Source organism: Streptomyces sp. NPDC052020 (assembly GCF_040680575.1).
In the GTDB taxonomy this organism is placed as follows: Bacteria; Actinomycetota; Actinomycetes; order Streptomycetales; family Streptomycetaceae; genus Streptomyces.
Map to the genome: position 1 here is coordinate 107,045 of NZ_JBFAWY010000003.1, position 55,599 is coordinate 162,643.

General features: G+C 73.2%; 50 protein-coding genes, 4 tRNA genes and 2 pseudogenes (1 of these 56 running past the window's edge). 29 read left to right on the forward strand and 27 right to left on the reverse strand.

From position 1 onward, the window contains the following. From AB0L74_RS03775 to AB0L74_RS03785, 3 genes and pseudogenes are all read left to right on the forward strand, one after another. Positions 1-399, forward strand: a pseudogene (locus AB0L74_RS03775) (AraC family transcriptional regulator); the annotation flags it as partial. A 168-nt stretch (positions 400-567) separates the two neighbouring features. Continuing rightward, positions 568-1,170, forward strand: coding sequence for an oligoribonuclease (gene orn / locus AB0L74_RS03780; RefSeq protein WP_029385787.1), 603 nt, complete (start codon positions 568-570; stop codon positions 1,168-1,170). Positions 1,171-1,284: 114 nt separating this feature from the next. Beyond that, positions 1,285-1,357 (forward strand) — tRNA-His (locus tag AB0L74_RS03785). A gap of 83 nt (positions 1,358-1,440) precedes the next feature. Here the strand turns inward: AB0L74_RS03785 and AB0L74_RS03790 are convergent. Together AB0L74_RS03790 and AB0L74_RS03795 are read right to left on the reverse strand one after the other, a co-directional pair. Beyond that, complete coding sequence (locus AB0L74_RS03790; protein WP_365645230.1) at positions 1,441-2,289, reverse strand: helix-turn-helix transcriptional regulator; 849 nt, start codon at positions 2,287-2,289, stop codon at positions 1,441-1,443. Between the two features lie 22 nt (positions 2,290-2,311). After that, positions 2,312-2,839, reverse strand: coding sequence for a DUF6879 family protein (locus tag AB0L74_RS03795; RefSeq protein ID WP_365645232.1), 528 nt, complete (start codon positions 2,837-2,839; stop codon positions 2,312-2,314). Between the two features lie 249 nt (positions 2,840-3,088). On the opposite strand from AB0L74_RS03795, the gene AB0L74_RS03800 reads away from it, so the two are divergent. From AB0L74_RS03800 to AB0L74_RS03810, 3 genes are all read left to right on the forward strand, one after another. Beyond that, on the forward strand, positions 3,089-4,339 hold the full coding sequence (locus tag AB0L74_RS03800; protein ID WP_365645234.1) for a helix-turn-helix transcriptional regulator: 1,251 nt from the start codon (positions 3,089-3,091) through the stop codon (positions 4,337-4,339). 131 nt (positions 4,340-4,470) lie between these two features. Next, positions 4,471-4,812 carry a hypothetical protein gene (locus AB0L74_RS03805; protein ID WP_365645236.1) on the forward strand — a complete coding sequence of 114 codons (342 nt, stop codon included), beginning with the start codon at positions 4,471-4,473 and terminating at the stop codon, positions 4,810-4,812. Then, positions 4,809-5,012, forward strand: a complete 204-nt coding sequence (locus AB0L74_RS03810) for a hypothetical protein (RefSeq protein WP_365645238.1) — start codon at positions 4,809-4,811, stop codon at positions 5,010-5,012. Before AB0L74_RS03805 ends, AB0L74_RS03810 begins: the two co-directional genes overlap by 4 nt. 42 nt (positions 5,013-5,054) lie before the next feature. Here AB0L74_RS03810 and AB0L74_RS03815 read toward each other — a convergent pair whose 3' ends face one another. The 5 genes from AB0L74_RS03815 to AB0L74_RS03835 all read right to left on the reverse strand — a co-directional run bounded on the left by AB0L74_RS03815 (position 5,055) and on the right by AB0L74_RS03835 (position 11,705). After that, a complete protein-coding gene (locus AB0L74_RS03815) occupies positions 5,055-6,110 on the reverse strand; it encodes a LacI family DNA-binding transcriptional regulator (RefSeq protein ID WP_365645240.1) in 1,056 nt (351 codons plus the stop codon). A 175-nt stretch (positions 6,111-6,285) separates the two neighbouring features. After that, a complete protein-coding gene (locus AB0L74_RS03820; RefSeq protein WP_365645242.1) occupies positions 6,286-7,743 on the reverse strand; it encodes a GH1 family beta-glucosidase in 1,458 nt (485 codons plus the stop codon). Between the two features lie 178 nt (positions 7,744-7,921). Further along, a complete protein-coding gene (locus AB0L74_RS03825; protein ID WP_365645244.1) occupies positions 7,922-8,845 on the reverse strand; it encodes a carbohydrate ABC transporter permease in 924 nt (307 codons plus the stop codon). A 14-nt stretch (positions 8,846-8,859) separates the two neighbouring features. Further along, positions 8,860-9,852, reverse strand: a complete 993-nt coding sequence (locus tag AB0L74_RS03830; protein ID WP_365645246.1) for a sugar ABC transporter permease — start codon at positions 9,850-9,852, stop codon at positions 8,860-8,862. A gap of 530 nt (positions 9,853-10,382) precedes the next feature. Beyond that, entirely contained in the window at positions 10,383-11,705 is a 1,323-nt protein-coding gene (locus AB0L74_RS03835) for an extracellular solute-binding protein (protein WP_365645248.1), read from the reverse strand. Positions 11,706-12,202: 497 nt separating this feature from the next. On the opposite strand from AB0L74_RS03835, the gene AB0L74_RS03840 reads away from it, so the two are divergent. Together AB0L74_RS03840 and AB0L74_RS03845 are read left to right on the forward strand one after the other, a co-directional pair. Next, positions 12,203-13,246: a LacI family DNA-binding transcriptional regulator gene (locus AB0L74_RS03840; protein ID WP_365645250.1), complete on the forward strand. Its 1,044-nt coding sequence runs from the start codon at positions 12,203-12,205 to the stop codon at positions 13,244-13,246. 143 nt (positions 13,247-13,389) lie between these two features. Continuing rightward, positions 13,390-14,814 carry a GH1 family beta-glucosidase gene (locus AB0L74_RS03845; protein WP_365645252.1) on the forward strand — a complete coding sequence of 475 codons (1,425 nt, stop codon included), beginning with the start codon at positions 13,390-13,392 and terminating at the stop codon, positions 14,812-14,814. A gap of 140 nt (positions 14,815-14,954) precedes the next feature. Here AB0L74_RS03845 and AB0L74_RS03850 read toward each other — a convergent pair whose 3' ends face one another. Both AB0L74_RS03850 and AB0L74_RS03855 read right to left on the reverse strand, forming a co-directional pair. Then, on the reverse strand, positions 14,955-15,824 hold the full coding sequence (locus AB0L74_RS03850) for a fused MFS/spermidine synthase (protein ID WP_365645254.1): 870 nt from the start codon (positions 15,822-15,824) through the stop codon (positions 14,955-14,957). Between the two features lie 66 nt (positions 15,825-15,890). Continuing rightward, positions 15,891-16,328 carry a hypothetical protein gene (locus tag AB0L74_RS03855; protein WP_365645542.1) on the reverse strand — a complete coding sequence of 146 codons (438 nt, stop codon included), beginning with the start codon at positions 16,326-16,328 and terminating at the stop codon, positions 15,891-15,893. Positions 16,329-16,641: 313 nt separating this feature from the next. Between AB0L74_RS03855 and AB0L74_RS03860 the strand changes: the two genes are divergently transcribed. After that, positions 16,642-18,054 (forward strand): hypothetical protein, encoded by a 1,413-nt coding sequence (locus AB0L74_RS03860; protein WP_365645256.1) that lies wholly within the window; start codon positions 16,642-16,644, stop codon positions 18,052-18,054. Positions 18,055-18,096: 42 nt separating this feature from the next. On the opposite strand, the gene AB0L74_RS03865 is transcribed toward AB0L74_RS03860, so the two are convergent. Beyond that, positions 18,097-18,696: a histidine phosphatase family protein gene (locus AB0L74_RS03865; protein WP_365645258.1), complete on the reverse strand. Its 600-nt coding sequence runs from the start codon at positions 18,694-18,696 to the stop codon at positions 18,097-18,099. A 185-nt stretch (positions 18,697-18,881) separates the two neighbouring features. Between AB0L74_RS03865 and AB0L74_RS03870 the strand changes: the two genes are divergently transcribed. From AB0L74_RS03870 to AB0L74_RS03900, 7 genes are all read left to right on the forward strand, one after another. After that, positions 18,882-20,006 (forward strand): phosphatase PAP2 family protein, encoded by a 1,125-nt coding sequence (locus AB0L74_RS03870; RefSeq protein ID WP_365645260.1) that lies wholly within the window; start codon positions 18,882-18,884, stop codon positions 20,004-20,006. Then, positions 19,963-21,162, forward strand: coding sequence for a hypothetical protein (locus AB0L74_RS03875; RefSeq protein WP_365645262.1), 1,200 nt, complete (start codon positions 19,963-19,965; stop codon positions 21,160-21,162). The genes AB0L74_RS03870 and AB0L74_RS03875 overlap by 44 nt, the downstream gene beginning before the upstream one ends. Further along, complete coding sequence (locus AB0L74_RS03880; protein ID WP_365645264.1) at positions 21,153-22,757, forward strand: hypothetical protein; 1,605 nt, start codon at positions 21,153-21,155, stop codon at positions 22,755-22,757. The genes AB0L74_RS03875 and AB0L74_RS03880 overlap by 10 nt, the downstream gene beginning before the upstream one ends. Continuing rightward, entirely contained in the window at positions 22,754-24,130 is a 1,377-nt protein-coding gene (locus tag AB0L74_RS03885) for an AAA family ATPase (protein WP_365645266.1), read from the forward strand. The genes AB0L74_RS03880 and AB0L74_RS03885 overlap by 4 nt, the downstream gene beginning before the upstream one ends. A 200-nt stretch (positions 24,131-24,330) precedes the next feature. Continuing rightward, a complete protein-coding gene (locus tag AB0L74_RS03890; RefSeq protein WP_365645268.1) occupies positions 24,331-24,696 on the forward strand; it encodes a hypothetical protein in 366 nt (121 codons plus the stop codon). Positions 24,697-24,861: 165 nt separating this feature from the next. Then, positions 24,862-25,452: a bifunctional DNA primase/polymerase gene (locus tag AB0L74_RS03895; protein WP_365645270.1), complete on the forward strand. Its 591-nt coding sequence runs from the start codon at positions 24,862-24,864 to the stop codon at positions 25,450-25,452. Beyond that, positions 25,443-25,516, forward strand: a tRNA-Lys gene (locus AB0L74_RS03900). Before AB0L74_RS03895 ends, AB0L74_RS03900 begins: the two co-directional genes overlap by 10 nt. A 108-nt stretch (positions 25,517-25,624) precedes the next feature. Here AB0L74_RS03900 and AB0L74_RS03905 read toward each other — a convergent pair. Further along, complete coding sequence (locus tag AB0L74_RS03905; RefSeq protein ID WP_365645272.1) at positions 25,625-26,842, reverse strand: M6 family metalloprotease domain-containing protein; 1,218 nt, start codon at positions 26,840-26,842, stop codon at positions 25,625-25,627. Between the two features lie 433 nt (positions 26,843-27,275). Between AB0L74_RS03905 and AB0L74_RS03910 the strand changes: the two genes are divergently transcribed. After that, positions 27,276-29,429 carry an EAL domain-containing protein gene (locus AB0L74_RS03910; RefSeq protein WP_365645274.1) on the forward strand — a complete coding sequence of 718 codons (2,154 nt, stop codon included), beginning with the start codon at positions 27,276-27,278 and terminating at the stop codon, positions 29,427-29,429. On the opposite strand, the gene AB0L74_RS03915 is transcribed toward AB0L74_RS03910, so the two are convergent. Continuing rightward, positions 29,405-30,505, reverse strand: coding sequence for an LLM class flavin-dependent oxidoreductase (locus AB0L74_RS03915; RefSeq protein WP_365645276.1), 1,101 nt, complete (start codon positions 30,503-30,505; stop codon positions 29,405-29,407). The two genes, AB0L74_RS03910 and AB0L74_RS03915, sit on opposite strands and share 25 nt — an antisense overlap. Before the next feature lie 359 nt (positions 30,506-30,864). Further along, positions 30,865-31,596: an aspartate/glutamate racemase family protein gene (locus AB0L74_RS03920; protein ID WP_365645278.1), complete on the reverse strand. Its 732-nt coding sequence runs from the start codon at positions 31,594-31,596 to the stop codon at positions 30,865-30,867. Positions 31,597-31,949: 353 nt separating this feature from the next. Between AB0L74_RS03920 and ehuB the strand changes: the two genes are divergently transcribed. The 6 genes from ehuB to AB0L74_RS03950 all read left to right on the forward strand — a co-directional run bounded on the left by ehuB (position 31,950) and on the right by AB0L74_RS03950 (position 36,189). Continuing rightward, positions 31,950-32,870, forward strand: a complete 921-nt coding sequence (gene ehuB / locus AB0L74_RS03925) for an ectoine/hydroxyectoine ABC transporter substrate-binding protein EhuB (RefSeq protein ID WP_365645280.1) — start codon at positions 31,950-31,952, stop codon at positions 32,868-32,870. Then, positions 32,867-33,589 carry an ectoine/hydroxyectoine ABC transporter permease subunit EhuC gene (gene ehuC, locus AB0L74_RS03930; protein WP_365645282.1) on the forward strand — a complete coding sequence of 241 codons (723 nt, stop codon included), beginning with the start codon at positions 32,867-32,869 and terminating at the stop codon, positions 33,587-33,589. Before ehuB ends, ehuC begins: the two co-directional genes overlap by 4 nt. Beyond that, positions 33,586-34,236 (forward strand): ectoine/hydroxyectoine ABC transporter permease subunit EhuD, encoded by a 651-nt coding sequence (gene ehuD / locus AB0L74_RS03935; protein WP_365645284.1) that lies wholly within the window; start codon positions 33,586-33,588, stop codon positions 34,234-34,236. The genes ehuC and ehuD overlap by 4 nt, the downstream gene beginning before the upstream one ends. Before the next feature lie 55 nt (positions 34,237-34,291). Continuing rightward, positions 34,292-35,020, forward strand: coding sequence for an amino acid ABC transporter ATP-binding protein (locus tag AB0L74_RS03940; RefSeq protein ID WP_365645544.1), 729 nt, complete (start codon positions 34,292-34,294; stop codon positions 35,018-35,020). A gap of 225 nt (positions 35,021-35,245) precedes the next feature. After that, positions 35,246-36,004, forward strand: a complete 759-nt coding sequence (locus AB0L74_RS03945) for an IclR family transcriptional regulator C-terminal domain-containing protein (protein WP_365645286.1) — start codon at positions 35,246-35,248, stop codon at positions 36,002-36,004. A gap of 111 nt (positions 36,005-36,115) precedes the next feature. Next, positions 36,116-36,189 (forward strand) — tRNA-Lys (locus AB0L74_RS03950). Positions 36,190-36,248: 59 nt separating this feature from the next. Here AB0L74_RS03950 and AB0L74_RS03955 read toward each other — a convergent pair. The 3 genes from AB0L74_RS03955 to AB0L74_RS03965 form a co-directional block, all read right to left on the reverse strand. Next, the gene (locus AB0L74_RS03955) at positions 36,249-36,854 is read right to left on the reverse strand and encodes a lytic polysaccharide monooxygenase (protein WP_365645288.1); all 606 of its coding nucleotides are present in this window, start codon (positions 36,852-36,854) and stop codon (positions 36,249-36,251) included. A gap of 155 nt (positions 36,855-37,009) precedes the next feature. Then, on the reverse strand, positions 37,010-38,128 hold the full coding sequence (locus tag AB0L74_RS03960) for an SPFH domain-containing protein (protein WP_365645290.1): 1,119 nt from the start codon (positions 38,126-38,128) through the stop codon (positions 37,010-37,012). 98 nt (positions 38,129-38,226) lie between these two features. After that, positions 38,227-39,300 carry a peptidoglycan-binding protein gene (locus AB0L74_RS03965; protein ID WP_365645292.1) on the reverse strand — a complete coding sequence of 358 codons (1,074 nt, stop codon included), beginning with the start codon at positions 39,298-39,300 and terminating at the stop codon, positions 38,227-38,229. A 185-nt stretch (positions 39,301-39,485) separates the two neighbouring features. Between AB0L74_RS03965 and AB0L74_RS03970 the strand changes: the two genes are divergently transcribed. Then, positions 39,486-39,559 (forward strand) — tRNA-Lys (locus tag AB0L74_RS03970). 152 nt (positions 39,560-39,711) lie between these two features. On the opposite strand, the gene AB0L74_RS03975 is transcribed toward AB0L74_RS03970, so the two are convergent. The 5 genes from AB0L74_RS03975 to AB0L74_RS03995 form a co-directional block, all read right to left on the reverse strand. Then, complete coding sequence (locus AB0L74_RS03975) at positions 39,712-40,380, reverse strand: class F sortase (RefSeq protein WP_365645294.1); 669 nt, start codon at positions 40,378-40,380, stop codon at positions 39,712-39,714. A 2-nt stretch (positions 40,381-40,382) separates the two neighbouring features. After that, a complete protein-coding gene (locus AB0L74_RS03980; RefSeq protein ID WP_365645296.1) occupies positions 40,383-40,985 on the reverse strand; it encodes a hypothetical protein in 603 nt (200 codons plus the stop codon). Between the two features lie 99 nt (positions 40,986-41,084). Beyond that, entirely contained in the window at positions 41,085-41,864 is a 780-nt protein-coding gene (locus AB0L74_RS03985) for an HAD-IIA family hydrolase (protein WP_365645298.1), read from the reverse strand. A gap of 244 nt (positions 41,865-42,108) precedes the next feature. Beyond that, positions 42,109-42,990 (reverse strand): hypothetical protein, encoded by an 882-nt coding sequence (locus tag AB0L74_RS03990; protein WP_365645300.1) that lies wholly within the window; start codon positions 42,988-42,990, stop codon positions 42,109-42,111. Between the two features lie 314 nt (positions 42,991-43,304). Continuing rightward, entirely contained in the window at positions 43,305-44,426 is a 1,122-nt protein-coding gene (locus tag AB0L74_RS03995) for an ROK family transcriptional regulator (protein WP_365645546.1), read from the reverse strand. 103 nt (positions 44,427-44,529) lie between these two features. On the opposite strand from AB0L74_RS03995, the gene AB0L74_RS04000 reads away from it, so the two are divergent. The 3 genes from AB0L74_RS04000 to AB0L74_RS04010 all read left to right on the forward strand — a co-directional run bounded on the left by AB0L74_RS04000 (position 44,530) and on the right by AB0L74_RS04010 (position 47,179). After that, complete coding sequence (locus tag AB0L74_RS04000) at positions 44,530-45,621, forward strand: Gfo/Idh/MocA family oxidoreductase (protein WP_365645302.1); 1,092 nt, start codon at positions 44,530-44,532, stop codon at positions 45,619-45,621. A gap of 61 nt (positions 45,622-45,682) precedes the next feature. Next, the gene (locus AB0L74_RS04005; RefSeq protein ID WP_365645304.1) at positions 45,683-46,180 is read left to right on the forward strand and encodes a heme-degrading domain-containing protein; all 498 of its coding nucleotides are present in this window, start codon (positions 45,683-45,685) and stop codon (positions 46,178-46,180) included. 123 nt (positions 46,181-46,303) lie between these two features. Further along, positions 46,304-47,179 (forward strand): LLM class F420-dependent oxidoreductase, encoded by an 876-nt coding sequence (locus AB0L74_RS04010; RefSeq protein ID WP_365645306.1) that lies wholly within the window; start codon positions 46,304-46,306, stop codon positions 47,177-47,179. A gap of 171 nt (positions 47,180-47,350) precedes the next feature. On the opposite strand, the gene AB0L74_RS04015 is transcribed toward AB0L74_RS04010, so the two are convergent. Both AB0L74_RS04015 and AB0L74_RS04020 read right to left on the reverse strand, forming a co-directional pair. Then, positions 47,351-48,208, reverse strand: a complete 858-nt coding sequence (locus AB0L74_RS04015) for a fumarylacetoacetate hydrolase family protein (protein ID WP_365645308.1) — start codon at positions 48,206-48,208, stop codon at positions 47,351-47,353. A 251-nt stretch (positions 48,209-48,459) separates the two neighbouring features. Continuing rightward, positions 48,460-48,615, reverse strand: a pseudogene (locus AB0L74_RS04020) (transcriptional regulator); the annotation flags it as partial. A gap of 225 nt (positions 48,616-48,840) precedes the next feature. On the opposite strand from AB0L74_RS04020, the gene AB0L74_RS04025 reads away from it, so the two are divergent. Together AB0L74_RS04025 and dcm are read left to right on the forward strand one after the other, a co-directional pair. Then, the gene (locus AB0L74_RS04025) at positions 48,841-49,851 is read left to right on the forward strand and encodes an SEC-C domain-containing protein (protein ID WP_365645310.1); all 1,011 of its coding nucleotides are present in this window, start codon (positions 48,841-48,843) and stop codon (positions 49,849-49,851) included. Positions 49,852-50,056: 205 nt separating this feature from the next. Beyond that, positions 50,057-51,412: a DNA (cytosine-5-)-methyltransferase gene (gene dcm, locus AB0L74_RS04030; RefSeq protein ID WP_365645312.1), complete on the forward strand. Its 1,356-nt coding sequence runs from the start codon at positions 50,057-50,059 to the stop codon at positions 51,410-51,412. Here dcm and AB0L74_RS04035 read toward each other — a convergent pair. The 4 genes in view from AB0L74_RS04035 to AB0L74_RS04050 are tightly spaced (at most 48 nt apart) and all read right to left on the reverse strand, a layout consistent with a single transcriptional unit that may run on beyond the window. Continuing rightward, complete coding sequence (locus tag AB0L74_RS04035) at positions 51,344-51,805, reverse strand: very short patch repair endonuclease (protein ID WP_365645314.1); 462 nt, start codon at positions 51,803-51,805, stop codon at positions 51,344-51,346. The genes dcm and AB0L74_RS04035 overlap by 69 nt on opposite strands. 48 nt (positions 51,806-51,853) lie before the next feature. Then, the gene (locus AB0L74_RS04040) at positions 51,854-53,674 is read right to left on the reverse strand and encodes a DEAD/DEAH box helicase (RefSeq protein WP_365645316.1); all 1,821 of its coding nucleotides are present in this window, start codon (positions 53,672-53,674) and stop codon (positions 51,854-51,856) included. Next, complete coding sequence (locus AB0L74_RS04045) at positions 53,671-55,104, reverse strand: hypothetical protein (protein ID WP_365645318.1); 1,434 nt, start codon at positions 55,102-55,104, stop codon at positions 53,671-53,673. The genes AB0L74_RS04040 and AB0L74_RS04045 overlap by 4 nt, the downstream gene beginning before the upstream one ends. Before the next feature lie 17 nt (positions 55,105-55,121). Next, positions 55,122-55,599, reverse strand: partial view of a hypothetical protein gene (locus AB0L74_RS04050; RefSeq protein WP_365645320.1) — the 3' portion only. Its footprint extends 212 nt past the window's final position; only the last 478 of its 690 coding nucleotides appear in the window; the start codon falls outside the window, past its right edge; the stop codon is at positions 55,122-55,124.

Consider the following 55,599-nt stretch of genomic DNA (forward strand, 5'->3'; position numbering starts at 1 on the left):
ACGTCGGACTACTCGGTGGACGAGGTGGCGGGCCGCTGCGGCTTCCGCTCACCGGTGGCCCTGCGGGGCCACTTCCGCCGCCAGCTGGGCTCGTCCCCGGCCGCCTACCGGGCCGCCTACCGGGCCCGGCGGCCCCAGGGCGACCGGCAGGGCGACGGGGAGGGCGGCACGGCCACCGCGCCGGCGGCGACCGCGGCCCCCGGGCAGGCGCCGCACGCCGGGCAGCCCTCCGGCCCCCTCCCCGTGGACGGGGCGATGCCCTACCAGGCCCGCCGCACGCCGGCCGGCCCCGTCGGATCGCCGTCCACGCACGCGCTGACGGCACCGGTCGCGCCGGAGCACGGCCGGGAGTACGTGCCCAGCCGGGCGAGCGTGCCGGGGCCGCGCAGCGCCACCTGAGAGCGGGCGCGGACCCCGCGACGCCGGACGGGACGGCACGGTCCGCCCGTCCGGCGTCGCACCGTCACCGCCGCCCGGGCCGCGGCGCGGCCCCGGAGCGGCGGTGACCGTACGCACCGCCCCCTGCCGGGGGGCTCTCTCCCGGCACGTCCGCCGTAGGGTGTTCGCATGAACGATCGCATGGTGTGGATCGACTGCGAGATGACCGGCCTCTCGCTGTCCGACGACGCGCTCATCGAGGTGGCCGCCCTCGTCACCGACTCCGAGCTCAACGTGCTCGGCGACGGCGTGGACATCGTCATCCGCCCGCCGGAGCGGGCGCTGGAGACGATGCCGGAGGTGGTGCGTCAGATGCACACCGCCTCCGGGCTGCTCGCGGAGCTGGAGAACGGCACGACGCTGGCGGACGCCGAGGAGCAGGTCCTGGCGTATGTGAAGGAGCACGTCAAGGAGCCCGGCAAGGCGCCCCTGTGCGGCAACTCCGTCGGCACCGACCGCGGCTTCCTGCTGCGGGACATGCCGACCCTGGAGGACTACCTCCACTACCGGATCGTCGACGTGTCGTCGATCAAGGAGCTGGCCCGCCGCTGGTACCCGAGGGCGTACTTCAACAGTCCGCAGAAGAACGGCAACCACCGCGCGCTCGCCGACATCCGCGAGTCCATCGCCGAGCTGCGCTACTACCGCGAGGCCGTCTTCGTCCCGCAGCCCGGCCCCGACTCCGACACCGCCAAGGCGATCGCGGCCCGCCACGTCCTGCCCGCCGAGTAGGCGGCGCGGGGGTCCGGGAAGGGGCGCCGCGAAAGCCGTGCGCGAGCACCCCTTCGGACCCTGTACACTTTTTCTCGGCCGGTCAGGGAAAAACTTCCCGGACCACCGGTCATGGTGGGTGTAGCTCAGCTGGTAGAGCACCTGGTTGTGGTCCAGGATGCCGCGGGTTCGAGTCCCGTCACTCACCCAGAGTAACCAGCCGGTGACCTCGTAGAGAGGTCACCGGCTGGTTTCGTTTACGCCCACGTCGTCGTGTCCGCAAGGTAGCGCTTAGCGCAGGGCTTCGATCGCGCGCAGCACGAGTGTCCGCGCGTCCGCTCCGTACACCGCCATGCCGCGTAGCTGCTCGAACGCCCGTAGGTACATCTGGACCTCGGACGGCTGGGTCACCCGGACCCGAGCGGTCATCAGCTCCACCGATACCAGCTCGTCGTCGTAGACATGGAAGAGTTCCTGGGGCCACAGCGTCCGCCGCACGCTCTTGGGGATGATGCCGAGCGACACCGACGGCAGCGCGCCCGCGGTGAGGAGGTAGCCGAGTTGGGCGGCCATCGCGTCGGCATCGCCCAGGTGGTGGTAGAGCACGCCCTCCTCCACCACCATGACGAAGCGGCGCCCAGGCTGGTGGATGATCTGATTGCGCTGCGCCCGAGCAGCCGCTGCCTGGTCGGCGTCGTGGGGAATCTCCAGCAGCTCGGCGACGCCGGAGAGCACGGCACGGGCGTACCCCTCGGTTTGGAGAAGGCCCGGGATGAGGGTGGGCGAGTAGATGCGGAACAGCCGGGTGGCCTGGAAAAGCTCGATGTAGCTGTTCTGGAGGCGCTTGAGCCCGGCGCGCACCTGGCGCCGCCACTCCATGTAGGCCGACTCCGCGTCACGCGACTGGGCGATGATGTCGACCGCCTGGCCCTCGGCGCCGCAAGCGTGGCACCAGCGGCGGATGTCGTCGGGCGTGGGCGCTGTGCGGGCGTTCTCCAAACGGGACGTCTTGGGGTGGGTCCAGCCGCACCGCTTGGCCAGCTCCGTCCCGGTCAAGCCTGCGTCGGCGCGCAGGTCTCGCAGGCGTCGCGCGACGCGCTCGCGCGCGGCCTGGGCCGAGGTGGACGGAGAGCTGGCCATGCTGCGGCTGGACCCTTTCGAACTAGCTGATCTTGTACTCGTCGTGCGGGATCGCCCGCTGCCACACCGCCTCGAAGGCTTCGGCGCACAGGCGGGCCGCGGCCGGGTCCTCGCTGATCTCACCGGGGGCGCTGGCGCCGTCGCCGGTGAAGTGGTTCCACCGGATCAGGCGACCGTCGATCAGCCAGAAGTCGTTGCCGGGCAGGCAGAGGTCGGACGCGCGCCGACGCGGCAGCCACCGTACGTCCTCGCCGGCGGCTACATTCACGACGGTCCCGGCGTGCTCGTACCGGATGTAGTCGCTGACCGGCTCGGACACGATGCGGGCCCGACGCACGATCACACCGCGATCGACGGTGCGGCGGATCAACCGCGTCCACGGCGCCCAGTACGGCGACTCGGGGTCGTCGTCGACTTCGCCGGTCGCCCGCCAGCGAGCGAGCGCGTCGGCCTCGGCGGCGACCCCGTAGGAGTCCCGCATTTCCAGGTGGACGGCCGACCGGTGGGCGCCGTCCAGCAGTTCAGCGAAGCTGGGCACGTTCTGCGACATCGCACGCCTCTCTCGGAATCGGGCACCACACGGCCGGGCTCTCTCCCTGCCCCGTGCCGGGTGGATCCCGATGACCGTAGTGCCACTGCGGCCACCACTTCACATCGCGGCCTGGCTCGGCGCCGCCGTCGCGCCCCCTGCCGCTCTCGCGGGCGCGGCCCCAATGGAACGGCTCCGTAAGGGCCTTACCGACACATACCCACGACCAGGCGTACCGTTCCAAGTGGATGTAAGGAACGGAGACAGACTGTGCCGAATCCCACCCACACATCAGCGGACCTTCCTGGCAGCCGCCTCCGGAACCACCGTCTCGCCCGAGGGCTCACCCAAGAACAGCTCGCCGAGCGAGCCGGTCTCAGCCTCGCCGTCGTCAAGAAGATCGAACGGGGTGGCATCGGACGCTTGGACACCTACCACGCACTCGCCCGCGCCCTCCGCGTGAAAACGTCCGCGCTGTTCGAGCCCGGGGCGCCCCACGCCACCACGCGGGCGGACGACGACAAGGTGGACCTGATGCCGCTCCGGCAGGCCATCACGCCACCGATCGCCGCCTCAGGCCGACTCCTCCTCGGCGACACCGTCGAACCCGACCTGGACCTCGCCAACCTCCGCGCGACCGCCAAAGCCCTCGCCACCTCGTACTACGGCGACGACTACGGCCACATCAGCCAGTTCCTCCCGGCCCTCATCACCACCGTCCGCCAAGCCGTCGACCACTACGACAACGGCCCACACCACACCGAAGCGCTGAAGCTGCGCTCCGACGTCCTCCAGACCGCCGGCCGCTATCTGACTCAGGTCCGCGCGTACGATCTCGCGCACGCGGCGCTCAGGGACGCGCTGTTCGACGCGGCGGCGGCTGACGACCAGGAACGGGCCAGCGCGGCCGTCTACCTCCAGGGCTGGCTGCTGATGCGGCAGGGGCGGCTGGACGAAGCCGAGCGGCTCGCCCTGGCGACCGCCGACAATGTCGAGCCTCGCATCTCCCGTGCCACGCGCGGCCAGCTCGGAGTATGGGGCCGTCTGCTGGTGCGTGCCTCGTCTGCCGCAGCCCGCAACAACCGGCCGAGGGAGGCCCGGGAGATGCTGCGCCTGGCGCGTACGGCGGGGGCGGCGCTCGGCGGCGGCGTAGCCTCCTACCCGTACGGCTGGGGCAAGTTCGACTGGTCGACGGTCGCCTTCCAGGCGGTGGAGAACCAGGTGGTGGCTGACCAGCCGAAGAGGGTGATCGGGTTGTCGGCGAGGGTCTCGGCAGCGGGCGTCACAGCCAGCGCGAACACATGGAACCGGCACCAGTTGGACGTGGCCCAGGCCCATGTGATGCTGCGGCAGGCCGACGAGGCGACGGAGGTGCTGGCCGCTCTGCATCTGGAGGCGCCGGAGTGGCTGCGGCACCAGCAGATGGCGGCGGCCACGTTCGAGCAGTCGCTGCGGGTGTCGGGGCGGCGTCGGCTGACGCGGAAGCAGCAGGAGTTGTCGGCCTTCTTCCAGGTGGCGTAAGGGTCATGTTCCGTAGCCGTCCAGGGACGCTGGGTCACTGAACGGCTACGGAACATTTCTGTTGGAGTGGCGGACCTCTCCGTAGCTTCGCGTGTGTGAAACGGATTACCGCGACCGTGGAGGCCCCAGCCATGCCGAGCGACACCGTGAGCAGCGTGCGCGAGATCCCGCCCGAGGCTATGGACCTGCTCGCGCTGCCGACGTTCGACCTCCTGTCGCCGGATCAGGCCCGTGGCGCGGTGTGTCTGTGGTGCCCGGAGCGGCTGACCGTGGAGACGGCCGTCGACCTCGGTGAGCAGACCGATCCGGAGGACGGCCGATGGTGGCCGCGCGCCTGCGGGCCGTGCGTCGGCCGCCGGGCACACGCCGCGCTCTACACCCACGTCACGGTGTGCGAGCCCTGTGTGGATGACGTCGGGCGGTGCGAGACCGGCCTCGCTCTGTCCCGGCTCGTGAGGGGGCACCGCCGGTGATCACCCGGACCACCATGAGCCCGGCCCCCGTCCTCGGGCTGCTCCCGGCCGAGCCCGACCCGGTGGCGGGCTGCCCGACCTGCCGGGACCTCGCGCACCAGCGGGAAGAGGCTCGGGCCGCCGGCGACGGCTCACGCGTCTCGGACTGCAACGTCCTCATCCGCGCCCACCCCCACGGCCCCCGCCCCAGCGGCCGGTGACCTCGCACAGACGTCCCGGCCGGAGGGTGCGCGATGTGCCGGTCACGACGAGTGGCGGACGACCAGTTCGGTCGGGAGGACCACCTGCTGCCGCTCCGGTCCCCGGGAGAGCGCCGGGCGGCGGTCGGCGATCTCGTCGAGGAGGAGGCCGATCATCCGGCGGCCCATCTCGTCGATCGGCTGGCGGACGCTGGTCAGCGGCGGGTCCATGTGGCGGGCGATGGCGGAGTCGTCGTAGCCGACGAGGGCCACGTCGTCCGGGATGCGGCGGCCCGCCTCGCGCAGCACCTGGCGGGCGCCGGCCGCGGTCACGTCGGAGGCGGCGAAGACCGCGTCCAGGCCGGGGTGGCGCTCCAGCAGGGCGGCCATCGCGCGCCGGCCGCCCTCCTCCGTGAAGTCCCCCGGCTCGATCAGCCCCTCGTCGGCCGTCCCTCCCGCGTCGAGCAGCGCGTCCTGGTAGCCGTCGACGCGGCGCTGGGCGCCGTAGACGTCGAGGCGGCCGGTGATGTGGGCTATCCGGCGCCGCCCCGACGCCAGCAGGTGCTCCACGGCCGAACGGGCGCCGCCGTAGTTGTCGGAGTCCACCGACGGCAGCGACTCCGCGGCCGACCGCGGGCCGCTGATCACCGCGGGGATCTCCAGTTGCGCCAGCAGGTCCGGCAGCGGGTCGCCGGCGTGCACCGAGACCAGCAGGACGCCGTCCACCCGGTGCGCGGCCAGGTACTGGGCGAGCCGCCGCCGTTCCCGGGCGCCGCCCGCGAAGATCAGCAGCAGCTGCATCTCGGTCTCGGACAGCTCCGCGCCCACGCCGCGCAACATGTCCGAGAAGTACGGCTCGGCGAAGAACCGGGTCTCCGGCTCGGGCACGACCAGCGCGACGGCGTCCGTGCGGTTGGCGGCCAGGGCGCGCGCGGCCGTGTTGGGCACGTAGCCGAGTTCGGCCACCGCCGCCTCGACGGCGGCCCGCGTCGCGTCGCTGACCCGGGGCGAGCCGTTGATCACGCGGGAGACGGTGCCGCGTCCCACGCCGGCGCGGGCGGCGACCTCCTCCAGGGTCGGCCGCCGACCGCCCCGGCTCCGTTCACCGTTGACCGCCATCGCCGCCTCCCGTCCGCAGCCTTCAGGCCAGGAATGTAACAGCCGGGCCCGTGCCGCACCCGCCCCCGTCGTCCTCCGTCACGACGGAACGTCGCCGTCGGAGGGCACGGGAGCGGGCGGGGGCGCGTGGGGGCGCGGCCGGCGGCGGTGGCGCCGCCGCGCCCGGGGGCGGGTGTCAGCCCCGCGCGGCGGCGTCCGGCAGCGCGTTGCGCCGGATCACCTCGGCGTACCAGCGGGCGCTCGCCTTGGGGATGCGGCGCTGGGTGGGGTAGTCCACGTAGACGGCTCCGAAGCGCTTGGAGTAGCCGTAGGACCACTCGAAGTTGTCCAGCAGGGACCACAGGAAGTAGCCGCGCACGTCGGCCCCGTCGGCGACGGCCCGCCGCACGGCGTCCAGGTGGGAGTGCAGGTAGGCGATCCGCTGCGGGTCGTTGACCTGGCCCTCGGGGGAGACGTAGTCGTCGAAGGCGGCGCCGTTCTCGGTGACCATGAGCGGCAGCCGCGGGTGCGAGGCCGCGAGGCCGGTCAGCAGGGTGTGCAGTCCATTGGGGTCGATGGCCCAGTTCATCGCCGTGAGATCGTCGTTGGCCAGGTGGAAGGCGACGTGCTCGGAGCCGGTCCACGGCGAGTGGTCGCTGGCGCCGTGGCCGTCGTTCCGGGTGGCGCCGCGGCCGTCGGCGGGCAGGGAGACCACGGTCGGCGAGTAGTAGTTGACGCCGAGCACGTCGATGGGGCGGGAGATCTCGGCCAGGTCCCCGTCCTGTACGAGCTGTCCCCAGTCGACGATGTGCGCGGTGTCGGCGAGCAGGTCCTCGGGGTAGGCGCCGTCCAGGATCGGGCCGGTGAAGATCCGGTTGCCGACCGCGTCGATGCGGCGGGCCGCCTCGGCGTCCTCGGGGCTGCCGGTGAGCGGGCGCACCTGGTGCAGGTTGAGGGTGATGGAGGTCTGGGCGGAGGCCGGCAGCACCGAGCGCAGCGCCCCGACGGCCCGGCCGTGGGCCAGGTTGAGGTGGTGTGCGGCGCGCAGGGTGGCGGCCGGGTCGGTGCGCCCCGGGGCGTGCACGCCGGAGCCGTAGCCGAGGAAGGCCGAGCACCAGGGTTCGTTGAGGGTGGTCCACACGCCGATGCGGTCCCCGAGGGCACGGGCCATGATCTCGGCGTAGTCGGCGAAGCGGTCGGCGGTGTCGCGGTGCGGCCAGCCGCCCGCGTCCTCCAGTTCCTGGGGCAGGTCCCAGTGGTAGAGGGTGGCGACGGGGGTGATCCCGGCCTGGAGGAGCTCGTCGGTCAGGCGCCGGTAGAAGTCCAGGCCGCGCTCGACGGCGGGACCGCGGCCGGTGGGCTGGACCCGGGACCAGGAGACGGAGAACCGGTACGCCTTCAGGCCGAGCTCCTTCATCAGCGCCACGTCGTCGCGGTACCGGTGGTAGTGGTCGGCGGCGATGTCGCCGGTGTCCCCGTTGCGGACCTTGCCGGGCGTGTGGCTGAAGGTGTCCCAGATGGAGGGGGTGCGGCCGGCCTCGGTGGCGGCGCCCTCCACCTGGTACGCGGCGGTGGCGGCGCCCCAGACGAAGTCCGCCGGGAAGGAGAGGTCCGTGGCCGGCCGGGCAGTGGTCTCGGGTCGTACGGTGGTCATGGTGAGAACGCTCCCAAGGTGGCGTGAGGGGGCCGGACGGGGGCCGGCGGCGGGGGAAAAAGCGGTCGGGCGCGCGGGGGGCGCGGCGGGTCCGGTACGGCCCGGATGCGGGGCGTGGCGGGCCGTACCGGACGGGGGTGGGTGCGCGGGCCGGCGGATCGGTGGCGGCGACCCGGCGTCAGCCCTTGACGGCGCCCGTCATGATGCCTCCGACGATCTGCTTGCCGAAGACCACGAAGACCAGCAGCAGCGGCAGGGTGCTGATGAGCGCGCCGGCCATGACGATGCTCTGGTCGGGGGTGTAGGAGGCGCTGAGCTGGCCCAGCGCCACCTGGATGGTGGGGTTCTGCTGGTTCAGCGCGAGGAAGGGCCAGAAGAAGTCGTTCCACGCCTGCACGAAGGTGAGCATGCCGAGCACCATCATCGCGGGCCGGGCCGCGGGCAGGACGACGCTCCACACGATGCGGAGGTTGTGCGCCCCGTCCACCTTGGCCGCCTCGATCAGCTCGTAGGGCAGGGCCTCCAGCAGGTACTGGCGCATGAAGAAGACGCCGAAGGCGCCGACGAGGGTCGGGAAGATCACCGACTCCAGCTCGCCGCCCCACCCGATGTCCGACATGATCATGAACAGCGGAACGACACTGAGCTGCGGGGGGATGGTCAGGGTGGCGATGACCGCGGTCATCAGCACGCCGCGGCCGCGGAAGCGCATCTTGGCGAAGGCGTAGCCGGCCAGGGTGCAGAAGAACAGCGTGGCCACGGTGATGCTGCCGGCCACGATGACCGTGTTGACGATGGCCTTGCCCAGGTTGGCCTGTTCCCAGGCCGCCTCCAGGTTGCTCAGCAGCCGGCCGCCCGGCAGCAGCGGCGGCGGGGAGTCGAGGACGCGCTGCTGGTCGTGCGAGGCGGCCACCAGCGTCCAGTACAGCGGGAAGATCGAGCCGAGGCCGACGACGGCCAGGGCGATGTAGGTGAAGGGGCCGCCCTTGAGCTGGCCGCCGGCGCCGATCTTGAAGCGGCTGCGGCCCGGGCCCGCGCCGGCGGCGGACGGTGCCGGGTCCAGGTCCGGCGCGGCGGTCTTGGTGGGACTGGTCGTAGTCATCGATATCGCTCCCGTCAGACCGCGTTCTTGCGCACGTACCGGCCGACGATCCAGTTGATCAGGGCGATGATCAGCAGCAGCACGAGCATGGCCCAGGCGACGGCCGCGGCCGGACCGAGGTGGCCGAGCTTCCAGCCGTAGTTGAAGAGGTAGATGCTGAGGGTCTCGTACTGGTGTTCACTGCCGCCCACGGCTCCGAGCGTGCCGCCTTGCAGCAGCAGCGGCTCACCGAACAGCTGGAGGGAGCCGATGGTCGAGATGACGATGGTGAACAGGATCGTCGGCCGCAGCGAGGGGATGGTCACCTTGAGGAACTGCTGCCAGCGGTTGGCCCCGTCGATGGAGGCCGCCTCGTACAGGTCCGTCGGCACGGCCTGCATGGCCGCCAGGTAGATCAGCGCGTTGTAGCCGGTCCAGCGCCAGATCACGATGACCGAGATGGCGATCTTGGACGTCCAGTGCCCGTTGCCCCAGTCGATGTTGTCGACACCGAAGAAGCTCAGCACCCAGTTGAGGATGCCGCCGTCGGCCCGGAAGACCAGGGCGAAGACCAGGGCCGCGGTCGCCACCGAGGTGGCGTACGGGGTGAGGATCACCGTCCGCCAGAACGTGCTGGCGCGCAGCTTGTAGTTGAGCAGGTGGGCCAGGCCCAGCGCCATGAGCAGCTGCGGGACGGTCGAGATGACGCCGATGATGAAGGTGTTGCTGACGGACGTCCAGAACTCGGAGTCCTGGAGGATCGTGGCGAAGTTGTCCCAGCCGACCCATTCCGACTGGTCGAGGCTGGTCATCTCCACCCGGTGCAGGGCGATCCACCCGGTGTAGAGGAGCGGGTAGAGCCCGAAGGCGCCGAAGATGAGGAAGAAGGGGGCGATGTACGCGTACGGCGACACCTTGTCGTCGAAGCGCCACAGCCGCGCGCGCCAGGCGCTGCGTCCGTTCGGCGCGCCGCCGGAACCGCCGGTCGGCGGGGTGTGGGCGCCCCGTGCGGGGGTTGTCGTTGCCACGGAGGGAATCCTTCCCTGGGAGGTCTCGGCCGGGTAGGGGGCGGGGCGGAAGACGAGTCACGGGCCGGGCGCCCGTCCCGGCGTCCCCTGCGCGGGCCGCCGTGGTGGCGAGCGGTCCGCGGCGCGGCCTGACGTGCGTGCGGTGCTGAGGCCCGGCCGCCGGATGCCGGGCCCGCGGGTCCGGGCGCCGGGGCCGGGCCCGGTCCGCCCGCCCGTCGGTCGCGGATCGCCCGGGCCCGGATCGCCCGGGCCCGGGTCGCCCGGGCCCGGGTCGTCCGTGCCGGGGCGGGGTGAGGCCTCCGCCGCGCGGCGCGGCGCCGGAACGTGCCGGGAGCCCGGCCCGGGTCGCGCCGCGAGCCGGGAAGGACACGGCGCCGCGGCGTCCGGTGCGTGCTGCCGGACGCCGCGGACCGGACCGGCGCTCGGCGGCCGGCCCCCGGCGGGGGCGGCCCCGCGCGAAGCGGGACCCCCGTACGGTCCCGTACGCCCGAGCGCGGTGCGGGCGGCCCGCGGGCCGCCCGCACCGGGTGTCAGCCGATCACCTTGTCGATCTCTTCGGTGGCGGACTCCCAGGCGTCAGCGGGCTTGGTGCCCCGCTGCTCCATGTTGTTGATCTCCCGGGAGATCGTGTCCTTGATGGTGGCGTCCTTCGCGCCGAGCACCGCCTCGGGGATGGACTTGGCCTCCTCGGCGTAGAGCTGGCCGACCGGGGCGTTGTTGAAGTACGGCAGCTTCCCGTTCTTCACGTCGGGGAGCTCGTAGGCCTTCTGGTTCGACGGGAAGATGCCGGTCGCCTTGAACACGGCGGCCTGCTGCTCGGGGGCGGTCAGCCACTTGACCAGCTCGATGGCCTCCTTGACGTGCTTGCCGCTCTTGGGGACGGTCAGGAAGGAGCCGCCCCAGTTGGCCGCGGTGGAGCCGGGCGAACGGGCGATGTCCCACTTGCCCTTGTAGTCGTCGCCGGAGTAGGTCGCGATCTGGGCGGACATCCAGGCCGGGCAGACCACGGTGGCCACGCTGCCCTTGCGCAGCGCCGCCTTCCAGGGGTCCTGGAACTGGGCCAGGCCCTGGGTCAGCTTCTTCTCCGCGGCCTCGGCGGCCAGGTCCCAGCCCTGCTTGACGGAGGCGCTCTCCTTGTAGATCGCCTCTCCCTCGGCGTTGTAGTACTGCTCCGGGGAGGAACTGACGACCGCGTTGAACATGGCGCTGGCGGAGTCCATGAAGTAGGTGCCGGCGGGCGCCTTCTTCTTGTACTGCTCACCGAGCTTGATGTAGTCCTCCCAGCCGCCCGCGACCGCCTTGGCGACCTCCTCGCGGTCGGTCGGCAGGCCCGCCTTCTCGAAGAGGTCCTTGCGGTAGCACAGCGACATCGGGCCGATGTCGGTGCCGGCGCCGATGACCGCGCCGTCCTTGGTGGTGGCCTGCTTCGCCTTCCAGGGCACCCAGTCGCCGACGTTGATCGAGTCCTTCAGGTCGGTGAACTTGTCCGCCTGGGTGGTGACGATCTCGGTGATGCGGCCGACCTCGATGGCGGTGACGTCTCCCAGGCCGCTGCCCGCGTTCAGCTGCTGAAGGAGCTTCGGGTAGTAGTCCTGCTCGTTGGCGGCGACCTCTTCCTTCACCGTGATGTTCGGGTGCAGCTCCTGGTACTTCTCGAACAGACCGGCTTCCTTGTAGCCGAACTGCCCGTAGTCGGCCACCGTCAGCGTGATCTTGCCGTTGGAGTCCGCGGCCTCGTCCGAGCCGCCGTCGTCGCTGCATCCGGTGAGCAGCAGGGCCGAGGCCGTCAGGGCCGTCGTGGTCAGGGCCGCTGCTCTGCGGCCACGACCGCCGCCGGTGCGGGTGATGCGCATTCCACTACTCCTTGTTCCAGTGGCGAACGGGACCTCAGGATTCAGACCGCCGGAGCCCGGCGATCCGGACCTGCCCTCTCGGTTCGAGCAGCGGCCAGGCCCACAGCACACGAGGTGCGGTGCGAAGGGAGCTGGTCAACGATGTGTCATCTGAGGCGGAGGGAAGGGCCGTTGGTGGTTCTGCCGACAGGGGGAGAGAACCCCCGGACCGACCGTGGGACCGCTCCCACGCGGCATGCCGGAAGACTCCTTGCTGCCGGGCCGGGTGTCAAGACTTGAAAACGGCGTTGTTGCGCAAGCGTGTTCCGCACGTCACGGGAATGTGTCGCCCCGCCGCGTCCCATTCCCCGGCCCCCGGCTCATCCCGTGTGTCGTTTCCGCAGGTCAACGGCCGAACTCCCGTCTGCGGCAGGGCATCTGAGCGGCCCGTGAAAGCCACCGGCCGGTTTTCTGGGTGAGAATGACGCGAGCCCCCACTGAACGCCGGAAGGTGAACGATGAGCCCTGCCGAACAGCCGCCCGCGACCGCGGGCGTCCGGCGCCCGACCCTGAACGCCGTGGCCGCCCGCGCCGGTGTCGGCCGCGGCACGGTCTCCCGGGTGATCAACGGCTCCCCCAAGGTGAGCGCCCGCTCCCGGGCCGCGGTGGAGCAGGCCATCGCCGACCTCGGCTACGTTCCCAACCGCGCCGCCCGCTCCCTGGTCACCCGCCGCACCGACTCGGTGGCCCTGGTCGTCCCCGAGGCCGAGACCCGGCTCTTCTCCGAGCCGTACTTCCCGGAGATCATCCGGGGCGTCTCCGCCCGTCTGGCCAGCGCCGGCATGCAGTTGCTGCTGGTCCTGGCGGACGACGAGAAGGAGTACGAGCGGCTGGCCGCCTACCTGTCCGCCCAGCGGGTGGACGGCGTGCTGATGATGGCGGTGCACAGCGACGACACGCTGCCGGACCGGCTGGAGGAGCTCTCCGTGCCCACCGTGCTGGCCGGCCGGCGCAGCCACCGGGAGCGGCTGGGGCACGTCCGCGCGGACAACGGCGGCGGCGCCAGGAGCGCGGTCCAGCACCTGCTGGCGCGGGGCCGCCGGTCCATCGGCACCATCACCGGGCCGCTGGACATGGACGCCGCCCAGGCCCGTCTCGACGGCTACCGGGACGCGCTGGAGGCCGCGGGCATCACCGTCGAGGAGGAGCTGATCGCCCACGGCGACTTCACCGAGGAGGGCGGCCGGGCGGCCATGCGGGAGCTGCTGCGCCGGCGCCCCGGCCTGGACGCCGTCTTCGCCGCGTCCGACGTGATGGCCTCGGGCGCCGTGCTGGAGCTGCGCGCGTCCGGCCGGCGGGTGCCGGACGACGTGGCCGTCGTCGGCTTCGACGACTCGATCGTGGCCCGGCACATCGATCCCCCGCTGACCAGCGTCCGCCAGCCGCTGGAGGAGATGGGCCGCACCATGGCCGGCCTGCTGCTGGACGAGATCGCCGAGCGCGGCACCGGCCACCGGGAAGTCGTCCTGCCGACGCAGCTGGTGGTGCGCGAATCGGCCTGACCCGGGGCACCCGGCCGCACCGCGCGGGACCGGCCGCGCCCCCGCGACCGGTCCGGCCCGCGCGACTGGGCGACGCGGCCCCCCTTCCATTGTGGGAGCGCTCCCATGCATAATTGGCGCCCTCGACTCACGGGAGCGACTCCATGTCTGACCTGATGGCCGCAACCTTCCCGCCCGCCTTCCTCTGGGGCGCCGCGACCTCCGCGTATCAGATCGAGGGAGCGGTGCGGGAGGACGGCCGTACACCGTCGATCTGGGACACCTTCAGCCACACTCCGGGCAAGACGGAGGGCGGTGACACCGGTGACATCGCGGTCGACCACTACCACCGCTACCGCGACGACGTGGCGCTGATGGCGGAGCTGGGCCTGACCGCCTACCGCTTCTCCGTCTCCTGGCCCCGGGTGCAGCCCACCGGGCGCGGTCCCGCCGTCCAGCGCGGCCTGGACTTCTACCGCCGCCTCGTCGACGAACTGCTCGCGCACGGCATCAAGCCCGCCGTCACCCTGTACCACTGGGACCTGCCGCAGGAGCTGGAGGACGCCGGCGGCTGGCCGGAGCGGGACACCGCCTACCGGTTCGCCGAGTACGCGCAGATCGTCGGGGAGGCCCTCGGCGACCGCGTCGAGCAGTGGATCACGCTGAACGAGCCGTGGTGCAGCGCCTTCCTCGGCTACTCCTCCGGGGTGCACGCCCCGGGCCGCACGGAGCCGGCCGCCGCCCTGCGCGCGGCCCACCACCTCAATCTGGCGCACGGGCTGGGCACGACGGCCCTGCGCTCGGTGATGCCGGCCCGCAACTCGGTGGCGATCAGCCTCAACTCCTCCGTGGTCCGCCCGCTGTCGCAGCGGCCCGCGGACCTGGCGGCGGCCCGGAAGATCGACGACCTGGCCAACGGCGTCTTCCACGGCCCGATCCTGCACGGCGCCTACCCGCAGTCGCTGCTGGAGGCGACGGCGTCGCTGACGGACTGGTCGTACGTCCACAGCGGCGACCTGGCGGCGATCCAGCAGCCGCTGGACGCGCTGGGACTCAACTACTACACGCCCACCCTGGTGTCGGCGGCCGAGTCCGCCCCGCCCGGTCCGCGCGCCGACGGCCACGGCTCCAGCGACCACTCGCCCTGGCCGGCCGCGCAGGACGTGGCGTTCCACCAGACGCCGGGCGAGCGCACCGAGATGGGCTGGACGATCGACCCGTCCGGCCTGCACGAGCTGATCATGCGGTACACCCGTGAGGCGCCCGGCCTGCCCCTGTACATCACCGAGAACGGGGCCGCCTACGACGACAAGCCCGAGTCCGACGGCCACGTCCACGACCCGGAGCGCATCGCCTACCTGCACGGCCATCTGTCGGCGGTCCGCCGCGCCATCGCCGACGGCGCCGACGTCCGCGGGTACTACCTGTGGTCCCTGATGGACAACTTCGAGTGGGCGTACGGCTACGGCAAGCGCTTCGGCGCCGTCTACGTCGACTACGTCACCCTGGAGCGGATCCCGAAGTCCAGCGCCCACTGGTACGGGCAGGCGGCCCGGACGGGGAAGCTCCCGGAGATCGGGGAGCGGTAGGAGCCTCGGGGGGCGAGGGAGCGGGGGCGGCGTCCGAGGATGCCGCCCCCGCTCGGCATGCGGGAGAGCGGGTGCCGGGGTGCGCGCCGGACACGTCGGGCCGCCTCCGGGTGGGGGCCGAAAGTCGCCGAACCGCCGCGTCAGCGGAAGACGGACGGGGGCGGCGCCGGTGACGCCACCGCCACGGCGTCCGTCACGGGCGCCGCCCCTCCGGTGAAGTCGGTCAGCGCCTTGCCGTGCTCCACGCGCGCGGGATGCGGGTCGGACGCGGCGCGGCGGGTCAGTTCGGCGACCGGCAGCGGGTGAGCGGAGGCGACGAGGACGGCGTTGCCGAAGCGCTTGGCGCGCAGCACGGCCGGGTCGGCGATCAGCGCGAGTTCGGGGAAGCGGGCGGCGGCGGTGGCGATCTGACCGCGCAGATGGGCCAGCGGCGGGCCGTCGGCGAGGTTGGCGGCGTACACCCCGCCCGGTGCCAGCGCCCGGCGGACCTCGTCCAGGAACTCGGCCGACGTCAGATGGGCCGGGGTGCGGGCCCCGCTGAACACGTCCGCGATGACGAGGTCCGCCCATCCGTCGGGCACCTTGGCCAGCCCGTCGCGGGCGTCGGCGGACCGCACCCGGATCCGGGCGCCGGGATCCAGCGGGAGCTCCCGGCGGACCAGCTGGACCAGGGCCGCGTCGCGCTCGACGACCTGCTGGGTGGAGCGGGGGCGGGTGGCGGCGGCGTAACGGGCGAGTGTGAGGGCGCCGCCCCCGAGGTGCACGGCGCGCACGGGCCTGCCGGGCGGGGCGGCCAGGTCGATGACGTGCCCGAGGCGGCGCTGGTACTCGAACGACAGATACGCCGGGTCGTCCAGGTCGACGTGCGACTGCGGCGCCCCGTCGATCAGCAGCGTCCAGGCGCGCGGCCGGTCCCGGTCGGGTATGAGCTCGGCGAGCCCTCCGTCGACCCGCTCGGCGACGGTCCGCTCCGCGCCGCGCCCGCGCCGGGCGTTCCTGGACTTTCCCATCCGGCCATTATCGCGGCGGGCGGACGCGCCGGGCGGTCCGGCCCGGCGGGCGGCGGCCCGCCGCGCTCAGCAGCGGCTGTCCGCCGCCTCGATCAGCCGGGCGGCCTCCCCCAGGGCGGCCCGCAGCACGGCCGGGTCGGTCGCCGGATCGGCCTCTCCGGGGGGCACCAGCCAGTCGGAGCCCCCCAGCGGCGGCACGGGCGGCAGGCTGAGGCCGCGGCCGTCGGTCTCCGTGCAGGTGCTGCCCGGCACGTCCCACGCGGCGGCCGTGCCCGGCGGCACCAGGAAACACAGGGTGTCGCAACCGTCGTCGTGCAGGACGGGGCCGACCGCGTCACCGGCGCCGCGCCGCAGGATGTCGACCGCCTCCAGGCCCTGGCGCGTCGGCACGGTGACGACGTCGCAGACGCCTTCGGCGCCCGGCGGGGCGCTGCCGCGCGGGGCGGGCGCGTGGGCCGCCGCCGACGGCGGTCTGCGATGGTCGTCGATCCGGCTGGTGTCCATCCGGCCCTTCACCACGAAAGCCTCCTCGGACGAGCGATCGGGAGTCGGGGGCCTCCCGGCCCGGGGGGTTCAACGTCTCCGGGCGCCGGCGGCTACGGGCGCGGACGCGGCAAAGCATGGCGGTTCATGGCAGATGACGGCCGGGAGGCGCCGTTTGCCGGCAAACCTCGCGTGGCGGCCCGGGCGCGGCGGTACGTTCGTGCCCGCCGGAATCAGGGGCGTCTCGGGTGACTCACGGGCGACTCACCCGTTATCAGCCTGAATCGTCCCGGTTTCCGGCATGGTTCGACGGTTCGCATGAGAGGACCCGGCCATGACATCGTCCACGGTGGCCTCCGGCCGGCCCGACCGGCCGGCGCAGCCGAATCTGGTCTTCCGGCGGCTGCGCGGGAAACGCTCGCCGGCCGAGTTCGCGGCGGCGGTCCGCCGGGCCGCCCGGGAGATCGGCGAGCGGGTCAGCTGTGACGCGCGGTACATCGGCCGGGTCGAGTCGGGCGAGATCCGCTGCCCGAACTACGCGTACGAACGCGTGTTCCTACACATGTTTCCCGGCCGCACCCTCACCGATCTGGGGTTCGCGCCCCGCTCGTCCGTCCGCGGTCGCGGGGCCCGGACCGGCGGCTGGACCCGTGGCCCCGGTGATCCGCACGACCCGAACCAGCCGCACCATCCGCACCCCACGTACCGCCCGCACGACAACCACGAGGAGAGCGACGTGCTGCGTCGCGCATTCATGACCGGCGGCGCCACGGTGGCCGCCGCCTCCCTCAGCCCCCTGGGGCTCGCCCTCGACGCCGCGGCGGCCCAGCGCCCCGTGCGCCGGGCCGGGGCGAGCGACGCGGGCGCGCTCGAGGAGACCGTCCGCAGGATCCGGCTGCTCGACGACCGCCATGGCGCCGACGGACTCTACCGGCGGGCGGCGGCCCCGCTGCGCGCCGCGTACGCGCTGCTGGACGCGGGCGCGGCCCGGCAGACGACGACGGACCGGCTGGCCGCGGGCGCCGGTGAACTGGCCCTGTCGGTGGGCTGGCTGGCGCATGACTCCGGCCGCTTCGCCGACGCCCGCTCCCATTACGCGGAGGCCCTCGCCACCGCCCGGACGGCCGGGGACACGGCCCTGGAGGCGCACGCCTTCTGCAACACGGCGTTCCTCGCGCGGGACGCGGGCCGGCCGCGTGAGGCGGTACGGGCGGCGCAGGCGGCGCAGCGCGTCGCCCGCTCCCTCGGCTCGGACCGGCTGCTGGCCCTGCTCGCGCTGCGCGAGGCGGGCGGCTGGGCCGGGCTCGGCGACGGTGCCGCCTGTGCCCAGGCGCTGGCCCGGGCGCGGACCCTGCACGAACGGGGTCCGTGCGACGCCGATCCCGAGTGGATGAGCTTCTACGGGGACGCCGAGCTGGAGGGGCTGGAGGCGCAGTGCTGGTCGGCGCTGGGCGCGTGGCGGCGGGCGGCGCGGCACGCCCTGCGGGCGGCCGGTGCGCAGGATCCGCACTTCACCCGGAACACCGCTCTGTACTGCGCCGAACTGGCCGACGACCTGGCCCGGGACGGACGGCCGGACGAGGCGGCGGCGGCCGGCGGGCGAGTGCTGGGGCTGCTGGCGGAGGTGCAGTCCTCGCGCGTGCACACGATGCTGGCGGGCACCGCCCGCGTGCTGCTGCCGCACCGGCGCGCTCCCGGCGTGGCGGAGTTCCTGGACCGGTACGCGGCGCTGCGGCGAACGGGCTGAGCGGCGCGCGAGGGCGCGAACGGCGGACCGTCCCCGGGGGCGTCACTCCCCGGCCAGGTGCCCCAGGTCGTTCCAGCTCTCGATCGCCGGTTCGCCGTACGCCCAGCCCAGGACCGACAGGGAGGTCGGGTTCAGGCGGATGCGGGCCGCGAAGTCCAGCGGCAGGCCCAGCCACCGGGCGCCGATCGACCGCAGGATGTGGCCGTGGGCGAAGACCAGGACGTCGCGGTCCCGCTCGCGCGCCCACGCGACCACCTCGTCGGCGCGCGCGGTGACGTCGGCCGGGGTCTCGCCCCCGGGCACGCCGTCGCGCCAGATCAGCCAGCCGGGGCGGACGGCCTGTATCTCCGCCGGGGTCATGCCCTCGTACGCCCCGTAGTCCCACTCCATGAGGGTGTCCCAGGGCTGGGCGCGGTCGCCGAACCCGGCGAGTCCGCACGTCTCGCGCGCGCGGGAGAGCGGGCTGGTGCGGATCTCGGCGTCCGGCAGGCCGTCGAGCGGCGACCGGTGCAGGCGCTCGCCGAGCAGCTTGGCGCCGCGACGGCCCTCCTCCAGGAGCGGCACATCGGTCCTGCCGGTGTGTCTGCCGGACAGCGACCACTCCGTCTGTCCGTGCCGGGCCAGCAGGATGCGCGGTGCCATGGGGGACCTTTCCGGGTGATTTTCGGGCCGAACCCTTCCATCATCGCGCACGGCGTGCGTGGGCAACCCGGCGGGCGATCTTCGCGTCTATCCGGTCCGGGGGCGCCCCGGGAAAGGGGCGCACGTTACGCCGTAGAGTGACACGACCGGTCTGCCGGACGCGCGAGAAGGGGGAGGGCGATCGGATGCCGCACACCGAGACACCGGGCACCGAGGCGGCCCCGGCCGTCCGTCCGCGCTGGTGGACCGAGTTGCCGCTGATCGTCCTCGTGTACGCCTGCTACTCGGCGGGCCGGCTCCTGGTGCGCGGCGACGTCGCCCACGCCGTCGACCACGGCCTGGCGATCCTGCGCGTCGAGAAGGCGCTGCGCCTGAACGCGGAGCACCCGCTCAACCGTCTCTTCACGCGTGAGCCCTGGCTCGGGGTGCCGGCCGACTTCTGGTACGCGTCGCTGCACTACCTGGTCACCCCCGCGATCCTCGTGTGGATCTTCCGGTCGCGTACGGTGCACTACCGCGCCGCCCGGACCTGGCTGATGACGTCCACGTTCATCGGGCTGATCGGTTTCACCCTGCTGCCGACCTGCCCGCCCCGGCTGCTCGACGCCGGCCACGGCTTCGTCGACACGATGGCCCACTACAGCGCGTACGGCTGGTGGGGCGGCGAGGCGAGCGCGCCGCGCGGGCTGGGCGGCATGACCAACCAGTACGCGGCGATGCCGAGCCTGCACGTGGGCTGGGCGGTGTGGTGCGGGGTGCTGCTGTGGCGGTACGGGGGGACGCGCGCGGCGAAGGCGGCCGGTGTCGTCTATCCGCTGGTGACCACCGTGGTGGTCATGGGTACGGCCAACCACTATCTGCTGGACGCGGTGGCGGGCGCGGCCGTGATGGGGCTCGGGCTGGTGCTGGCGCCGCGGGTGACGCGGTGCGCGGACCGGGTCCGGGCGTGGTCCGCCGCCCGGGTCGCCCCGGCCGCGGCGCTCGCCGCCCCGGGCACGGGGACGGCCACGGGCACCGCTCCCGGCGCGGCGGCCGGCCGGGCCACCGCGACCGCCTCGCGCACGGGCGCCGCGCGGACCGGCCGGGACGCGGCGGTCACCCCCGGCACAGGTGTCTCCCCGGGTGCGGGGTCCCCGATTGTCAGTGGCGGATGCCAGACTTCGGCGGGTGAGCGAATTCCACGGCAGCGCGAGCAGCGGTTCCCGGCGGCGGCCGAGCCCGGCGTCCCTCCCGCGGACACGGGGGACGGCGCTCCGGACGGGAGCCTTGCCCGCTCCGGCGAGGTCGAGAGCCTGGGCAAGGCTCGCTGAGCTGCGCGGCCCCGGCGTACCGGCCAAGGCGCTGGACGCGCGCGCCCTGGCCGCCCTCGCCGCGAACCCCGGCTGCGGACGGCGGGCGGTCCTCGACGGCGCCGGGGTGGACAAGGCGGCGCTGGCGCGCGCCCTGGGCGCCCCGTCGGCCTTCGGGCAGTCGCAGTTCGCGTTCATGCGGGGCAACGCGTTCGAGGCGCGGGTCACGGCGGACGGCGGCGCGGAGCTGCTGCGGCTCGTGCACGAGTGGCTGGACCCGGGCGCCGAGCCGCCCGCGCGGGCCGGGGTGCCCGACCTGTCCGCGGCCGGTCCGCAGGGCCGGGTGGCGCGTACGGCGCTGGCGCTGCGCGAGGCGGCCGGGGCGGGCGCGTGGACGCTGCTGGACCACCCGATGCTGGCGCTGGACGTCGCCGGTTCCCCCGCCTTCCTGGAGCCGGACGCGGTGGTGGTGCACCCCGACGGCAGCTGGACGGTCGTCGAGATCAAGTCCTTCCCGATGCTGGACGGCTCCGCGGACCCGGCGAAGGTCGGCGCCGCGGCCCGGCAGGCGGCCGTGTACGTACTGGCGCTGGAGGACGTGGCGGCCCGCCTCGCCGGGGACGGTGCGCCCCCGCGCGTGCGCCACCGGGTGCTGCTGGTGTGTCCCAAGGACTTCTCGAACCTGCCCACCGCCTCCGCCGTCGACGTCCGCAGGCAGCGCGCGGTGACCGCCCGGCAGCTGAGCCGTCTCACCCGCGTGGAGGAGATCGCCCGGACGCTCCCCGAGGGCATCTGCTTCTCCCCCGAGCTGCCCGCCGAGGAGCTGACCGCCGCGGTCGAGTCGGTCCCGGCGACGTACGTGCCCGAGTGCCTGTCCACCTGCGACCTCGCCTTCCACTGCCGGGCCCGCGCCCGCGCGTCGGGCGCCGTGACCGCCCTCGGCCGTCCGGTCCGCGCCGAGCTGGGCGGGCTGTCCTCCGTCGAGGACGTCCTGGCCGCGGCCCGCGGCGAGGCCGGGGATCCGGACGACCCGGCGGTGGCGGCGCTGCGCCGCGCGGCGGTGCTGCGGGCGGAGGCGCTGGACGCCGCCCGCGCGGGAGGCCCCCCGGTCTCCCCCGCCGGATCCTCTCCCGCCGGGTCCTCTCCCGCCGGACCGGAGGTGGCCGCGTGTCGCTGATCACCACCCTCGCCCGGCTGGAGGCGGTGCGCGGCGGCCGGGCCCAGCCCGCCGCCACGGTCCGGCACCGGCACCTGTCCGGCCGGCCGCTGGTCTTCGTGCCGCTGACCACCGCCGGTGAGGCCGGCGCCCCGCTCGGGGCGCTGGTCGGCACCGACCGGGACGCCCCGCGGCTGCTGGCCGTCCCGCAGCCGCGCGACCGCGACCTCAGGTTCGCGTTCCTGGCCGAGCTGGCGGACATCGTCCTGCCGCACCTGGAGTCGTACACGGACGCCGTGGAGAGCGCCGAGCGGGCCGAGACCGACCCCGAGACCGGCAAGCGGGTCAAGGTGGAGGTCGACCTGTGCGCGGACGCGGCACAGCTGATCGTGCCGAGCCGCGCGGGCATCGACTTCGTACGGCTGCTGGGCCGTTCCATGCGCTTTCGGCGGACGGCGGAGCAGGACCCCGAGGCTCCGTACCCGGCGCCGCCGCGGGTTCCGCTGCTCGGGCGGTGGCTGACCCACTACGGGGAGCGGGCCCGGGTGCCCGGTTCGTCGCTGCTGCTGGCCATGACGGACCTGCTGGGCCGGCACTGGGCGACCGGGCAGTCCACGCTGGAGGACCAGCACCTGGGGGCGCTGCTGGCCTGGATCGACCCGCCCGACGGGATGTCCGGCGCCCAGGCGGCGGCCCGCGCCGAGCTCGCCCGGGACACCGCCGGCCAGCTGCTGTGCCCGCCCGCGGGCCCGGCCACCGACCCGGCGTTCGACAACAAGCTGCTGGCCCCCGCCATCGAGCGCTACGACCGGGCCCGCACGGCGCTGGCCGCCGCCGGGGACGGCCTGGAGGCGGACGAGCGGCTCGGCGCCGTCACCGCCGCCGAACGGGAGATCCGCGCCCTGGTCGAGAGCCGGACGCGCCCCACCTGGGAGGCGGTGTGGCGGGGCCTGGACCTGCTGCGGGCCCTGCCGCCGGGGGCGCATGTCGAGGAGCGGTGGACCCGCGACCGCTGGTCGTTCACCGGGCACCGGGACCGGGTCCTGGCCGGGGAGCCGCCGCAGCCGCGCCGCGACGACGCGGTCACCGCGGCGAACAAGCTGGCCACGCGCGAGCGCGAGCAGGCCCGGCTGGAGGCGCAGGAGGCGCTCGACGACCCGCTGGTGATGGCCGGGCGCCGGCTGGCCGGTGAGGCGTTCGCCGGGGAGGTCACCGACGTGGTCATGGCCTACAGCGAGGGCAGGCGGCCCAGCCCGCGCCCGCTGGTCACCGTGCGCACGGACGACCGGCCGCAGCTGGGCGAGCGGGCGAAGGTGTACCGGTCGCTGGGCGGCAGGCCGCAGGCGGCCGAGTTCGTGGGGTACGACGAGCGGGGCGAGGGAGGCGTGAGCGTCGTCCTGCGGATCGTCGACAAGATGGGCCGCGGCAAGGAGCCGGAGGCCGGGAGCGTGCCCGAGAAGGGGGACCGGGTGTGCTTCACGCTGTTCGAGCACGAGCAGCGGGGCGGCGCGAAGCTGCCCGACCCGGAGCGGACCCCGTGGACGCACGGCGGCCCGCCCGGCGAGCGGACCGCGCCCGAGGCGGCCGACCCCGTGACGGAGGAGGACGTCCTGTGACCACCGAGACCGCCCTCGGCTCCGCGACCGCCCCCGGCGCCGACGCCGCCTTCGACCCGGGGGCGGAGGCCGCCCGTGCCACGGCGGCGATCCTGCGCGACACGCTGCACGGCGCCGAGCGCGGCGTCGTCGTCGACTCCCCGCCCGGCGCGGGCAAGTCCACGCTGGTGGTGCGGGCCGCCCTGGAGCTGGCCGAGGCCGGACGGCCGCTGATGGTGGTGGCGCAGACCAACGCGCAGGTCGACGACCTGGTGCTGCGGCTCGCCGAGAAGAACCCCGAACTGCCGGTGGGCCGGCTGCACAGCAGCGACGCCGACCCGTACGACAAGGCGCTGGACGGCCTGCCCCAGGTGCGGACGTCGGCGAAGGCGGCCGACCTCGCCGGGCTGCCGGTGGTGCTGTCCACGGCCGCCAAGTGGGCCCATGTGAAGACCGACGAGCCGTGGCGGCACGCGATCGTCGACGAGGCGTACCAGATGCGCTCGGACGCGCTGCTCGCCGTGGCCGGGCTGTTCGAGCGGGCGCTGTTCGTGGGCGACCCGGGCCAGCTGGACCCGTTCTCGATCGTGGACGGCGAGCAGTGGGCGGGCCTGTCCTACGACCCCTCGGCCTCCGCCGTCACCACCCTCCTCGCCCACAACCCGGGCCTGCCGCAGCACCGGCTCCCGGTGTCGTGGCGGCTCCCGGCCTCCGCGGCGCCGCTGGTGTCGGACGCCTTCTACCCGTACACGCCGTTCCGCAGCGGCACCGGCCCCGGCGACCGGCGCCTGGCCTTCGCCGTCCCCTCTGACGGCTCCGGCCCGGACCGGGTGATCGACGAGGCCGCCGCCTCCGGCTGGGGCCTGCTGGAACTGCCCCCGCGGCACACCCCGCGCGCCGACCCGGAAGCGGTGCGGGCGGTCGCGGCGGTGGTCCGGCGGCTGCTGGACCGGGACGGCGCGGCGACCTCCGAACGCGCCGCCGGACCGGAGCCCCTGACCGCCGGGCGTATCGCCGTCGGCACCGCGCACCGGGACCAGGCGGCGGCGGTGCGGGCCGCGCTGGCGGAGCTGGGCGTGAGCGGTGTCACCGTCGACACGGCCAACCGGCTCCAGGGCCGCGAGTACGACGTGACGGTGGTCCTGCACCCGCTGTCCGGCCGCCCCGACGCCACCGCCTTCCACCTGGAGACCGGCCGCCTGTGCGTGCTGGCCTCCCGGCACCGGCACGCGTGCGTCGTGGTGTGCCGGGCCGGGGTGGGCGAGCTGCTGGACGACTACCCCTCCACGGAGCCGGTGCGGCTCGGCACGGCCGTGAAGTTCCCGGACGGCTGGGAGGCCAACCACGCGGTCCTGGCGCACCTGGCCGGGCACCGGGTGGCCTGGCGGCCGTGACCGCGGCGAGCGCCGTGGGGCGCGGTCACGGCGGGCGGCCCGCTGGACGTCGGGCGGAAAGAGGGGCCGCCCGGCGCCGTGAGCCCTCGCGCGCCATGAGGACGCATCCGCACCACCGCGGTCCCCTTGCCCGGGCGCGGGACAATGGACGGTGGCCCCCTACCGGGCGGGTCATCCACGCCGTACGAGGAGGAGAAGACATGGCGGAGCCCACGCCGCGTCGCAACGAACCGCGGCTACGCCCCGCGCCCCTGCTCTTCGAGCCCGCGGAGGCGGGCGCCGACCCGGAGCACTTCTTCGATCTGGAGTCGATGGACGACCCCCGGGCGCTGCTGGCCCGGGCGACGGAGCTGACGCAGGCGTTCCGCGCGGCGGCGGACCGGGCGGTGGAATTCCAGGCGATCGCTGCGGCGCAGCTCGCCGACCCCCGGCGGTTCGACCGGCTGACCGCGGCGGACATCGCCGAACGGGCCGAGTGGACCGAGGACTATGCCAAGAAGATGGTCGAGTTCGGGCGGGACCTGCTGCGCGGCGGCGAGGGCCCGGCCCACGCCGACCCGGTCTGACCACGCGTCCCGGCCGTCTCTACCGCCCGTGCCGTCCCGGGGCGTCTCCCCCCGGGGTGAGCAGGCATATGCCAAGCGGGCAGGCTACCCCACGTCCGTCCGCCCTGTCCCGAATTCCGGCAACTCTGTGGAACGGCACGCTCACGGCCGGTAGATCTGTGCGCCATGAGCAGCACACCGCACATCTCGGACGTCACCACGGACGGCGCCGCCTGGCTGGCCTCGGCGGGCACCTATCCGCGCAGCACGCTCGCGCTCTGGGAGGAGCGGCCGGACGCCCCCGTGGTGCTGCCCTGCGGTTCCGCCTTCGACATCGTCAGCGCCCCGGCCGTGTTCGGGCGCCGGATGCTGGACCGGCTGTGGGAGGAGGGCCCCGGCTCGGGGCCGGTGGCGGAGTTCCGGGGCCGTACCCTGCTGTTCGCCGCGCCGGGTGCCGCCCAGCGGCTGCCCTCGCTGCTGGAGTGGGAGGAGTGGGGCGCGCGCGGCCGGGACGGCGGCCGGACGGACGCGGTCCCGCCGCTGCTGTGCCACGGCACCGGGGACGCGGTGACCGTCCCGGCTCTGCGCGGCGCCGGCTCCGCCGACCGTACCGGCTCGCGCTGGCTCGTCGCGCCGGACACCCGGCACCCCTGGCTGCCGGGCCCCGAGGTACTGCTGTGGGCGGCCGTGCGAGCGGCCCGGGCGGCCGTGCGGATTTCGATTTTTCCTCCCGCCGACCAGGGTGCTAAGGTCTACGACGTCAGCAGGCGCCGCTAGCTCAGTTGGTTAGAGCAGCTGACTCTTAATCAGCGGGTCCGGGGTTCGAGTCCCTGGCGGCGCACGACACCGAGAGGCTCCTCGCACACGCGAGGAGCCTCTCGCGTATACCGGCGAGCCCGTACCGCCGGGCCCGTACCGCCGGGCGCGTCCGGCGGTGATCCCCGGCGTGTCACCCGGTCGTGATCTGCACCGTCCACGCGCCCGACGCCGTACGCCCCTCCACCTCCACCCGCACGCGCTCCCCCGGCACCGTGAAGCTCTCCCCGAGAGCGACGGGCGCGTCCGCGAGCGGCGGGTAGACGGAGTCCTCCCAGCAGGCCCGCGTGCGCGGATGGGCGTCGATCACCTCGACCGGCCCGCGGCCGGACTCGGCCCCGCTGCGCACCCGGTACACCAGCACCCCCGCCGTGCAGGCCGCCGCGTCGTTGCCCACCGGCCCGCGCACCTCGAAGGCGAGCACACTGCGGGCGCCGGTGCGCACGACCGCCAGCTTCACGCCCCGGCCGAGCCCGAAGACCGGCACCCCCGCGGGGCCCGTCACCGGCGTGCCGGGCCCCGCCTCCAGCGGCTCCAGCGTCAGCCGGGCCGGGCGCGGGCCGGCCACGCACACCACCTGCCGGGGCTGGAGCCAGCCCAGCTTCCACTTGTGCCAGCCGAACAGATCCGGGGCCAGCCCGAACTGGCTGCCCATCAGGTCCCAGTCGCCGACATGGGTGTCCCAGTCGCCCTTGCCGTCGACCGGCCGGTGGTACAGGTCGGGCAGGTCGAAGACATGTCCGGTCTCGTGGGCCAGGACCAGCCGGTCCGGCGGATGGTTCTCGAAGACAGTGACCACCCGCCGGATGTCGGTACCGTCGGCCCGCAGCGGGGTGTCCAGGTTGACGACCTTCGTCGCGTCCGAGTCCACCCCGGGGGCGTCCGGGTCGGCGACGAAGTACACGATGTCGTAGCGGGAGAAGTCCACGTGCGCGTCCGCGGCGGCGAGCGCGTCGCGGAGATAGGCGGTCCGGTGCTCGGTGTCCCAGTCCCGCTGTATGACGTACGCCGTCGACGGCCGCGGCATGCCGATCCAGTGCCGCAGCGGGTGCGGGCGCAGCGTGAAGGTGCCGTACGAGGCCCGCTGGAAGAAGCGGGTGGTGGCCGGGAAGTGGTCGGCGGCCAGCTCGCGCGGACCGGCCAGGGGCTGGGAGTCCGGGAAGGAGAGGAACACCATCACCGCGTCGAGCCGGCGGACCGGCCGCGGGTAGGCGGCGTTCCAGGTGTCCAGGCCCTCGGAGTGGTGCGCGGCGGTGCGCTCCAGGGCGCAGGGCGCCGGGGAGAACGGCTCGGCGATCGAGGGGGCGGTGACCAGGGAGGTCGCGGCCAGCGCCGCCATGGTGGTGCACACGGCCGCCGCGCTGCGCAGCCGGGGCCGCGTTCCGGCCCGGCACCGCCCCGCCCGGAGCCCCTGAAGGGCCCCACGGGGACGTCGCCTCAGGGGGAACGGGCGCGGCACAGGGACCTCCGGGTGGGGTTCGCGGGACACCGCACCCAGCTTGTGTGTGTTTGTCGTACTACGCCCTGTTCGCATGCACCGGACGGGTGAGTGGACCGGACTTTCCGGCACGGCAGATGATCCGGGGACGCCCAAGGTCATTCACGGAACGTCACAACTGGTCGGAGGGGCGAGGAACCCGTCCAGGTGTGCGCAGAAACGATCTGTCGGGGCGGGCGGGCGGCAGCCGGAGGCCGACGCGCGGCTGGAAGGGCCTGGGGCCAGCCTCTATGATCGGCACACTTTCCTGCACGGACAGAGATCGAGTGCACTGCGGGAGCGAGCGGTGAGCGGAACGTCCGAAGGGCCGACGCCCGCGGCAGACCTCATCCGGTCCGCCGTCACAGAGAGTGACATCAGTGCGGCTGCGGGTGCCGAGCCGCCGATGCGCGACAGCCCCGGCGCCGAGCCGTTCGCCCACGGTGCCCTCGGCACCGGCCCGCTCGCCTTCGGCACCGTCGCCACCGGACCACCGGTCCACGACGCCCCCGCCGCCGCGACCGGGTCACCGGCCCCCGTCCCCGCCGTCGAGCCGCCGGCACCGCAGTCCCCGGCCGGCCCGCCGCGGCCGCCCGGCCGCCCCTGCGCCGAGCCGTTCCCGTACCGTCGCGCCTTCACCGCCGCGCCGCTCGCCATGGCCCTCATCGACTCCGAGGGTCTCGTCGTGAGCGCCAACGACGCCCTCGCCGCCCTGCTCGGAGCCGAGCCGGAGGCGCTGGCCGACCGCGCCGCCGCCGATCTGATGGACCTCGCCTCCGACGCCCGTGTCTGGCACGCCTACCGCGAGGTGCTGCGCGGCGTGCAGCGCAGCCTGCGCTGCACGCGCCGGCTGAAACGCCCCGACGGCCGGTCCCTGTGGGCGCAGGTCACCGTGGAACCGCTGGCGCAGGGCGCTCCCGGCCTGCTGCTGTCCGTGACCGACATCAGCGCCCGGCGCGAACTCCAGGCACGGCTGCGGCATCTGGAGATGCACGACCCGGTGACCCGGCTGCCCAACCGCACCCTGTTCTTCGAACGTCTGACGGCCGCGCTGCACGCGGAGTCGTACGAGCCCGGCGGCACCGGCCGGATCGGCCTGTGCTACCTGGATCTGGACGGCTTCAAGGCCGTCAACGACACCCTCGGGCACCGCGTCGGCGACCTGCTGCTGGCCTCCGTCGCCGAGCGCCTCACGCGCTGCGCCGAGGAGGCCGGCGACGGCCGGGCCGGCACCCCGCTGGTGGCCCGGCTGGGCGGTGACGAGTTCGCCCTCCTGGTCGAGGACTCCACCGGCACCGACCAGCTCGCCGAGCTCGCCGAGTCCGTGCTGACGGTCCTTCAGGAGCCATTCGACCTGTCGGGCCGGCGCCTGTCGGTCTCGGCGTCGATCGGCGTCGTGGAACGCCGCGCCGCCGGGACGACCGCCACCGCCCTGATGCAGGCGGCCGACACGACCCTGTACTGGGCGAAGGCGGACGGCAAGGCCCGCTGGACGCTGTTCGACCCCGAGCGCAACGCCCACCGCATGACCCGGCAGGCGCTCGCCTCCACGCTCCGCCCGGCCATCGAGCGCGGCGAGTTCGCCCTGGAGTACCAGCCGCTGGTGGGCATGGCGGACGGCCGGGTCCACGGCGTCGAGGCGCTGGTCCGCTGGGAGCACCCCCAGTTCGGCGTACTGGCGCCGAATCGGTTCATCACATTGGCCGAGGAGGACGGCTCCATCGTCCCGCTGGGCCGCTGGGTGCTGCGCACGGCCTGCCGGCAGGCCCGCCGCTGGCAGCTGGACCACCCCGGGGAGCCGCCGATCTTCGTCAGCGTCAACGTGGCCGTCCGCCAGGTCTGGGACTCCGATCTGGTGGCCGACGTGGCGGCCACGCTCGCCGAGACGGAGCTGGCGCCGCACCTGCTCCAGCTGGAGCTGACGGAGTCGGCGGTGATGGGCTCGGCGGGCCGGCCGTTGCAGGCGCTGAAGGCGCTCAGCGACATGGGCGTGCGGATCGCCATCGACGACTTCGGCACCGGCTACTCGAACCTCGCCTACCTCAGCCGCCTGCCGGTGTCCGTCCTGAAGCTGGACGGCTCCTTCGTCCGCGGCTTCCAGTACGAGACCCATGGAAACCGCGAGCGGCGCGAGCCCCTCGGCCACGACGAGACCCCCGGCGGCGGTGAGCCCCTCGGCAACGGCGAGAACGGCCGGATGTACGGGGACGGCGGGGCCGGGGAGCGCGACGCCGCCGCCGACGAGGTGATCGTCGAGGCGATGGTCCAGCTCGCCCACCGGCTCGGCCTGACCGTCACCGCCGAGTGCGTCGAGACCTCGGCGCAGGCCACGCGCCTGCGCCGGATCGGCTGTGACACCGGTCAGGGCTGGCTGTACTCCCGCCCGGTGCCGCCGGACCGCATCTCCGAGCTGCTGGGCTCACCCGGTGCCGGGGTTCAGGCGGGCGTCGGGAACCCGTAGGCGTCGGCGATCAGCTCGTAGGAGCGCAGGCGCACGTCCCCGCCGTGCGCGTTGGCGGTGATCATCAGCTCGTCGGCGCCGGTGCGCTTGTGCAGATCGTCCAGGCCGGTGCGGACCTCGTCGGCGGTGCCGTGGATGACGTTCGCGTTCCAGGAGTCGACGAACTCGCGCTCCATCGGGCTGAAGTCGTACGCCTCCGCCTCCTCCGGCGTCGGCACGAGCCCGGGACGGCCGGTGCGCAGCCGGACCATGTTCAGCGCGGCGGCCAGCACCTGCCGCCGGGCCTCCCTGGCCTCGTCGGCGGCGAGGGCGGAGACGCCGATGAGCGCGTACGGCGCGTCGAGGACCTCGCTCGGGCGGAAGGACTCCCGGTACAGGTCGAGCGCCGGGATCGTGTTCCGCGCCGAGAAGTGGTGGGCGAAGGCGAAGGGCAGGCCGAGGGCGCCGGCCAGGCGGGCGCTGAACCCGGAGGAGCCCAGCAGCCAGATCGGCGGGCGGTGCGGCGACTGCACGCCGCCCGGGGAGGTCGCCTGCACCGGTCCGGGGACGGCGTGGATGCGGCGGTAGGGGTGCCCGTCGGGGAACTCGTCGTCCAGGAACCGGGTCAGCTCCACCAGCTGCTGCGGGAACTCGTCGGCTCCCTCGTGGAGCCGTTCGGTGCGGCGCAGGGCGGCGGCGGTGGCGCCGTCCGTGCCGGGAGCCCGGCCGAGCCCGAGGTCGATCCGCCCGGGAGCCATCGCCTCCAGCGTGCCGAACTGCTCGGCGATGACGAGCGGGGCGTGGTTGGGCAGCATCACGCCGCCCGAGCCGAGCCGGATGCGGTCGGTGTGCGCGGCGAGGTACGCCAGGATCACGGCCGGCGAGGACGAGGCCACGCCGGGCATGGAGTGGTGCTCGGCGACCCAGTACCGGTGGAAGCCGCGGGCCTCCGCCAGGCGCGCGATGTCCACGCTGGTGCGCAGGGCGTCGCCGGCCGTCCGGCCCGCACCGACGGTGACCAGGTCCAGGACGGACAGCGGGACGGGGGCGGTGCCCTGTGCCGTGCCCCGGATCTCCTCTACGGCGTCTGCGGCCACGATGGGGTGCCTCCTGATTCGTACGACGTTCGCCGAGCGGATAACAGGAGACTCTCTCCGGTTATTCCCCCCGGAGCGGCGGTGCCGGGCCCGGCCCCGGCACCGGGGCCCGTCCGCCGTGGGCGCGATGTGCGCGCCCGTGCGGAGCTGCGGTATGATCATCATGCGCTGGTCGGCGGAGCAACTCCGAGCAACCGGCGATGCGTTGGTGGTCCAAGGAAAGACGCCCCGCTTCCTGCGGGGAGATGCAGGTGCAAGGCCTGCCCGGCGCTCTGACGAAAACCCCGGTCCCGCGCGGACCGGGGTTTTCTCATGCCTTTCCCTCATGAGGCGCGGGGCCGGGTCCCCGGCCCCGCGCCTCACACCTGAACGACCGGCTCCCGGTTGAACAGAGACCCCAGTTCGGGCGCGTTCACCCGGCGGTCGGCCAGGCGCAGCGCCTCCCAGACGGTGACCTGGCTGGCGGTGAGGACCGGCTTGCCGAGCTCCTCCTCCAGGGTGGTCACGTGGGCCGCGGTGCTCAGTGCCGTGTCGGGCAGCAGGACCGCCTCGGCGTCGGGCCGGTCGGCGCGGCGGGCCAGGGACAGCACCTCCGCCTCGCCCCGGGCTCCGCCCCCGGCGGCCGGGACGCCCCCGGCGCTGTGGACGCCGACGACCTCGATGCCGTCCGCGCGCAGGAAGTCGGCGAAGAGGGCGGTGACCTCCTCCGGGTAGGTGGCGCCGACGGCGACCCGGCCCACACCGAGCTCCCGGATCGCGTGCACGAAGGCGAAGGAGGTCGAGGAGGCGGGCATGCCGGCCGTGCGGGCCAGGGAGCGGACCTGCTCGTGGGCGCCCTCCCAGCCGTACGCGAAGCTGCCGTCGGCGCACGCCCACACCACGGCCTCCGCGCCCGTGTGCCGCAGCTCCTGCACACCCGCCGCGAGCCGCTCCGGCGCGCCCATCCGGCCGAGCGCGTCCGTCCGGCGCGTCTCCTCGCCGGCGTCGGTGCGGGCCAGGTCCACCCGGATGTCGCTGCCCAGCAGCTGTTCGATGCGGGGATAGTCGTCCTCGGCGGAGTGGCCCGGGCAGAGGAGTCCCAGTGCTGTCATGTCCACCCTTCCTGCTGCTGTCCTCGTCCGGCACGTCCGGTACGTCCGGCGGTGCGGGGCCGCGGCGCGTCCGCCGGACCGGCCGGCGTCCGACGCGGCCCCACCGCACGGGTACCCCGTCGGCGGCGGACCGCCCACATCGTCAGGTGCCCGGCCCAGCGGCGGCACGGTGGGCCGGCGGGACGAACCGGCCACGCGGCGCGTGGAGTTGTTCGAGCGCCGGGCGGCGGGCGCGCCGCTGCCCGGCGTGGTCGGCGAGAGGCGCGGGTTTCCGCCGCGGTGCGCGTGCCGGCCGGCGTACCCGGCCGAAAGAAATCTGCATAACTCGCATGCCTTCGGGTAGCCGCGCGCCCATGGCTGCACCACACAGAACGTCACCGGACGCCAGAGGCGGTCCCCGGCCCGGGCCCACCCGCCGGTCGCTGCTCGCGGGGGTCGCGGCGCTGGGCGCGCTGGGGGCCGCGGGCTGCTCCCGCGTGGCCACGGCGTCGGGCGCGGACGGCGGTGATCTCCTGGACCGGCTGCGGGCGCAGGGCGTCGTCCGGCTCGGGATCGCCGGGGAGATCCCGTTCGGGTACATCGACAAGGACGGCGAGCTGACCGGTGAGGCGCCGGAGCTGGCGCGGGTGATCTTCAAGCGGCTCGGGGTGGACCGGGTACAGCCGGTGCCGACCGAGTTCGGCTCCCTCATCCCGGGGCTCAACTCGCAGCAGTTCGACGTGGTCGCCGCGGGGATGTACATCAACGCCGAGCGCTGTGCGCAGGTCATCTTCTCCGACCCGGACTACCAGATGCTCGACTCGTTCGTCGTGCGCAAGGGCAACCCCCTCGGCCTGCGCGACTACCGGGACGTGGTGGAGAAGAAGGCGAAGTTCGCGACCGGGACCGGGTACGCCCAGATCCAGCACGCGGTGGAGGCCGGGTACGAGGAGGGCGACATCCTCATCGTCCCGGACCAGGTGGCCGGGCTGAACGCCGTGGAGGCCGGGCGCGTCGACGTCTTCGCCGGTACCGCGCTGACCACCCGGGAGGTGGTGAGGAAGTCGGCGAAGGCCGAGGTGACCAAGCCCTTCGCGCCGCTCGTCGACGGCAGGCCCCGCGTCGACGGCGGCGGCTTCGCCTTCCGGCTCACCGAGACCGGGCTGCGGGACGCCTTCAACGCCGAGCTGCACAAGCTGAGGAAGAGCGGGGAGCTGCTCCGCATCCTCAGGCCGTTCGGATTCACCCGGGCCGAGATGACCGATCTGACCGCGAAGGAGCTGTGCGGCGGATGACCCCGGGACTGTGGGAACTGATACTCCAGGGCGTCTGGGTCACGATCCAGCTGCTCGTCCTCAGCGCGCTGCTGGCGACGGCGGTCTCCTTCGTGGCCGGTGTCGCCCGCACCCACCGGCTGTGGATCGTCCGCTTCCTGGCGGGCCTCTACACCGAGGTGTTCCGCGGCACCTCCGCGCTGGTCATGATCTTCTGGGTGTTCTTCGTGCTGCCGCCGGCCTTCGGCTGGCAGCTGGTGCCGCTGTGGGCGGGCACGCTCGCGCTGGGGCTGACCTACGGGGCGTACGGCGCGGAGATCGTGCGCGGCGCGCTCGGGGCGGTCGATCCGGCGCAGAGGGAGGGCGGGATCGCGCTCAGCTTCACGCCCTGGCAGCGGATGCGGCTGATCCTGCTGCCCCAGGCGGTGCCGGAGATGATCCCGCCTTTCTCCAACCTGCTGATCGAGCTGCTCAAGGGCACCGCCCTGGTGTCGGTCATGGGCATGGGTGATCTGGCGTTCAGCGGCAACCTGGTACGCCTCGCGCTCCAGGAGAGCGCCGAGATCTACACGTACGTGCTGCTCATCTACTTCGTGATCGCCTTCCTGCTGACGCGGGTGATGCGCGGTCTGGAGCAGCGGCTGAAGGCGGGCGTCGGCAAGGCGGGCGCCGGCGAGGCGCCCGCGCCGAAGGCGGAGAAGGCGGCCGAACCCGCCGGGGCCGGGGGTGGTCTGCGATGAACTGGGACTGGAACGCGGTGGCCGAGTTCATGCCGCACTTCTGGGACGGCCTGCTGGTCACCCTGGAGATCCTGGTGCTCGGCTCGCTGATCTCGTTCGTGCTGGGCCTGGTGTGGGCGCTGCTGATGCGGCTGCCCAGCCGCTGGGTGCGGTGGCCGGTCGGGGCCGTCACGGAGTTCGTCCGCAACACACCGCTGCTGGTGCAGCTGTTCTTCCTCTTCTACGTGCTGCCCGAGTGGGGGCTGACCTTCTCCGCGCTGGCCACCGGCGTGGCCGGCATCGGCCTGCACTACTCGACGTACACGATGCAGGTCTACCGGGCCGGCATCGAGGCGGTGCCGGCCGGCCAGTGGGAGGCCGCGACGGCGTTGAACCTGCCGCGCCGGCGGACATGGACGGCGGTGATCCTGCCGCAGGCCGTCCGCCGCGTCGTGCCGGCCCTCGGCAACTACGTGATCTCCATGCTGAAGGACACGCCGCTGCTGATGGCGATCACCGTGCTGGAGATGCTCGGCGAGGCCCGGCTGTTCTCCCAGCAGAACTTCCACTTCACCGAGCCGCTGACGGTGATCGGCGTGGCCTTCGTCGTCATCTCCTACCTGGCCTCCCTTCTTCTGCGCACCCTGGAGCGACGCCTTGTCCCTTGACACCCGTGACACCCGCCCCCACCCCGGAAAGAACCCCGAGCGGCACACGCGTGAGCTGGTGCGGCTGGAGCAGGTCAGCAAGCGGTTCGGGGAGAAGACGGTGCTCGACCGGCTCGACTTCTCCGTGGACGCCGGCAAGCACGTCACGCTGATCGGGCCGTCCGGGTCGGGCAAGACCACCATCCTGCGGCTGCTGATGACCCTGGCCAAGCCCGACGAGGGCACGATCACCGTCGACGGCCGCACGCTGTACCCGGCGCCCGAGAAGCAGGTCCGGGAGATCCGCAAGAACATCGGCATGGTGTTCCAGCAGTTCAACCTGTTCCCGAACATGTCGGTCCTCAGGAACATCACCGAGGCGCCGGTCACCGTGCTCGGCATGTCGAAGGACGCCGCCGAGGAGCGGGCGCGGGAGCTGCTGGAGCTCGTCGGGCTCAGCGAGCACCTGGACAAGCGCCCGGGCCAGCTCTCCGGCGGGCAGCAGCAGCGGGTCGCGATCGCCCGCGCGCTGGCCATGCGGCCCCAGGTGCTGCTGCTGGACGAGGTGACCTCGGCGCTGGACCCGGAACTGGTGGCCGGTGTGCTGGACGTGCTGCGGGACATCGCCCGCTCGACCGACATCACCATGCTCTGCGTGACCCACGAGATGAACTTCGCCCGGGACATCTCGGACCAGGTGCTGATGTTCGACTCGGGGCGGGTGATCGAGGCCGGTCCGCCGGAGAAGATCTTCAGCGAGCCGGAGCACGACCGGACCCGGGAATTCCTCAGCGCGGTGCTCTGACCCGGCGCCCGCACGCGCGCCCTCCGGCGCGGGGCCGGGTCCGCGTGCCGGACGGCGCGGGGCCGGGCCCCGTGGAGCACCGCCGGCATGTGCCGGCGGGTCGCGTCCCGGCTCCGGTGCCCCGGTCTCGCCGACACCCGCCCCGCCGGGGTCCCGGACGGCTATCGTGAGAAGGATTCACCGTCCGGACTACGGCCCTACGAGCGAGCGCGAGGGGACACCACCGTGGCGCTGAAGCACGAGCCGACCGCGCCGTACCACTCGGCCCAGGACGCGCTGCGCGTCCTGGAGAGGGTGGCGCGGCACACCACCGGGACCACCGGCACCGAGCTCGCCCGGCACACCGGCCTCGGCCCCGAGCGGCTGACCGCGCTCCTGCGGATGCTGCGCCGCGAGGGATACGTCGAGCGGGCCGGCGACGGGGTGTACGTCACGGGCGAGGCGCTGCGCCGGCTCGGCTCCGCGCACGGCCGCGAGGAGGCCCTGCGCGACGGGCTCCAGCGCACCCTCGACCGGCTGCGCGACTCGGTCGGCGCCGCGGTCTACCTCAGCCGGTACCTCGACGGCGAGGTCCGGATCACCCAGTACGCCGACAGCCCGGCCGCGCCCCGGGTGCACGAGTGGGTGGACTTCCGCTGCTCGGCCCACGCCACCGCGGTCGGCAAGAGCCTGCTGATCCAGCTGGACCACGCCGGCCGCCGCGACCACCTCGCCCGGCACAAGATGGCCCGCCTCACCTCGCGCACCATCACCAGTCGCCGGGTGCTGCTGTCCCGCCTGGAGGCGCAGCCGCCCGCGGTCCCCGTCCTCGACCTCCAGGAGTACGCCGTCGGCACGGTCTGCGCGGCCGTCCCGCTCACCGCGGGCTCCTCGGCGGGCTGCCTCGCGCTGTCCCTTCCCGCCGAGCACGCCCACCGGCTGCGCCAGGCCGCCGACACCCTGAACCGGAACGCGGCGCCGGTGCTGCTGTCCCTGGCGATCTGAAGGACTCGGACCGGTTGTCCCCCGGCCCCGCCCAGGTGGTCGGGAGCACCCCCCGGAACCAGGTAGTATTTACCTCGTCGCCGGCCGCGAAAAGCGGAAGGCGTGAGTCAGGCGCCGCTAGCTCAGTTGGTTAGAGCAGCTGACTCTTAATCAGCGGGTCCGGGGTTCGAGTCCCTGGCGGCGCACAGAAGAGGGGCCCTCGCTTCACGCGGGGGCCCCTTTCCCCGTTCCCCGGCCCCCGGCGTCAGAAGGTGACGTCCGAGCAGGCGTAGAACGCGTTGCCCGTGTCGGCGACCGTCCACACCGCGAGGATCACGTGGCGCCCGCTCAGCCCGGACGGCAGCGTGCCGCTGTGGGAGAGTGTGGACGGCGGACGCTGGCCGTTGTACGGCACCGTCAGGAACGGTGTGAGGTTGAGGTCGGACCGGGCCAGGTTGTGGTTCTGGTTCCAGCCCGGCTTGGTCACGTAGTACTTGAAGTCGGTCGTGGCGTGCATGGCGGTGAACTGCCACCGGAAGGTGTAGCTCTGGCCGCCGGTCACCTTGGTGGCGGGCCAGGCGCCGCCCGAGGGTGTGCGCGGGCTGTCGAGCTGGGCGAAGCCGGCGTTGTTCGCGGAACAGATCCGCCCGTCGGCCGGTCCCGCGGCGGGGAAGCCCTTGGGGCCCTCGACGCTCTGCGGTTCCCACTGGATGGCGCCGCAGTTGGTGACCGTGCCGTTCTGGCAGAGCTTCTGCCGGCTGATGGGGAGGTCGGTGTAGCCGTGGCCGCTGGCGCCACCGGACGAGAGCACGAGAGCTCCGGTGGTCGCCAGTCCCACCACGGCGGCGGACAACTTGGTCCTGGTACGCATGCTGCCGCTCCTGGGGAGGTGGGGTTCAGTGAGCTGTGCAGGTCTAGACCAAGTTCAGATTATGGGTGCGGCTTGAACATGTCCATACCAATCGCGGGCTGGATTTCACCGGCTGTTCGCCTGCCCTTCGGGGCGGCTCCGGCCCGGCCCCGGCCTCAGGGCCCGGTCTCGCCCCGTCCCGCGCAGAAGGCCACCGTCAGGTCCCTGACCAGGACTTTTCGCTCGTAGTCGTCGAGCGCCACCAGCCCGCGCATGGTCAGCCGGGTCACCGTGTCCTCCACCGAGTCCACGACCGAGGTGAGCACGTGCGCCCGCCGCTCGGCGTCCAGGGCGGCGATCCGGCGGCGGTGCATCGCCGCGGCGATCTCGGGGGCGTACTCCGCCCGCACCGGGCGCACCGAGAACACCTCCAGCCCCACCGGTGCCGTGTCCGCCGCCACCAGCCGGGTCAGCGCGTCACCGGCCGTCTCCGCGGAGCCCCGGGCGCCGCCGCCCGGCATCTCCACCGGCACCCGGGCGAGCGCCGCCTCGACGCACTGGCGCAGATACGTCTCGTGGTCCTCGACGGCGAGCGCCGCCCGCGCGGTGTCCCGCACCCGCCACACCACCAGCGTCACCACCCTGAGCGGGACCCCGTTGCGATCGGCCGCGGGCATCGGCTCGCTGCGCCAGTGCCGCAGCCGTACGTCGACCCGGCGGCGCAGCAGCAGCGGGTTCACCCACATCAGGCCGGTGCGCCGGACGGTCCCCCGGTAACGGCCGAACAGGCCGAGCACCCAGGCCCGCCCGGTCCGCCCCCGGGCCAGCCCGCCCAGGCCGAACAGCCCGAGCGCGACCGCCCCCGCGTACGCCGCCCACTGGGCCGCGCCCAGCCCGGCGCCGGGGGCCGTGGGCAGTGCCGCCGCCGCGAGGGGCGGCAGGAGCCCGGCCCACCAGGACGTGACCAGGCAGCCGGCCGCGCCGCAGACGCCGGCCAGGACACCCGCCGCGCCGGGCAGCACCCGGGCCGGACGCTCCACCAGGTCCGGATCGACCTCCACGGCGGACCCCGGCCGCGGCTGCGCCGGCCGGCGCAGCCGCGGCTGCTCCCCCGTGCCCTGCCTGCGGGCCACGACCGCGGGCCGCAGCGGCACGGGCGCCGGCTGGGGGTCGTCACGGAACAGCAGGTGGACCGGGATCTCGGTGGTGGCCTCGTTCCGGATGAGGCGGCCGGGCCGGGCCGTCCCCTCCACGGGGCCGCCGGACTCGGGCGTGGGTGACGTGGTCGTACTCATGCGTGCTCCAGCCTCCGCGCCAGACGCGTCATGAACGGGTGAGCGACCGGGGCGTCCGCGCCGCGCCGACGAGTGGCCGCGCGCGGGCCCCGGGTGGTTCAGGAGAAGAGCCGCCGCCAGGTCTCCGGCCCCGGATAGCCGTCCGCCGCGCCGCCCCGCCAGCCCTGGGAGCGCTGGAACGCCTCGACGCCCCGCCGGTCCGCCTCGCCCCAGCGGGGCCCGGGCCCGGTGGTGTAGGAGGCGCCGAATCCCTTCCTCACGAGCTGCCGCCCCAGCTGGGTGACGTACGGGTTGTGCGCGCCCGGACGGAACATCGCCCGGCCCGGGTAGCCGGGCACCCCGTGCGAGGCGGGTGCCCCGGCCGCGCCCGAGGCCCGCCCCGTCTGCGCGGGGGCCGCCGCGGCGGCCGTCCCGGCCGCGCCGGTCGCCAGGCCCTTGTAGCGGTAGGGGAGGTAGCTGGCGGAGTTGCTCCAGTAGGCGTACGGGGTCGTCTGCCGGCGGGTGTGCGGGGGCGTCTGCTCGTAGGCGGTGTAGTGGGTGTGCGCGGAGTCCGTCCAGCCACCGAAGATCACCACGTGGGAGCCGTTCTGGGGGTCGGCCGGATTGTGGAACAGCAGGATGTCGCCGGGCTGGAGTTCCTCTTTGGTGATGCGGTCGGCGTACAGGCCGAGGCTGCCCGTCCATTCGTTCCCGGGCAGGCTCCAGGCCATCGAGACATAGCCCGAGCAGTCCTGCCGGTAACCGTCGGTCCAATAGGCGGTCATGCTGTACGGCACTTTCGCGGCGACCCACTTCTCCGCCCGGGCGATGATCTCCGCGCGGGTCGTCGCGGGGATCACCGTCCCGGCCGGCGGCCGGGCCGGCCCGGCGCCGGGACCGTGCAGCGGGGCGGTGCCGCCCTGCGGGGTGCCGGGCTCGTCACCCGCGGGAACGCCCGGCCGGTAGGGGGCGTGGGCGGCGGCCGGGGCCGCCGCGGCGGGAGCCGCGCCCAGGGCGGCGCCGGCCGCCGCGGCCGCGGTGGCCGCGATCAGCGCGCGGTGCGCGGCCGGGTGGCCGGGGGCGCGGCCGGCCGGGGACCGGTCGGAGAACGGCAGAACGCGCCGCCAGTGCCGGCAGCCCGGGCAGTCGCAATCGCTCGCGGGATCGAATTCTTCGAATACCGGAGTATTCATGCGACCTACCTCACACTCCAGGTGGACATGTCCGCGTCGGTGCACGAGCGCCAGTTTTCCAACTGTCCCCGGCACGCGCATGTTGACGGTCCGAATGATGTACGGGGCGGTCCGCGCCCCCGGGGCCCGGCGGGCGGTGGTCGGGAGCACCCTTCGGCGTCGGGTAGAGTTGTCGATGTCAGCAGGCGCCGCTAGCTCAGTTGGTTAGAGCAGCTGACTCTTAATCAGCGGGTCCGGGGTTCGAGTCCCTGGCGGCGCACCGACAGCCGAAGGCCCCTCGCACACGCGAGGGGCCTTCGGCGTTCTCGGCCGGATGGCCGAGAACCGTGCGCCACCGGCCGGTGCCGGTCAGATACGTCGAGATCCGTGCCTCACCGGCCGGTCCCGGTCAGATACGTCGAGATCCGTGCCTCACCGGCCGGTCCCGGTCAGATACGCGGAGACGACCACGTTCGCCGAGTAGCCGCCCGCCGCGCGGTCGAAGGTGCCGCCGCAGGTGATCAGCCGCAGCTCGGCCCGCCCCGCCTCGCGCGGCCCGTACGCCTGGTGGGCGTCGAAGCGGTCGCGGTCGAGGACCTGGACGCCGTCGACGGTGAACTCGGCGACCCCGGTGCCCTCCCGGAGCACCCGGATGGTGTCGCCCGGCTTCAGCCTGCTCACCCGGTGGAAGACGGCGGGCCGTGTCTCGGTGTCGGCGTGCCCCACCATCAGCGCGGTGCCGGCCGCGCCCGGGGCCGGCCCGCCGGCGTACCAGCCGACGGTGTGGGCCTGGTCGAAGGGCGGCGGGTCAAGGGCGCCGCGGGCGTCGAGTCCGCGGGCCGTCACCGGTGCCTGGATGCCGAGGCCGGGGATGTCGAGGCGGTGCGGGAGCGCCGCGCCGAGCGGCCGGTGCGCCCGCGGCAGGTCCACGTCGGGCGGGCGGCCGGCCGCCGCCATGTCGCCGGTGGCCGGTCCGGGCACGGCGCCGTCCGGCGGGGCGGTGGTGGCCCGGCCCCACAGCCACAGCCCGAGCAGCAGCACCGCCCAGACGACGCCGGTCACGAGCCGGCCGGTACCTCGGGAGCGTTCCTCGCCGGGCATGGTCACTCCGTTCCGCGGCAGCGGCGCGCACCGCGCAGGGCGACGGCCACCGCGGCGGCTCCCGCGAGGACCAGTCCGGTCACGGTGTGGGCGGTGCCGGGGCCGGTGGTGCGGCCGCCGTCCTCGGCGGCGAGACGGGCGGCGCCACCACCGCCCGCGTCGACGGGGGCGACGGGTGAGGCCGGGGCGGCGGGCCGGGCGGACGGGGACGTCCGTCCGGCCACCGTGAGGGTGGCCGTCCGTTCGGCGGCGCCGCAGCGGACCCGCACCTCGTGCCTCCCGGCCGCGGCGGTGGAGCGGACGCGGCCGGAGCCGGTGAGGGTGCCGTCGTCGCCCACCGGGGCCAAGGGCATGTCCGAGACGAAGGCCGGGGAGACGGCGACGGCGGTCTTCCCGGTACAGCCGGCCGCGCGGAGCGTGATGTCGGTGCCGGGGGCGGGCCTGGCGGGAGTCGTCCGGACGCCCGCCGCCGCGTCCGGGCCGGACGCCGCGTGGGCCGCCGGGACCGTCCGGATCGCCGGAAGCGCCGGAAGCGCCGGAGCGACCGGGGCGAGGAGCACGGCGAGCGCGGCCCCGGCACCGAGTGTGACGCTGAGTGATCCCATCGTGAACCTCCCGTCCGGAGACTCTCCCGGACGCCCCGGCCCCGCATCCGGTGCGGGGCCGGGGTGCGCCGAACGGGTGACGACGGGCGGCGGCCGGTTTCAGACCCGGTCGACGAGATCCGCGATGGAGTCCACGACCTGGGACGGCCGGTAGGGGAAGTCCTCGATCTGTCCGGGGCTGGTCAGGCCGGTGAGGACCAGGAAGGTCTGCATCCCGGCCTCGATGCCGGCCAGCACGTCGGTGTCCATGCGGTCGCCGATCATCGCGCTGGTCTCGGAATGGGCGCCGATGGCGTTGAGGCCGGTGCGCATCATCAGCGGGTTGGGCTTGCCCGCGAAGTAGGGCTTCTTGCCGGTCGCCTTGGTGATGAGGGCGGCCACCGCGCCGGTCGCGGGGAGCGGCCCCTCGGTGGAGGGGCCGGTCTCGTCGGGGTTGGTGCAGATGAACCGCGCGCCGCCGTTGATGAGCCGCACCGCCTTCGTCATGGCCTCGAAGGAGTAGGTGCGGGTCTCGCCGAGGACGACGTAGTCCGGGTCGTGGTCGGTGAGGACGTACCCGATGTCGTGCAGGGCGGTGGTCAGGCCGGCCTCGCCGATGACGTACGCCGAGCCGCCGGGCCGCTGGTCGTCGAGGAACTTGGCGGTGGCCAGCGCCGAGGTCCAGATGGCCTCGATCGGCACCTCCAGTCCCATGCGGCGCAGCCGGGCGTGCAGGTCGCGCGGGGTGTACATGGAGTTGTTGGTCAGGACCAGGAAGGGCTTGCCGGACTCGCGCAGCCTCTTGAGGAAGGCGTCGGCTCCGGGGATCGGCACCCCCTCGTGGATGAGGACGCCGTCCATGTCGGTGAGCCACGATTCGATGGGCTTGCGGTCTGCCATGTGCTGCGAACTCCTGGCGTGCGTACGGACATCGGGCGGGGGCGCCGGAACCACGGCGTACCGACGCCCCCAGCGTAGTCAGGACCGCGTCCGGCGAACCCCGTCGATCACCCGGTACCCGCCGTCGCCCGCGATGTGCCGGGACCGGACCGGCCGGACCGGGCGGTGCGGGAGGGCGTGCGAGGGGGACGGCGCCGGGGCCCGTGCCCGGCCCCCGCCGCGTCAGCGGCGTCCGCGGGCCGGCTCATCGGCGTCCGCGGGCCAGCAGGACGGCGGTGGTGCCGGCGGCGGCGAGCAGGGCGGCGATCGTCAGCGCCTGGAGGATCCGGCCGAACCCGGTGCCGGCGAGCTGGTCGGCGAAGGGGAACCGGCCGTCGGGGGCGGCGGGGGTGAGGCCGGGGGTGAGGGCGGGCGCGGAGTCGGACGGTCCGGCGGGCGCGACACGGAAGCGGTAGTCGTTGGACTGGCCGACCCAGTCGCCGTCGTCCTCCCTCCGCTGCACGATCGCCGCGTTGGCGGTGACCTCGTCGGGCCCGGCGTCCGGGGTGACCGCGAGCCGCACCGCCACCGTGCGGGTGCGGCCGGGACCGATCGTGAAGCCGGGGAAGCCGTCGGCGTCGGCGGCGAGGGCGCCGATCAGCTCGTGGGCGTCGGTCGTCACGAAGCGGACGGGGCGGAAGCGGGAGCCGTCGTGGAACTCCAGGCGTAGCTGCGACGGCTTCAGGGACCGGCGCTCGTCGACGAGGACGACGACGGGGTGGATGCCGGAGCAGGTCCGGGTGGTGGTGTTGGTGAGATCCAGATACCAGGTGCCGTGACCGCCACCGGCCCGGTAGACGGCGGGGCCGCCGTGGACGCGGGTGGTGAGAGGGAAGTCGCGGTCACCGGGGGCGGCGCAGGCGGGGGTGCCGTGGCCGGCCAAGGCGCGGGTGCCGGTGGGGACGGAGGCGTCGGCGGGGGTGCCGGGGCCGGCGGAGCCGTCGGCGGGCGCGAGAGCTCCGGTGCGCGCCGGGGCGCGTGGGGTGGCGTGCGCCGGATCGGGCGCCGTCGCGGTCGTGATCGTGACCGTGGTGAGCAGGGCGGCTGCCGCCAACAGGCAGGGGGACACGGGCGTACACAGTCGCATGAGCACATGAGCATGCCGGTGTCTCGCGCGGGCGGGAACCGCCATTCGGGGCGCCCGCCCCCGACGGCCCCGACGGTCCACCCGGTCGGCGTAACCGCCGGCCACCCGCCCGTCCCGAGGGGGCACACCCGGCCGGCGGGCCGTCAAACCTCCTCCCCCGGTACGGATACACCGACCGGCAGGACCGCGAGGAACGCGGTGATCAGACCGGCGCCGATCCGGCAGGCGAGCCCTCAGGCATCCCCGTACCGAACCGGAGCAGGCACACCGTCAGACGTTCCCCGCCCGGACAGGCACGCCCGGCCGGTGAACCCTCAGGCATCGCCCCGCCCGAACAGTGGCGCGAGCAGCAACTGGGCCGCGCCTTCCGCGACCCCGCGCGCTCCGCCGGGCGCGATCCGCACCGGTACGGCGCCCGCGCGCCCGCCCTCGCGCCGGGCGCGCGCGTCGAGGACGGCGCCCACCCCGCGTACGAACGCCTCGGGCGCGGCGGCGACGGTCCGGCCGCCGAGCAGGACCAGGTCGATGTCGAGCAGCCCGGCGAGGTTGGCGGCGCCCGCGCCGAGCACCCGGGCCGCCTCGTCGAGGTCGCCGCGGGCGACGGCGCCCAGGCACAGCACCTCGACGCAGCCCCGCCCGCCGCACGTGCAGGGCGGGCCGTCCAGCTGGATGACCTGGTGGCCGAACTCGCCGGCGCCCGTCCGCGCCCCCCGGTGCACGCTCCCGCCGATCACGAGCCCCGCCCCCAGGCCCGTACCGAGGTGCAGGTAGGCGAAGGAGCAGCCCGCGCCGCCCGCGCCGCCCACCGCGAGGCCGAGCGCCGCGGCGTTGGTGTCCTTGTCGACGACGACCGGCACCCCGAGCCGCCGCGCCAGCGCGTCCCGCAGCGGGAAGCCGTCCCACTCGGGGAAACCGGTGACCCGGTGCAGGATCCCGCGGGTGTGGTCCAGCGGGCCGGGCAGCGCTACCCCGAGACCGAGCAGGGACGCGGGCCCGGCCGCCCCCGGTCGCAGCGCCCGATCCACCAGCGCCTGCGCCTCCCGGGCCACCGCCGCGACCACGGCCTCCGCGCCCGCCCCGAGGTCCAGCGGGGCCCGCCGCTCCCCCACCACCGCGCCGTCGAGGTCGGCCAGCACCGCCCGCAGCTCGTCCCGGTCCAGGTGGACGCCGAGGGCGTGCCCCGCCTCGGGCACCAGCCGCAGTACGGTCCGCGGCTTGCCGCCCGTGGACGCCCGCCGTCCGGCCTCGGCGGCGAGGCCGTCCTGACGCAGCCGGGCGGTGATCTTGCTGACCGCCTGCGGGGTCAGCCCGGTCCGCTCGGCGAGCTCCAGCCGGCTGATGCCCTCCGGGCCGGCGGTGCGCAGCAGGTCGAGCACGAGCGCGGTGTTGTGGCTGCGCAGCGCGAGGAGATTCGCGCCGCCCGCCCCGCGCCGCATACCGGGTGCCGCGCTCGCCGTGTCCGTACCGCCGTTCGTGCTGTTCACGTCCCCATTGTGGCTCCCGCTTGCACTTTGGCAACAGCGTTGCGAAAGTGGGGGCATGACTGGTACTTCCCCCGGCACCCCCGCGCGCGGCCCGCTCCGCGTGGGCCTCGTCGGCTACGGCCTCGCGGGCTCCGTCTTCCACGCCCCGCTGATCGCCGCCACCGACGGGCTCACCCTGGACACGGTCGTCACCTCGAACCCCGACCGGCAGCGGCAGGCCCGCGCCGAGTTCCCGGACGTACGGATCGCGAACGGCCCGGACGAGCTGTTCGGCCGGGCCGCCGAGCTGGACCTGATCGTCATCGCCTCGCCGAACAAGACGCACGTCCCGCTCGCGGCCACCGCGCTCGAGGCCGGTCTGCCGGTCGTGGTGGACAAGCCGATCGCGGGCACGGCCGCCGAGGCGCGTGAGCTGGCGGCGCTCGCCGAGGAGCGCGGCGTCCTGCTGTCGGTCTTCCAGAACCGCCGCTGGGACAACGACTTCCTGACCCTGCGCAAGCTGCTCGCCGAGGGCGCCCTGGGCGACGTATGGCGGTTCGAGTCGCGCTTCGAGCGGTGGCGGCCGAAGCCCAAGGGCGGCTGGCGGGAGTCCGGCGACCCGGCGGAGATCGGGGGTCTGCTGTACGACCTCGGCAGCCACGTCCTCGACCAGGCGCTGGTCCTGTTCGGCCCGGCCACGCAGGTCTACGCCGAGTCGGTGGTGCGCCGGGCGGGCGCGGAGGCCGACGACGACACGTTCATCGCCCTCACGCACGCGAACGGGGTGCGCTCGCACCTGTACGTCTCCTCGACCGCCGCCCAGCTCGGCCCCCGCTTCCGGGTGCTGGGCGCGCGGGCCGGCTACGTCAAGTACGGCCTGGACCCGCAGGAGGCGGCGCTGCGCGAGGGCAAGCGGCCCGGCCCCGGCTGGGGCGAGGAGGACGAGTCGCTGTGGGGCAGGCTCGGCTCCGGTGAGTCCCCGCTGACCGGCGGCGGCCAGGTGGAGCCGACCCTTCCGGGTGACTACCCCGCCTACTACGCGGCGGTGGCGAAGGCCCTGCTGGAGGGCGGCCCCAACCCGGTGACCGCCCACGAGGCCGCCGCCGCGCTGGACGTCCTGGAGGCGGCGCGCCGCTCGGCCCGGGACGGCGTCACGGTGTCCCTGTGACGCGCGCGCAGTCCCCGGCCCCGTACGCAGCCCCGCACCCGACCCGGAGGTGACCCCCGAGATGACCCCGAAGACGACTCCCGAGCCGGTGCCCACCGTGGAGGAACTGGAGGCGCAGCAGCGCCGTCTGGTGTTCCGCCGGTTCACCCACGACGACGCCTGGGAGCTGGGTTCGCTCCTGGTCCGCCTGGCCCGGGAGCGGCAGGCCCCGATCGCCATCGACATCCACCGCGCCGGCCAGCAGCTCTTCCACGCGGCGCTCCCCGGCTCCACGCCCGACAACGACGCCTGGATCGCCCGCAAGCGCCGCGTCGTGGAGCGCTACGGCTCCGCCTCCTATCTGGTGGGCGCCCGCTTCCGGGCCAAGGGCACCACGTTCGAGGAGTCCTCGCGCCTGGATCCCGACACCTACGCGGCCCACGGCGGCTCCTTCCCGATCACCGTGGAGGGCGTGGGCGTGGTCGGCGCCGTCACGGTGTCCGGTCTGCCGCAGGTGGAGGACCACCGGCTCGTGGTGGAGGCGCTGGAGCGGTTCCTGGAGGGGGCCCCGGACCGGTAGCCCCATCGACCGATCGGGTGCACCGGCCCGCCGCGGCGGGAATCAGCCCCGGGTTCCGCCGGTTGGTACGCGGTACACGTAGAGATCATCACGGCACGCGGCGACCGAAGGGACGAGAAACCGATGAGCGTGGACGCGGGAAACCTCAAGGATCGGGTCGGCCGGTACGGCGTCTGGAGCTTCGAGCTGCGCTCGGAGGATCCCGACCGCGCCGGTGAACGCGCCGAGGCCGTCGCCGAGTTGGAGCGGCTCGGCTTCGGCGCCGTGTGGCTGGGCGGCAACAGCTCCGCCCGCAACGCGGTCCCGCTGCTCCGGGCGAGCGAGCGGATCGTCGTCGGCACCAGCATCCAGAGCATCTGGGAGCACGACGCCGACGCCACCGCGGCGAGCTTCGCCGAGGTGGAGGCTGACCACCCGGGCCGCTTCGTCCTCGGCCTGGGGGTGAGCCACGGACCGATGGTGAAGGACTACCGGCGCCCGTACTCGGCGATGGTCGAGTACCTGGCCGCCCTGGACAAGGCGGGCATGCCCGCCGACCGCCGGGTGCTGGCCGCGCTCGGTGACAAGATGCTCCGGCTGTCCCGGGACCGGGCGGCGGGCGCGATCCCCTACCTGGGCACGCCCGAGCACACCGCGCAGGCCCGGGAGATCCTGGGCGAGGACGCGCTGCTGGCCCCGGAGTTCAAGGTGGTCCTCGACGCGGACCCGGCCCGCGCCCGCGCCACCGCCCGCGCCTATCTCGCCCGCTACCTCCAGCTGCCGAACTACGTCAAGAACTTCCTCCGCCTCGGCTTCACCGACGCGGACGTGGCGGACGGCGGCAGCGACCGCCTGATCGACGCGGTGTTCGCCTGGGGCGACGAGGACACCATCCGCCGCCGTATCACCGCCTTCGTGGAGGCGGGCGCCGACCACGTCGCCCTCCAGGTGGTGGAGGAGGGCCCGGCGGACGCCCTGCCGCGGGAAGGCTGGCGGAAGCTGGCCGCCCTGCTGGGGTGAGCCGCCCGGCCCGACAGGGGCCGGCCGCCCTGCCGGGGTGAGCCCCCGGCCCGACAGGGGCGCGGGGAGGCGCGCGACCGGCCGCAGAGGATCCGCGGCCGGGGTCGGCTGCGGACGATCCGCAGCCGCGAGCGCGCCGTGGTTCCCCGGTGCCCGCCCCGGCCGGAGCGCCTACGCGTCCTTCAGTTCCTGCCGCTGCCGTCCGAGCCCGTCGATCTCGAGCTCGACGACGTCCCCGGCCCGCAGGTAGGGCTTCGGCTCGGGGTGCCCCATGGCCACCCCGGCCGGCGTGCCGGTGTTGACGACGTCACCGGGGTAGAGGGTCATGAAGTGGCTGAGGTACCGCACGACCTCCCCCACCGGGAAGATCTGGTCGGCGGTGGTCCCGTCCTGCTTCAGCTCGCCGTTCACCCACAGCCTCAGCCCGAGGGCCTGCGGGTCGGGTACCTCGTCGGCGGTCACCAGCCACGGCCCGAGCGGGTTGAACGTCTCGCAGTTCTTGCCCTTGTCCCAGGTGCCGCCGCGCTCGATCTGGAACTCCCGCTCGGAGACGTCGTGCGCGACCGCGTACCCGGCGACGCACGCGAGCCCCTGCTCGGCCGACTCCAGATAGCGGGCCGTACGCCCGATCACGACCGCCAGCTCCACCTCCCAGTCGGTCTTCCGGGACCCGCGCGGCACCAGCACGGTGTCGTGCGGCCCGATCACCGTGTCCGGCGCCTTGAAGAAGACGACGGGCTCGGCGGGCGGCTCGGCGCCGGTCTCGCGGGCGTGGTCGTGGTAGTTCAGCCCGATGCACACGATCTTGCCGACGCGTCCGAGCGGCGGCCCGATCCGCAGCCCCGTCCCGTCCAGCACGGGCAGGTCACCGGCCTGGGCGGCGGCACGGATCCGGCCGAGCGCCGCGTCGTCGCCGAGGAGCGCGCCGTCGATGTCCGGCACGAGGTCCGACAGGTCCCGCAGCGTTCCGTCGGCGTCCAGCAGCGCAGGGCGCTCCGCACCCGCCGTACCGACTCGCAGCAGCTTCATGGTCCAACTCCCTCGATCACGGGCCAGCCCGCCCGATGAGGTGCGACCGGGTGCGGCCGGGCGCAGCCATCGGAGGACTGGTCGATCCTCCAAGGTCCAGGTGCAGTCCGCAATACCCCGTTCATGTACTGGACCGTAGGGCCGCGGCGGGGCCGCCCCGCCCCTCCTCGCCGGCACGGCCCGGCCCGCTCGGTCCCTCCGGCCCCTTCGGTCCGTCCGGTCCATCCGGTCCATCCGGTCCGTCCGTCCGGCTCGACGACCAGCGGCCGCAGCAGCCGCTTGGGCCGCAGTAGCGCACGGCTGACCGGGTCCGCCGGCTCCGGATGGAGTCCCGGCCCCGGCAGCATCTCGACGTCCGCGACCGGTACGGAGGTCCCGCACGCGGCGCCTTCGCCGTACGGCCCGATTGCGCCGGGGGGTCGCCCTGACGATCGCCGTCGCCGCCTCGGCGGGCGGCCCGGAGCCGGGCGCCGACCTCGCCCTGTGGGCGTCGGCGGGGCTGGCGGGCGCCGCCGCGGCCCTGGTCCTGCGGGAGCGGGGTGACCCGGGGCGGCGCCCGCCGTACCCGGGGAAGGGCCGCCTCCCCCACCGGTACCGCGCCTGTGTCACCGCACGGCAGTACGGTGTCCCCCATGCGCCCCGACACGCCTGCCGAGACCGTCGACCACACCGCCGAAGCGGCACGCCTGGAGCGGACCGCCGGCCTGTACCCGGAGGACGCCGAGGCCCTGCTGCTGCGGGCCGCGGCCCACCTGGAGCTGGCCGACGACCGCCCCGCCGCGACCCGGCTCTACGACCGCCTGCTGTCCGCGCCCGCCGACCTGGAGAACCCCGCCCTGGTGCGCGCCCTCAAGGCGTCGAACCTCTGGGAGTACGGCCACGAGGCGGAGGCCCGCGCCATCATCGAGGGCGTCCGCACGGCCGCCCCCCGCGACCCGGCCCCCTGGGTGATCGTCGCGGAGGCGCTGGAGTCCCACGACGAGCTGGAGGCGGCCCACGAGACGTTCACCGAGGGCGCCCGCCTCCTCCTCACCGACGTACCGGAACCCCCGCGCGCCACCCGCCCCCTCCTCATCGGCCGCCACCGCGTCCGCCGCATGCTGGGCGCGCCCCACGACCAGTGGGACACCCTGGCCGACACCCTCCACTCGATGCCGGTCTCCCTGGACGAGCTCCACGACCCCAAGCGCGTCTGGTCCCTGGGCTCGGACAACCCGGCGGAACTGGAGGCGGAGATCTCCCGCCTGCGCGCGGAACTCGGCGCCTACCGGGAAGCCCTCTCCCGCCCCTTCCCGGTCGCGATGCTCCACTGGCCGGCGGACGAACTGGCCGAGCTGGTGGCCGCCTACCCGGAGCTGTCCGCGGAGTACCCCTCCCACGAGGAGCACCTGGCGACCATAGAGACCGCCCTGCGCGAACTCGCCTCCTCCGGCACCCCGAACCTGGGCGTCGTCACGGGCACGGTCCCCTCCTACGAGGCCTTCGCCGCCTCGGAGGCCACCTCCCCGACCGACACGACCCTGCTGCCCCAGTACGCCACGGTCCTGGCAGCCCGGGGACGGGCGGTGACCTGGCCGCCGGAGCGGGGGGTTGGGTGCTGGTGCGGGTCGGGGCGGGTGTATGGGGAGTGTCACGGAAGGTGAACGCACCCGTCGCACGCTGAGGCCCTGGCCGGCAGATCACCATGAGATCCACCCGACCCCGCAGAAACAGAAGAATTTATAGCAAATAGGACATTTGACATCAGGCGCACCCGTGGGGTGCCTGTTTTAATGCGAGACTCTTGACTCCAAGAGTGCACGGAGAGACCACCGGCTCTCACACGAGCAGCCGCACAGAAGGAGAGTCATGCCCGCCAGTGGCCATGAGCGCCCTCGGTTCACCCAGCCACTGACCTCAATCGAGATCTGTGCGGGGGCCGGCGGCCAAGCCGTTGGACTTCATAACGCCGGGTTCGATCACCTCGCCCTCGTCGAGTGGGATCACCATGCGGTGAACACACTGCGAGCCAACGTGGGCGGCTGGCCGGGCTGGACGCCTGAAAAGGCCCGAGCGATCGAGCCAATGGATGTAAGAGATTTCCTCGAATCGGAACTCTTGAAGAAGTTGAACCTCCAGCCGGGGGACCTCGACCTCCTCGCCGGAGGAGTTCCCTGCCCCCCCTTTTCTCTGGCCGGAAGGCGATTGGGGGCGGACGACGAGCGAGACCTGTTCCCAGCGGCACTGGAGATCATCGACCACCTTAAGCCCAAAGCGGTCATGATCGAAAACGTTCGCGGAATCCTTGAGCCTCCCGAATTTTTCATTGATTACCGGAACTTCATTCTGGACTCACTGCGCAAATCCGGCTATGTCATTCCGGACATCAATCTTACGCAGAGCGCGAAGTCCCAGGACATTACGATGAGAAAGGTTTGGCGTCGCATCAACGCCAAGGACTTCGGCGTTCCACAGCTACGTCCGCGAGCCATTCTCGTAGCCTTCCACAAGGAAGCCCTTAAAGAAGGGCAAGAATTCCGCTGGCCACTTCGCCTTGACGCCAAAGAAGCAACGGTATTCGAGAAGCTTGAGCGGACAATGTTTGAGCGCTGCAAGGACTATTGGGACAAGAACCAGTGGGGTGAGCAGGCGAAGCCAGGCGAGCGCACGGGGCAGGACGTCTACAACGACTGGTGCAGGGACGCCAAGAAGGCCGCTGATCTCGGTCGAGGCGTGGCACCGACCCTGGTCGGGGGCTCAAGGAAGCACGGCGGCGCGGATCTGGGGCCGACGAGGGCCAAGCGAGCGTGGGCGGCGATGAAGGTGAACGCCATGGGGGTGGCTAACGACCGGGAGAACTGCGTCCCCGAACGAGATCTGTTCAGGGACACTGGCCCCATGCTGACCGTCGAGCAGACAGCAATCATCCAAGGGTTCCCTCGGGATTGGGACTTCCAAGGCAGGAAGACTGCTCGTTATCGCCAGGTCGGAAACGCCTTCCCGCCGCCCGTGGCCGAGGCCGTAGGCAGAGCGATTGCCGCCGTTCTTCGTCCCACGCACCGGGATGAACTGCTCGCCAGCTATAAGTTGGACACCTCCTCCAGCGGAGGACAGGCACCTGAGGACAGCGAGCCTCAGCAGATGGAAATTTCGATGTCAGAAACTTTTCCTGTCCCCTCTGCGAGCGAGGACCGCATCGGCGATTTTGTGGGCGCAGGCCTCTGACGGCTCGTGCTCCCAGAAGCGGAGCACGAGCCACCCAGCCTGAATCAGCCTCTGGTCCGTGTCCCGGTCCCTCTGTACGTTACGCAGAACCTTTTCCGACCAGTATCCGGAGTTCGTTCTCGGCGGCACGTAGTGTTCTGGGCATCCATGCCAGTAGCAACCGTCTATGAAGACAGCTACCTTCGCCGGACGGAAGACCATGTCTGCCGTCCGGCGAAGGTCTGGCAGAGGCCGGGCCGCCACGCGGTAGCGGAGCCCTCTGGCGTGAACCAGCCGCCGGATGAGCCATTCAGGCTGCGTGTCGCGGCTGCGGATCGCCTGCATATTGCGTCGGCGGGCCGCAGATGAGGCCCAGGACCCTTCCGGCGCTACCCACTCGGCTTCTTCGGACACGCCTCAGAGCGTAGTCCGAAGAAGCCTCAGCCCCGCAATCCGCAGGTCTCAGCGGCTGCCCATGTGACTCAGCAGGGCCTCGATGTCACTAGGCGCGAGACCAGCGGCGACGGATGGCTCTTCCTCCAGGTCGGCAAGCTGCTGGACGGTTGGGTCGTCAAGGATGCGTCCCATGAAGTCCAGCTTCTGTTCAAGCCGCACCGCGACGACCTCATCGATCGTCTTACGTGCGGCGAGTACGGTCACCCTGGTCTCTGTCTCCGGGGCCAGTCCGAGCCGGTGGATACGGTCAAGGCTCTGGAGGAAGCGGCCGGCCATGAAGTCTCGGTCGACATAGACAGCGTCATGGCAGACGTGGTGGAGGCTGATCCCCTCACCGAGGGTCGCCGGGTTGGAGATCAGCACCATGCAGCCCGGATCCTCACGGAAACGCCGGAGCTGTTCCTCCCGGTCCGGCGTCCCCCCGTAGACCACCGCGGGACTGAACTTCTCCAGCATCCGTTCCAGAGTCGTCAGGCTCCGGACGAACGTCGTCCAGACCAGGGTCTTCCGCCCCCGCTCCGCGTTCTCGGCGATGATCGCCACTGCCTCCTTGTACTTGGGAGACAGCTCATAGTCGGGAAGGCTCTGCATCAGCGAGTACAGCGAGCTGCCCTGCGGGATCTCGAGAGGCGGAAGCCGGTAAGTGAGCGGTTCGTACTGGCTGGCACCCTCCAGCAGCAAGGCTGGACTGGTGGCGGCCATGAGCAGCCGCAGGGCGGTCTTGCCAAGCGAGCTGAGATCCTCCCGCGCGCCGCTCCCGTTATTCATATCGCCGACCAGAGAGCCATAGATCTCGTCGTGCAGCGGGGGCAAGTCCACATAGCGCACGCCCAACTGCACTGGCGGAAGGCCAAGCTCTTGTTTGGTTGTCCGGGTGAACAGCGGGCGGAGAACCGTGCTCGCATAGGCAAGGTCACCGCCCGCCACAGCCTGGACCACTGTGCGCTGGCCGTGTCCCGGCCAGACGAAACCCAGAAGATTCTCCAAGTCCTTCGAACCGTTTGGAGCGGGCGTTCCCGTAAGGATCAGCCGCCTGGCGGCCAGCGGCCCCAAGGCCATGCAAGCCGCGCCATAGGTCCCCCTCGCTCCCAGCTTCATCCGGTGCGCCTCGTCCAAAATGATCATCGAGGGCCCGGCCTTGAGCCAGTTGGCAAGTGTGCCCAGGGAACGGTCAAGCCGCTCGTAGTTGACGACCAGGACCTCAGTCCAGTGGTCCATGGAACCGTCGAGCACGTGGGTCCGCAGAGGATGACGGAAGCAGACAGCGGTCTCATAGAGCCAGGACTCGTACGCCGACTTGGGGCACACCACCAGCAAGCGGCTCACTCGCCCCTGTGCCTTCTGCGCCGCGTACACGGCCAGGGCCACGCGAGTCTTGCCGGCGCCGGGGACGCTGAAGTTGGCCCCGTGCTGGAGGGAGAGCAGCTTCGCGATGTCCCTGAGCTGGAACGGGCTGAGCTCGCCTTGCCACATCTCCCCCAGGAGGCCCGGCACCTCTGCCGGAGTGATCTCCCCCCGGGCGGAGGCGTTATCGAGCCGCTCCTTGACGGTGTTGGCGTCCTGTACGACCCCTGCCACGAGCGTGCGCAGTTCGGACGCCCACTCCACGCCTTCGTGGTCCGGCCAGGTGCCCAGAGCGCCGAGGTTGGCCAACAGGTCATCGAGTGCGACGGAAGCGCTCAGGGGGCCCAGCTGGCCGCCGGTACGAAACCGGGCGGCCAGCTGGACAAGTTCCTGCTGGTACTCGTCGGTGGTCCTCAGCACCACGCGGGTACGCGTTTCGTCGAAACCGAGGTGCAGGGACGTTCCGCCAGTGCCGGTACTCACTGAGCAGCCTCCGCCGACGTGGCATCCAGCAGCCACGCAACGCCGTCACCGGGGTTGGGCAGCCCACGCCCTGCTTGCTGCGCCAGCTTCCGCAGGCTCTCGCGGAGCTTGAGAACGGCTTCGTCGAAGGCTTCCTCGTCCAGGCTCCGGGACGTCCGCGCCTGAACCAGGTCCGCCACACACTGATCGATGCTGGCGCACGCCTCCGCGAGCCGGGCCGGCGCGAGCTGCTTGCGCTTGCGCAGGCGCGCACTGCGGCCGGCGGCCTCAATGGCCTCGTCGAAGGCCTTCTTGGCGTTGTCAAGGACCGCTTGGCTCTCAGCTTTCTCGGCGTCCCCCAGGCTGGGCCTCCCGTCGTTCACGATGGCAGCGGCCCGGAGAATCTGGTCATTCAGGGCCCTGGCCTCAGAGACAGCGGAGGACGCGGCCGGGACGGTGAGCCCGAGTCCGGGAATGGCCACGCCGACAGCTTGAGCAGAGCTGGAAGCACCACCCCCGGGAGCCGAGGGCAGCATCTTGACGAGGCCTTCCTTGATGAAGTTTTCGTCGATGTGCCTCACGTCCGTCTTGGAGAAGTTGAGCAGGATGGCGGCCAGCCGCAACTCCTTCAGGACCTCTGCCTGGTCCCGGTCCAGCGTCTCCATCTTCACGTACAGACGCTGCAGTTCCTTGAGACGCTCCTGTGCCCCCTCCCAGTCGACCAGCCGCAGCGCGGTACCGCCGCCGCTCGCGCTCCGGTCGATCAGCTCCCGGATGGTGCTCAGAATCCAGCGCTCCTGGTGGTACGTCCGCACCTGAATCCGGAATGCCTTGGCGATCTGCTCCGGCGTATGCCCGAGAGCAGCCTGCTCCTCCATGGCGATCAGGCGGTTGATGTACGAGTAGTCCCGGCGGTGGTCCTTGCGGAGCTGCAAGGACAGTTCGACGGCGTTGATGTCCGCCCAGGTGAACGACTCAGGCAGCACGCCCACACGTATCGACTGAACGCCGAGTTCACGCAGGGCGCTCGCCCTGGTGTTGCCGTTGACCAGAATTCCGTGGTGCGTCACCAAGCCCGGATCATTCTGCCCGAACTGCTCAAGACTCTCCTTCAGTGCGTCGAAGGCCGGGTCCCGCAGGTTCGGGTCGGCGGGTGACGCCTGGAGCAGGAACCGAAGGTAATCCTGGCTCTCGGCGCTCCACGGGTCCCTCTCCAGGGCCTGCTCACGGTCCGGGTCGTGGCTGCGCTGGGCCCGGATACGGTGTGTACCGGGGTTGAAGTAGAGGCTGTTGACTGGCAGATCGATGACCTCGACGTGGGCCTGCTGCTCGTTCCAGTCGACCGTCACCGTCTCCCTGGTGCCGCCGGCCTCCCTTACCTCCTGCACCTTCTTCTTGATCAGCTCGCTGAACTCGGCCGCCCTCGGCGGCGGCGGAAACTCTCGCATCATCTCTTCCCCCGTTCTGTCTAGTCGTCGTTGTCGGCCAGCGCGTCAGCGACCGCCTTGCGTGAGTCCTGGGGCAGGCTGCGGTAGATGCCCCACATCTTCTCCAGCGGGCCCAGTGACCTCTGGTCCACGGCGATCCAGTTCTTCAGCACACGCCGCTCCATCGGCGCCAGAGCCTGCACCTGCGCCAGCACCCGCGTCAGATCCACCTGCCGGTCCCCGCTTCCGGCACCACAGCGCTTGCACTCCGTCACCGGCTGGTAGCTGGTGGATCCGTCAGGCAGCAGGACCTTGCGCCGGGCGATGTTCAGTACGACCGGCGTGATGCCGTCCTCGTAGGTCTCACCAGCCGCCGCGCCGCACGCGCGGCACACGTAGTTGTCGTCCTCAAGGATCTTCGCCCGCTGCGCGGCCGTGATGCTCGCCTTGTGCTTAGGGGCCTTGGACTTGCCCGGGATCCAGACGTCAGCGCCCCTGGACACGAAGCGCTGTTCCTGC

Excerpts from the sequence above, each read along its gene's own strand:
- orn (WP_029385787.1), top strand. The coding sequence starts at position 568 with ATGAACGATCGCATGGTGTGGATCGACTGCGAGATGACCGGCCTCTCG.
- AB0L74_RS03790 (WP_365645230.1), bottom strand. The coding sequence starts at position 2,289 with ATGGCCAGCTCTCCGTCCACCTCGGCCCAGGCCGCGCGCGAGCGCGTC.
- AB0L74_RS03795 (WP_365645232.1), bottom strand. The coding sequence starts at position 2,839 with ATGTCGCAGAACGTGCCCAGCTTCGCTGAACTGCTGGACGGCGCCCAC.
- AB0L74_RS03805 (WP_365645236.1), top strand. The coding sequence starts at position 4,471 with ATGCCGAGCGACACCGTGAGCAGCGTGCGCGAGATCCCGCCCGAGGCT.
- AB0L74_RS03815 (WP_365645240.1), bottom strand. The coding sequence starts at position 6,110 with ATGGCGGTCAACGGTGAACGGAGCCGGGGCGGTCGGCGGCCGACCCTG.
- AB0L74_RS03820 (WP_365645242.1), bottom strand. The coding sequence starts at position 7,743 with ATGACCACCGTACGACCCGAGACCACTGCCCGGCCGGCCACGGACCTC.
- AB0L74_RS03825 (WP_365645244.1), bottom strand. The coding sequence starts at position 8,845 with ATGACTACGACCAGTCCCACCAAGACCGCCGCGCCGGACCTGGACCCG.
- AB0L74_RS03835 (WP_365645248.1), bottom strand. The coding sequence starts at position 11,705 with ATGCGCATCACCCGCACCGGCGGCGGTCGTGGCCGCAGAGCAGCGGCC.
- AB0L74_RS03840 (WP_365645250.1), top strand. The coding sequence starts at position 12,203 with ATGAGCCCTGCCGAACAGCCGCCCGCGACCGCGGGCGTCCGGCGCCCG.
- AB0L74_RS03845 (WP_365645252.1), top strand. The coding sequence starts at position 13,390 with ATGTCTGACCTGATGGCCGCAACCTTCCCGCCCGCCTTCCTCTGGGGC.
- AB0L74_RS03850 (WP_365645254.1), bottom strand. The coding sequence starts at position 15,824 with ATGGGAAAGTCCAGGAACGCCCGGCGCGGGCGCGGCGCGGAGCGGACC.
- AB0L74_RS03855 (WP_365645542.1), bottom strand. The coding sequence starts at position 16,328 with ATGGACACCAGCCGGATCGACGACCATCGCAGACCGCCGTCGGCGGCG.
- AB0L74_RS03860 (WP_365645256.1), top strand. The coding sequence starts at position 16,642 with ATGACATCGTCCACGGTGGCCTCCGGCCGGCCCGACCGGCCGGCGCAG.
- AB0L74_RS03865 (WP_365645258.1), bottom strand. The coding sequence starts at position 18,696 with ATGGCACCGCGCATCCTGCTGGCCCGGCACGGACAGACGGAGTGGTCG.
- AB0L74_RS03870 (WP_365645260.1), top strand. The coding sequence starts at position 18,882 with ATGCCGCACACCGAGACACCGGGCACCGAGGCGGCCCCGGCCGTCCGT.
- AB0L74_RS03890 (WP_365645268.1), top strand. The coding sequence starts at position 24,331 with ATGGCGGAGCCCACGCCGCGTCGCAACGAACCGCGGCTACGCCCCGCG.
- AB0L74_RS03895 (WP_365645270.1), top strand. The coding sequence starts at position 24,862 with ATGAGCAGCACACCGCACATCTCGGACGTCACCACGGACGGCGCCGCC.
- AB0L74_RS03920 (WP_365645278.1), bottom strand. The coding sequence starts at position 31,596 with ATGACAGCACTGGGACTCCTCTGCCCGGGCCACTCCGCCGAGGACGAC.
- ehuB (WP_365645280.1), top strand. The coding sequence starts at position 31,950 with ATGGCTGCACCACACAGAACGTCACCGGACGCCAGAGGCGGTCCCCGG.
- ehuC (WP_365645282.1), top strand. The coding sequence starts at position 32,867 with ATGACCCCGGGACTGTGGGAACTGATACTCCAGGGCGTCTGGGTCACG.
- ehuD (WP_365645284.1), top strand. The coding sequence starts at position 33,586 with ATGAACTGGGACTGGAACGCGGTGGCCGAGTTCATGCCGCACTTCTGG.
- AB0L74_RS03955 (WP_365645288.1), bottom strand. The coding sequence starts at position 36,854 with ATGCGTACCAGGACCAAGTTGTCCGCCGCCGTGGTGGGACTGGCGACC.
- AB0L74_RS03960 (WP_365645290.1), bottom strand. The coding sequence starts at position 38,128 with ATGAGTACGACCACGTCACCCACGCCCGAGTCCGGCGGCCCCGTGGAG.
- AB0L74_RS03965 (WP_365645292.1), bottom strand. The coding sequence starts at position 39,300 with ATGAATACTCCGGTATTCGAAGAATTCGATCCCGCGAGCGATTGCGAC.
- AB0L74_RS03975 (WP_365645294.1), bottom strand. The coding sequence starts at position 40,380 with ATGCCCGGCGAGGAACGCTCCCGAGGTACCGGCCGGCTCGTGACCGGC.
- AB0L74_RS03980 (WP_365645296.1), bottom strand. The coding sequence starts at position 40,985 with ATGGGATCACTCAGCGTCACACTCGGTGCCGGGGCCGCGCTCGCCGTG.
- AB0L74_RS03985 (WP_365645298.1), bottom strand. The coding sequence starts at position 41,864 with ATGGCAGACCGCAAGCCCATCGAATCGTGGCTCACCGACATGGACGGC.
- AB0L74_RS03990 (WP_365645300.1), bottom strand. The coding sequence starts at position 42,990 with ATGCGACTGTGTACGCCCGTGTCCCCCTGCCTGTTGGCGGCAGCCGCC.
- AB0L74_RS03995 (WP_365645546.1), bottom strand. The coding sequence starts at position 44,426 with ATGCGGCGCGGGGCGGGCGGCGCGAATCTCCTCGCGCTGCGCAGCCAC.
- AB0L74_RS04000 (WP_365645302.1), top strand. The coding sequence starts at position 44,530 with ATGACTGGTACTTCCCCCGGCACCCCCGCGCGCGGCCCGCTCCGCGTG.
- AB0L74_RS04005 (WP_365645304.1), top strand. The coding sequence starts at position 45,683 with ATGACCCCGAAGACGACTCCCGAGCCGGTGCCCACCGTGGAGGAACTG.
- AB0L74_RS04010 (WP_365645306.1), top strand. The coding sequence starts at position 46,304 with ATGAGCGTGGACGCGGGAAACCTCAAGGATCGGGTCGGCCGGTACGGC.
- AB0L74_RS04015 (WP_365645308.1), bottom strand. The coding sequence starts at position 48,208 with ATGAAGCTGCTGCGAGTCGGTACGGCGGGTGCGGAGCGCCCTGCGCTG.
- AB0L74_RS04025 (WP_365645310.1), top strand. The coding sequence starts at position 48,841 with ATGCGCCCCGACACGCCTGCCGAGACCGTCGACCACACCGCCGAAGCG.
- dcm (WP_365645312.1), top strand. The coding sequence starts at position 50,057 with ATGCCCGCCAGTGGCCATGAGCGCCCTCGGTTCACCCAGCCACTGACC.
- AB0L74_RS04045 (WP_365645318.1), bottom strand. The coding sequence starts at position 55,104 with ATGATGCGAGAGTTTCCGCCGCCGCCGAGGGCGGCCGAGTTCAGCGAG.